The sequence below is a fragment of the Streptomyces sp. bgisy027 genome (assembly GCF_057710365.1).
The window spans coordinates 1-44,003 of record NZ_JBYIVZ010000075.1; the positions used below are offsets into that span (position 1 = coordinate 1).

Genomic DNA, 44,003 nt, shown 5'->3' on the forward strand with positions numbered 1-44,003 from the left:
GGCCGGCAGCCCTAGGCCAGCCAGTCGTCCACCCCCGCCAGCAGCTTGCCCTTCACCTCCTCGGGCGCGGCCGACGCGCGCACCGACTGCCGGGCCAGTTCCGCCAGCTCCTGGTCCGTGAAGTCGTGATGGCGGCGCACGAGGTCGTACTGGGCGGCGAGCCGCGAGCCGAAGAGCAGCGGGTCGTCGGCGCCGAGGGCCATCGGCACGCCCGCGTCGTACAGGGTCCGCAGCGGGACGTCCTCGGGCTTCTCGTAGACGCCGAGGGCGACGTTCGAGGCGGGGCACACCTCGCACGTCACGCCCCGGTCCGCGAGGCGCCTGAGCAGCCGCGGGTCCTCCGCCGCCCGCACCCCGTGCCCGATCCGGTGCGCGTCCAGGTCGTCCAGGCAGTCACGGACCGAGGACGGGCCGGTCAGCTCGCCGCCGTGCGGGGCCGACAGCAGGCCGCCCTCGCGGGCGATGTGGAAGGCACGGTCGAAGTCCCGAGCCATGCCCCGGCGTTCGTCGTTCGACAGCCCGAAGCCGACGATGCCGCGGTCGGCGTACCGCACCGCGAGCCGCGCCAGCGTGCGGGCGTCCAGCGGGTGCTTCATACGGTTCGCGGCGACCAGGACGCGCATCCCGAGCCCCGTGTCCCGCGACGCCGTCTCCACCGCGTCCAGGATGATCTCCAGCGCCGGGATCAGACCGCCCAGCCGGGGCGCGTACGACGTCGGGTCGACCTGGATCTCCAGCCAGCCCGAGCCGTCCTTGATGTCCTCCTCCGCGGCCTCCCTGACCAGGCGCTGGATGTCCTCCGGCTGCCGCAGGCACGAGCGCGCCGCGTCGTACAGGCGCTGGAAGCGGAACCAGCCGCGCTCGTCCGTCGCCCGCAGTTTCGGGGGCTCCCCACTGGTCAGCGCGTCGGTCAGGGCCTCGGGCAGGCGCACACCGTACTTGTCGGCCAGTTCCAGCACGGTCGTCGGCCGCATCGAGCCGGTGAAGTGCAGGTGCAGATGGGCTTTCGGCAGTTCAGAGACATCACGTACACGCTCCATTCCAGGATCCTGCCGTACGCCCGCGCCGTCCCGGTAGCGGTTTCCCCTTTAGTGGTCTTGCTCGCACAAACAAATGGGGCCGCCTCCGAAACCGGAGGTGGCCCCACGGGCGGAAGGCGGACGTCAGTCCGTGGCCTCCGCGAGCAGCTTCTGGATGCGGCTCACGCCCTCGACGAGGTCCTCGTCACCGAGCGCGTACGACAGCCGCAGATAGCCCGGCGTACCGAACGCCTCACCCGGGACGACCGCTACCTCGGCCTCCTCCAGGATCAGCTCGGCCAGCTCGACGCTGCTCTGCGGGCGCTTGCCGCGGATCTCCTTGCCGAGCAGGGCCTTCACCGACGGGTACGCGTAGAAGGCGCCCTCGGGCTCCGGGCAGACCACGCCGTCGATCTCGTTGAGCATCCGCACGATCGTCTTGCGGCGGCGGTCGAAGGCCTCACGCATCCTCGCGACCGCGTCCAGGTCGCCGGAGACCGCGGCGAGGGCGGCCACCTGCGCCACGTTCGAGACGTTCGACGTCGCGTGGGACTGGAGGTTGGTCGCGGCCTTCACCACGTCCTTGGGGCCGATGACCCAGCCGACCCGCCAGCCCGTCATGGCGTACGTCTTGGCGACACCGTTGACCACGATGCACTTGTCGCGCAGCTCGGGGAACAGCCCCGGCAGGGAGACCGCGGCGGCCTCGCCGTAGACGAGGTGCTCGTAGATCTCGTCCGTCAGCACCCACAGGCCGTTGTCGACGGCCCAGCGGCCGATCGCCTCGGTCTCGGCCTCGGTGTAGACGGCGCCGGTCGGGTTGGACGGCGACACGAAGAGGACGACCTTCGTCCGCTCGGTGCGGGCCGCCTCCAGCTGCTCCACGGAGACGCGGTAGCCGGTGGTCTCGTCGGCGACGACCTCGACCGGGACACCGCCCGCGAGGCGGATCGACTCCGGGTACGTCGTCCAGTAAGGCGCCGGGACGATGACCTCGTCGCCCGGGTCGAGGATCGCGGCGAAGGCCTCGTAGATGGCCTGCTTGCCGCCGTTGGTGACGAGGATCTGCGAGACGTCGGGCTCGTAGCCGGAGTCGCGCAGCGTCTTCGCGGCGATCGCGGACTTCAGCTCCGGCAGACCGCCGGCCGGTGTGTAGCGGTGGAACTTCGGGTTCTTGCAGGCCTCGATGGCGGCCTCGACGATGTAGTCCGGCGTCGGGAAGTCGGGCTCACCGGCGCCGAAGCCGATCACCGGACGCCCGGCGGCCTTGAGGGCCTTGGCCTTGGCGTCCACGGCGAGTGTGGCGGACTCGGAGATCGCGCCGACTCGGGCGGAGACCCGGCGCTCGGTCGAAGGGGTTGCAGCGCTCATGGGCCCCATCGTTTCAGACAGGAAACGCGGGCGGCACGCGGGTTTCACGGACTGAACATCGACTGAACATCCGTCCGGATCCGGCCCTCGGCCTGGGCGATCTTGCGTCGCGGCACCGCCAGACCCCTGGCGATCTTTCGCCTATCAAGGCCCCATCGGGCACTTTCTGTTCGACGGCGCGCCCCGGACCACGTACACTCTCACCTCGTTGGCCTTCAGCAGCCCGCAGTCGCACAGTGCACAGCGAGCACTCGACCGGATGCGGTACGTTGGGGGACACACAAAGGGTCGTAGCTCAATTGGTAGAGCACTGGTCTCCAAAACCAGCGGTTGGGGGTTCAAGTCCCTCCGGCCCTGCTACACACACCTTCGCCAGGATGTGTGCGCATGTACGTACAGCATTGCAACGCCGTGCGGCTCGGACCGGGCGCGGCACGGCCACGACCCGGGATCAGGTGAGGACGGATGGCGGACGCCGTGGGCTCCATCGATACGCCTGACGCCCAGGATGAGGCGCAGGAGAAGAAGGCCCGCAAGGGCGGTAAGCGCGCGAAGAAGGGCCCGCTGAAGCGGCTCGCTCTCTTCTACCGCCAGATCGTCGCGGAGCTTCGCAAGGTCGTCTGGCCGACGCGCAAGCAGCTGACGTCGTACACCACCGTGGTGATCTTCTTCGTCACCGTCATGATCGCCCTGGTGACCGTGATTGACTATGGGCTCGACCACGCCGCCAAGTACGTTTTTGGCTGAGCCGAGAGCGAAGGGCGCCGTTGGTTACCGGCGCCCCTTTCGCATGTTCCACCCCTATGCATCCAGGAAGAAGCAGCCACCGTGTCTGACCAGAACCTGAACGACGCCGTCGAGCCGGACGAGTCCGTGGAAGACGAGCTCGACATCGTCGAGGGCGCGGACGAGGACCTGGACGAGGTCGAGGTTGCCGACGCCGAGGCGGGCGAGCCGGCCGAGGAGGCCGCGCTGCACGTCGAGGACGCCGAAGACGCGGAAGAGGCCGTCGAGGAGGAGGCCGAGCCGGTCGACCCCATCGCCGCCCTGCGCGAGGAACTTCGCACGCTGCCCGGCGAGTGGTACGTGATCCACACCTACGCCGGTTACGAGAACCGCGTGAAGACCAACCTGGAGCAGCGCGCCGTCTCGCTGAACGTCGAGGACTACATCTTCCAGGCCGAGGTGCCGCAGGAAGAGGTCGTCCAGATCAAGAACGGCGACCGCAAGACGATCAAGCAGAACAAGCTGCCGGGTTACGTCCTGGTCCGTATGGACCTCACCAACGAGTCCTGGGGTGTCGTCCGCAACACTCCCGGCGTCACCGGCTTCGTGGGCAACGCCTACGACCCGTACCCGCTGACCCTGGACGAGATCGTGAAGATGCTCGCCCCGGAGGCCGAGGAGAAGGCCGCCCGCGAGGCCGCCGAGGCCGAGGGCAAGCCCGCTCCGCAGCGCAAGGTCGAGGTCCAGGTCCTGGACTTCGAGGTCGGCGACTCGGTCACCGTCACTGACGGTCCGTTCGCCACGCTGCAGGCCACGATCAACGAGATCAACGCCGACTCCAAGAAGGTCAAGGGCCTGGTGGAGATCTTCGGCCGCGAGACTCCGGTCGAGCTCTCCTTCGACCAGATCCAGAAGAACTAGCGGCACAGCAGCTCTGAACGAAGGGCCTCCCGTCGGCGGATTCCGCTGGTGGGAGGCCCTTTCGTCGTATGCGGCGGGGCAGGTGCCGGCGGCGTTCCAGCCGGCTTCTCAATAAATGTGTGTTGCACCACAACCATCGGACGCCCCTGCCGGTCTGACTTGATGACCGAAACGCGTGGACAGTGTATTTCACGGTGATCACCCACCTTTGTGGCGCTTTGCGCTGCGCTGCTCGCTGCCCGCGCCGACTCAGAAGTGACGACCCAGAAGTGGGGGGAACTTCCTCATGCGCACTCGCACCTTCCTGGTCGTGGCGGCCGCGTCCGCCTGCGTCCTGCTGCCGACGACCTCCGCGGTCGCCGGCACCGGACCCGCCCCGTCTCCCAACAAGCAGAACCAGAGCGCCCGTTCGGCCGCCCCGTCCGAGGCGGGCAACCCGCTGAGCGCCAAGGCGCAGGCGGTAGGCGTCTGTTCCGACGCCTACCAGATCGGCACCACCGCCTACATCAACCGAGGCGGCGCGCACGCCGCCTCGGTCAAGCAGTTCTACTCGCCCAGGTGCAAGGCGAACTACGGCTACGTCTGGGTCTGGCAGAGCTTCCGCGACAAGATCAAGGACTACGACGTCAGCACCGGCGTCTACAGCTACTCCCGCGACGAGGTCGTCGGCCAGGACTGGTGGAACGCCACCAACAGCCAGGAGTTCTGGTCCTTCCCGGCCGACACGGTCAGCGAGTGCACCGCGGCCATCGGCACGCTGCGTGCCCCCGGCGACCCCGTGCCGGGTCAGGCCACCACGTCCAAGCGCTGCTGACCCCGCTCTCGCCCCCTTGCGGGCCCCGGCCGACGCGCGACGGCCGGGGCCCGTTCCTGTCCCGGGGCGCGGGCCGCTGGGGCCGACCGCTGTCAGGGGGCGGGCGACCAGCGGCCTGAGCTGCCGGTTTTGGCCCTGACGCGTTACCCGTTATCGTTGTGCGGTATGCCTCCATCCGGATGATCCGGACGTTCACCGTTCAAGGTGACCTCGGGTACGGATGGCGGCGGATCACCTCTCACTAAGGACCCGGAGAGAGCATGCCTCCCAAGAAGAAGAAGGTCACGGGGCTCATCAAGCTCCAGATCCAGGCCGGTGCCGCCAACCCGGCTCCGCCGGTCGGCCCCGCGCTGGGCCAGCACGGCGTCAACATCATGGAGTTCTGCAAGGCCTACAACGCCGCGACCGAGTCGCAGCGCGGTTGGGTCATCCCGGTGGAGATCACGGTCTACGAGGACCGCTCCTTCACCTTCATCACCAAGACCCCGCCGGCCGCGAAGATGATCCTCAAGGCCGCTGGTGTCGAGAAGGGCTCCGGCGAGCCGCACAAGACCAAGGTCGCCAAGATCACCGAGGCGCAGGTCCGCGAGATCGCCACCACCAAGATGCCCGACCTCAACGCCAATGACCTGGACGCCGCGTCCAAGATCATCGCCGGCACCGCCCGTTCCATGGGCATCACGGTCGAGGGCTGACCTCAACCTCCCCAGCAGAAGTGAGTGGCGGGGCCTGCTCGGCCCGGACCACAACTCCTAAGACAACACAGGAGCAGTAGTGAGCAAGCGCAGCAAGTCTCTCCGCGCTGCGGACGCCAAGGTCGACCGGGACAAGCTCTACGCCCCGCTCGAGGCCGTCCGTCTCGCCAAGGAGACGTCCACGACCAAGTTCGACGGTACCGTCGAGGTCGCCTTCCGCCTGGGTGTCGACCCGCGCAAGGCCGACCAGATGGTCCGTGGCACCGTGAACCTTCCGCACGGCACCGGTAAGACCGCCCGGGTCCTGGTCTTCGCGACCGGTGACCGTGCCGAGGCCGCGCGTGCCGCGGGCGCCGACATCGTCGGTGCCGACGAGCTCATCGACGAGGTCTCGAAGGGCCGCCTGGACTTCGACGCCGTCGTCGCCACCCCCGACCTCATGGGCAAGGTCGGCCGCCTCGGCCGTGTCCTCGGCCCGCGTGGTCTGATGCCGAACCCGAAGACCGGCACCGTGACCCCGGACGTGGCCAAGGCCGTGACCGAGATCAAGGGCGGCAAGATCGAGTTCCGCGTCGACAAGCACTCGAACCTGCACTTCATCATCGGCAAGTCGTCATTCGACGACACCAAGCTGGTGGAGAACTACGGCGCCGCGCTGGAGGAGATCCTCCGTCTGAAGCCGTCCGCCGCCAAGGGTCGCTACATCAAGAAGGCCGCCATCACCACCACGATGGGCCCCGGCATTCCCGTCGACCCGAACCGCACCCGCAACCTCCTCGTCGAGGAGGACCCGGCCGCGGTCTGAGCAGGCAGCTCACCAGGCTCGAAGACGGGCCCCGCACCCTTCCCGGGTGCGGGGCCCGTCCCCTTTGCCGCCCCCCGTTTGTCAGTGCCCTGGGTTAACGTGCATTCACGGGATTCGCGCAGGGGGGACGGATGACGAGCACGAGGGCGCGCCGTTCGGCGTTCTGGGTCGCGCTGCTGACCGCGCTGGCGGCCCTGGCCGCCTGCACCTCCTCCGACCGCTCCGGGGAACGGGACCGCCCCACGCCCTCCCGCGCGGTGACGGCCGCCCTGCGCACCGTCGAGCGCTCCACCGACGGAGCCGAATCGGCGCGCGTCCGCTCCACGACCACGGTGGGCTCGGCCCTGTCCATGAAGGCCCACGGCACCCTCGCCTGGCACGACGGCCTCACCGGCGCCCTCACGATCACGTACACCGGCGGCACCACCGCCGAGACGATGCGCCGCCTCGGCACCACCTCGATGCAGGCCCGCTATCTCCCCGACGCCTACTACGCCCGCATGGGCGAGGCGTTCGCCGAGAAGACCGACGGCAAGCACTGGATCAAGTACGCCTACGAGGACCTGGAGCGTCTCGCCGGCAGCTCCGGAGCCGATCTCGCCGACCAGATGCGCGGCACCGTCCCGCACACCTCGGTGAAGCTGCTGCTGTCCTCCACGGACGTACGCAAGGTGGGGGAGGAGACGGTGAGCGGTAAGCGCACCACGCGCTACTCCGGCACGGTCCGGGTCGCGGGCGCCACCTCGCAGACCGTCGACATATGGGTCGACGACCGGGACCTGCTCGTCAAGAAGGTGGAGAAGGGCCGCACGGTCACGGGGCAGCTGACCCAGACCGCGTACTACAGCGACTACGGCGTGAAGGCCGCGGTCGAGAAGCCCCCGGCGGGGGACACCGCGGACCTGGAGGAGCTGCTGGAGGAGGGGGCCCTCGGCGGGACCTCGTGAGCCCGGCACGGCCGGGTATTCGCAGGACTGTCCGGGGTTCTTGGGGCTACGCTCCCGATCTTGCTGTGCGCCCGTCGGGCGCCGGCCGAGCGTTCCTTGGGGGAATCGATGAGGCTTTCCGTACGGGCCGCCGTGCCCGCCGTCGTGCTGCTCCTCGCCGGCTGTGGAGGCGGTGCCGGGGCCGACCGGGACGCCTCGGGCTCCTCGGTCGGCGACGCCGTGGCCAGGGCCGTGGAGAGGACGGAGGGCGTCACGTCGCTGCACTACAGGGTGACGGGCCGCTTCCCGGAGCGCGGGCGCATAGCCGACGAGGGCACGGTCCGCACGAAGCCGCTGACGGCCAGCCTGCGGACGGCCGATCTGAGCGGCGCCGAGCGGGGCGAGACCGAGCTGCGCCTGGTCGACGGGGTGCTGTACGGCAGTGCGACCGGCGACATGGTCGAGGAGATGGGCGGGCGGCACTGGATCAGCTACGGCCCGGCCGCCCACTTCACCACCCACGGCGGCCTGCGGATGGACGTCGGCGCCCTGCGGGACTCGGTCGCCCGCAACCCGGCCCGGGAGGCCGCCTTCCTGGCCGGTGCGCCGGACGCGAAGCGGGTCGGCGACGAGAAGGTCGACGGGACCGGGACCACGCACTACACGGGTACGGCCGCCGTCGACGAACTGCGCGCCTCGCTCGACGAGGTCCAGGACAAGGCCGCCCGCGAGGGCCGCGGGCGCAGTCTCGACCAGTACGAGAAGGCCGGCGTGGACGAGCTCACCCTGGACGTCTGGATCGACGGCGACGACCATGTGAGACGGCTGCGTACCCAGGGCTTCGGACGGCACGGTGAGCTCGATCTCACGGTCACCTTCCTCGACTACGGCAAGCCGGTGACGGTCCGCGCACCCCGCCCCGACGACACTGCGGACCTGCGGAAACCGCTGGAGAAGTAGGGGGAGCCGGCGGCCGTGGGGACCGATTTGCCTCACGGTGACCGTGTCCCGTACTCTCCTACAGAAGCCAAAGACCGCTGGTCGTTGCCGTGTGCTCGCAAGAGGGCGCGGTGGCCGAAGGATCCGCTGAACCGCGGACGACCCGCGCAGGTGACTGTGGAAGTGCTCCCGGAGTTCGCTGCTCACGTTGCGAATGCCCGGTCGAGCTACGCCCCGTGCGCCTGCGCCGGGGCGTTTCGTTTTCCCCAGCCCCTTCCGAGCGGTCGTCATCACCCGGAAGGAGGCCGACGCTCATGGCAAGGCCCGACAAGGCTGCCGCGGTAGCCGAGCTGACGGAGCAGTTCCGCAGCTCGAACGCCGCCGTGCTGACCGAGTACCGGGGTCTCACCGTGGCGCAGCTCAAGACGCTGCGTCGTTCGCTCGGTGAGAACGCCCAGTACGCCGTGGTGAAGAACACGCTGACCAAGATTGCGGCCAACGAGGCCGGGATCTCGACGCTCGACGACCTGTTCAACGGTCCGACGGCGGTCGCCTTCGTCACCGGTGACCCGGTGGAGTCGGCGAAGGGTCTTCGTGACTTCGCCAAGGACAACCCGAACCTCGTCATCAAGGGCGGTGTCCTTGACGGCAAGGCGCTGTCCGCCGACGAGATCAAGAAGCTTGCGGACCTCGAGTCCCGCGAGGTTCTGCTCGCCAAGCTGGCGGGCGCCCTGAAGGGCAAGCAGACGCAGGCTGCTCAGGTCTTCCAGGCGCTCCCGTCGAAGCTCGTCCGCACCGTGGACGCGCTTCGCGCCAAGCAGGACGAGCAGGGCGGTGCCGAGTAATTCGGCTCGCATCATGATCGCCGCCTGAGGCAGTCCGCCTGAGGCAGTGGTCGTAGCGGGCCGAGCGTACGCCCGCCAGACATGTACATCCGGCACCAGCCGAAATTAGTGGAAGGAAAGCCATCGTGGCTCTCACCCAGGACGAACTGCTCGCCGAGTTCGAGGGCATGACCCTCATCCAGCTCTCCGAGTTCGTGAAGGCGTTCGAGGAGAAGTTCGACGTCACCGCCGCTGCCGCCGTCGCCGTCGCCGGCCCGGCCGGCCCGGCCGCCGCCGCCCCGGCCGAGGAGGAGAAGGACGAGTTCGACGTCATCCTCACCGGTGCCGGCGACAAGAAGATCCAGGTCATCAAGGTCGTGCGTGAGCTGACCTCCCTGGGTCTGAAGGAGGCCAAGGACCTCGTGGACGGCGCCCCGAAGCCCGTTCTCGAGAAGGTTGCCAAGGACGCCGCCGAGAAGGCCGCCGAGTCCCTCAAGGGCGCCGGCGCCTCCGTCGAGGTCAAGTAACACCTCTCGGCCGAGTACGGCCGTAGCGCTGCTGAATTGGGCCTCCTGAGGCTGTAACGCAGTCGCACCGAAGAGCGATCATCCATTCGGGTGGTCGCTCTTCGGCGTTCCTGGGGGCGCGGCCACGGTTGCCTTGCGCCCGCTTCGGCGGCGGGTATGGTGATCTTCGTCGTGTCTCCGGGCCCCCAGGGTTCGGGCATGGGGGCCTTGACGAACCGCACGCAGCGCGCAATTCTCAGGACGCGTCGCCACAAGGATCCGAATCCGAGGCATGGATCGGCGACGAAGAGGGCAGTATCAACGTGCATTGAGGGCGAGCATGCCGAGGGCGTTGAGAACAACGAGGGTCGCGAAAAACCCGCACTGGACATCAGTGTGCCAAGTGGCTACACTGACCCTTTGCGCTGCCTGTTAGCTGTCCCCTGCCCGTCACCAGGGGCATGCCCTCGCTTGAGCATCGATGACCGGACCATCCCTGACCTGGCCATTCTTTGGTCGGAGAAGGAAACCCGTGTCTCTGTGCACCGGTGAGGGGCCGGTACGCGCGTAGTGAGTCCGAGCCCTCGGAAGGACCCCCTCTTGGCCGCCTCGCGCAACGCCTCGACCGCGAATACGAACAACGGCGCAAGCACCGCCCCGCTGCGCATCTCCTTTGCAAAGATCAAGGAGCCCCTCGAGGTTCCCAACCTGCTCGCGCTGCAGACCGAGAGCTTTGACTGGCTGCTCGGCAACACCGCCTGGCAGAGTCGGGTCGAGGAGGCTCTGGAGTCCGGTCAGGACGTCCCCACCAAGTCCGGCCTCGAGGAGATCTTCGAGGAGATCTCCCCGATCGAGGACTTCTCCGGGTCGATGTCGCTGACGTTCCGCGACCACCGTTTCGAGCCTCCGAAGAACTCGATCGACGAGTGCAAGGAGCGCGACTTCACCTACGCCGCCCCGCTCTTCGTGACGGCGGAGTTCACCAACAACGAGACCGGTGAGATCAAGTCCCAGACGGTCTTCATGGGCGACTTCCCGCTCATGACGAACAAGGGCACCTTCGTCATCAACGGCACCGAGCGTGTCGTGGTGTCGCAGCTGGTCCGTTCCCCCGGTGTCTACTTCGACTCCTCCATCGACAAGACGTCCGACAAGGACATCTTCTCGGCCAAGATCATCCCGTCCCGGGGTGCCTGGCTGGAGATGGAGATCGACAAGCGCGACATGGTCGGTGTCCGTATCGACCGCAAGCGCAAGCAGTCCGTGACCGTCCTCCTCAAGGCCCTCGGTTGGACGACCGAGCAGATCCTGGAGGAGTTCGGCGAGTACGAGTCCATGCGCGCCACCCTGGAGAAGGACCACACCCAGGGCCAGGACGACGCGCTGCTCGACATCTACCGCAAGCTGCGTCCGGGCGAGCCCCCCACGCGTGAGGCCGCGCAGACGCTCCTCGAGAACCTGTACTTCAACCCGAAGCGCTACGACCTCGCCAAGGTCGGCCGCTACAAGGTCAACAAGAAGCTGGGTGCGGAGGCTCCGCTCGACGCGGGCGTCCTGACCGTCGAGGACGTCATCTCGACGATCAAGTACCTGGTGAAGCTGCACGCCGGTGAGACCGAGACGGCCGCGGACAACGGCCAGACGATCGTCGTCGAGACCGACGACATCGACCACTTCGGCAACCGCCGTCTGCGCAGCGTCGGCGAGCTCATCCAGAACCAGGTCCGCACCGGTCTGGCCCGTATGGAGCGCGTCGTCCGTGAGCGCATGACGACCCAGGACGTCGAGGCGATCACGCCGCAGACCCTGATCAACATCCGGCCGGTCGTCGCCTCCATCAAGGAGTTCTTCGGCACCAGCCAGCTGTCGCAGTTCATGGACCAGAACAACCCGCTGTCCGGGCTGACGCACAAGCGTCGTCTGTCCGCGCTCGGCCCGGGTGGTCTGTCCCGTGAGCGGGCCGGCTTCGAGGTCCGTGACGTTCACCCGTCGCACTACGGCCGCATGTGCCCGATCGAGACCCCTGAAGGCCCGAACATCGGTCTGATCGGCTCGCTCGCCTCCTACGGCCGGGTCAACGCGTTCGGCTTCGTCGAGACGCCGTACCGCAAGGTCGTCGACGGCCAGGTCACCGACGAGGTGGACTACCTGACCGCCGACGAGGAGGACCGCTTCGTCATCGCGCAGGCCAACGCCACGCTCAACGACGACATGCGGTTCGCCGAGGCCCGCGTCCTGGTCCGCCGCCGTGGCGGCGAGGTCGACTACGTCGGCGGCGAGGACGTCGACTACATGGACGTCTCGCCGCGCCAGATGGTGTCGGTCGCGACCGCCATGATCCCGTTCCTCGAGCACGACGACGCCAACCGTGCCCTCATGGGCGCGAACATGATGCGTCAGGCCGTGCCGCTGATTAAGTCCGAGGCCCCGCTCGTCGGCACCGGCATGGAGTACCGCTCCGCCGTCGACGCCGGTGACGTGGTCAAGGCCGAGAAGGACGGTGTGGTCCAGGAGGTCTCCGCGGACTACATCACCACCGCCAACGACGACGGCACGTACATCACGTACCGCCTGGCCAAGTTCTCCCGGTCCAACCAGGGCACCTCGGTCAACCAGAAGGTCATCGTCAACGAGGGCGACCGGATCATCACGGGCCAGGTGCTCGCCGACGGTCCCGCCACCCAGAACGGCGAGATGGCGCTGGGCAAGAACCTGCTCGTGGCGTTCATGCCGTGGGAGGGTCACAACTACGAGGACGCGATCATCCTGTCGCAGCGCCTCGTGCAGGACGACGTCCTCTCCTCGATCCACATCGAGGAGCACGAGGTCGACGCCCGTGACACCAAGCTCGGCCCCGAGGAGATCACCCGGGACATCCCGAACGTCTCCGAGGAGGTCCTCGCCGACCTCGACGAGCGCGGCATCATCCGCATCGGTGCCGAGGTCATCGCCGGCGACATCCTCGTCGGCAAGGTGACCCCGAAGGGCGAGACCGAGCTGACCCCCGAGGAGCGCCTGCTGCGCGCGATCTTCGGTGAGAAGGCCCGTGAGGTCCGTGACACCTCGCTGAAGGTGCCGCACGGCGAGACCGGCAAGGTCATCGGCGTCCGCGTCTTCGACCGTGAGGAGGGCGACGAGCTTCCCCCCGGTGTGAACCAGCTGGTGCGCGTCTACGTCGCGCAGAAGCGCAAGATCACCGACGGTGACAAGCTCGCCGGCCGTCACGGCAACAAGGGCGTCATCTCCAAGATCCTGCCGATCGAGGACATGCCGTTCCTGGAGGACGGCACCCCGGTCGACATCATCCTCAACCCGCTGGGTGTCCCGTCCCGAATGAACCCGGGACAGGTCCTGGAGATCCACCTCGGCTGGCTCGCCAGCCGCGGCTGGGACGTCTCCGGCCTCGCGGAGGAGTGGGCGCAGCGCCTCCAGGTGATCGGCGCCGACTCCGTCGCCCCCGGCACCAACGTCGCGACCCCGGTCTTCGACGGTGCGCGTGAGGACGAGCTCGCGGGTCTGCTCCAGCACACCATCCCCAACCGCGACGGCGAGCGCATGGTGCTCCCGACCGGTAAGGCGCGGCTGTTCGACGGCCGTAGCGGTGAGCCGTTCCCGGACCCGATCTCGGTCGGCTACATGTACATCCTCAAGCTGCACCACCTGGTCGACGACAAGCTGCACGCCCGCTCGACCGGTCCGTACAGCATGATCACCCAGCAGCCGCTGGGTGGTAAGGCCCAGTTCGGTGGCCAGCGCTTCGGTGAGATGGAGGTGTGGGCGCTGGAGGCTTACGGCGCCGCGTACGCCCTCCAGGAGCTGCTGACCATCAAGTCCGACGACGTCACCGGCCGCGTGAAGGTCTACGAGGCCATCGTCAAGGGCGAGAACATCCCCGAGCCCGGCATCCCCGAGTCCTTCAAGGTGCTCATCAAGGAGATGCAGTCGCTCTGCCTGAACGTGGAGGTGCTGTCCAGCGACGGTATGTCCATCGAGATGCGTGACACCGACGAGGACGTCTTCCGCGCTGCGGAGGAGCTCGGCATCGACCTGTCCCGGCGCGAGCCGAGCAGCGTCGAAGAGGTCTGACGGGAGTCCGGCGGGGCCCTTACCCACAGGGCCCCGCCGACCCCCAGGCCCCCGTTTCAGACCCCAAGACTTACAACCCTGAGAGGGATTGACGCATAGTGCTCGACGTCAACTTCTTCGATGAGCTCCGGATCGGTCTGGCCACCGCTGACGACATCCGTCAGTGGAGCCACGGCGAGGTCAAGAAGCCCGAGACCATCAACTACCGCACCCTCAAGCCCGAAAAGGACGGACTCTTCTGCGAGAAGATCTTCGGTCCGACCCGGGACTGGGAGTGCTACTGCGGCAAGTACAAGCGTGTCCGCTTCAAGGGCATCATCTGTGAGCGCTGCGGCGTCGAGGTGACTCGCGCCAAGGTGCGTCGTGAGCGGATGGGCCACATCGAGCTGGCCGCGCCTGTCACGCACATCTGGTACTTCAAGGGTGTCCCGAGCCGGCTGGGCTACCTGCTCGACCTGGCTCCCAAGGACCTCGAGAAGGTCATCTACTTCGCGGCGTACATGATCACGTACGTCGACGAGGAGCGCCGTACCCGCGACCTGCCCTCCCTGGAGGCGCACGTCTCCGTGGAGCGTCAGCAGGTCGAGAACCGTCGCGACGCCGACCTCGAGGCCCGCGCCAAGAAGCTCGAGACCGACCTGGCCGAGCTGGAGGCCGAGGGTGCCAAGGCCGACGTGCGCCGCAAGGTGCGCGAGGGTGCCGAGCGCGAGATGAAGCAGCTGCGCGACCGTGCGCAGCGCGAGATCGACCGCCTCGACGAGGTGTGGACCCGGTTCAAGAACCTCAAGGTCCAGGACCTCGAGGGCGACGAGCTCCTCTACCGCGAGCTGCGTGACCGCTTCGGCACGTACTTCGACGGCTCGATGGGTGCCGCGGCGCTGCAGAAGCGCCTGGAGTCCTTCGACCTCGACGAGGAGGCCGAGAAGCTCCGCGAGATCATCCGTACCGGCAAGGGCCAGAAGAAGACCCGTGCGCTCAAGCGCCTGAAGGTCGTCTCCGCGTTCCTGCAGACCAGCAACAGCCCCAAGGGCATGGTGCTGGACTGCGTCCCGGTCATCCCGCCGGACCTCCGCCCGATGGTGCAGCTGGACGGTGGCCGCTTCGCGACCTCCGACCTGAACGACCTGTACCGCCGCGTGATCAACCGCAACAACCGTCTGAAGAGGCTGCTCGACCTCGGCGCGCCCGAGATCATCGTCAACAACGAGAAGCGCATGCTTCAGGAGGCTGTTGACGCCCTCTTCGACAACGGTCGTCGCGGCCGTCCGGTGACCGGCCCCGGTAACCGTCCGCTGAAGTCTCTCAGCGACATGCTGAAGGGTAAGCAGGGCCGCTTCCGTCAGAACCTGCTCGGCAAGCGTGTGGACTACTCCGCGCGTTCCGTGATCGTCGTCGGTCCGCAGCTGAAGCTGCACCAGTGCGGTCTGCCCAAGGCGATGGCGCTGGAGCTCTTCAAGCCGTTCGTGATGAAGCGCCTGGTCGACCTGAACCACGCGCAGAACATCAAGAGCGCCAAGCGCATGGTGGAGCGCGGCCGCACGGTCGTGTACGACGTCCTCGAAGAGGTCATCGCCGAGCACCCGGTTCTGCTGAACCGTGCTCCCACCCTGCACCGCCTCGGCATCCAGGCCTTCGAGCCGCAGCTGGTCGAGGGCAAGGCCATCCAGATCCACCCGCTCGTCTGCACCGCGTTCAACGCGGACTTCGACGGTGACCAGATGGCCGTGCACCTGCCGCTGTCCGCGGAGGCGCAGGCCGAGGCCCGCATCCTGATGCTGTCCTCGAACAACATCCTCAAGCCCGCCGACGGTCGTCCGGTGACGATGCCGACCCAGGACATGGTCCTCGGTCTGTTCTTCCTCACCACCGACTCCGAGATGCGCAACGTCAAGGGCGAGGACCGCTCCTTCGCGTCCGTGGCCGAGGCGATCATGGCCTTCGACGCGGGCGAGCTCTCGCTCCAGTCGAAGATCGACATCCGCTTCCCGGTCGGTACCATCCCGCCCCGCGGCTGGATGCCGCCGGCGCAGGAGGAGGGCGAGCCGGAGTGGCAGCAGGGTGACTCGTTCCGGCTGCGGACGACCCTGGGCCGCGCGCTCTTCAACGAGCTGCTGCCCGAGGACTACCCGTTCGTCGACTACGAGGTCGGCAAGAAGCAGCTCTCCGAGATCGTCAACGACCTCGCCGAGCGCTACCCCAAGGTCATCGTGGCGGCGACGCTCGACAACCTGAAGGCGGCCGGCTTCTACTGGGCGACCCGTTCCGGTGTCACCGTGGCCATCTCCGACGTCGTCGTTCCCGAGGCGAAGAAGGAGATCGTCCGCGGCTACGAGGCGCAGGACGAGAAGGTCCAGAAGCAGTACGAGCGCGGTCTGATCACCAAGGACGAGCGCACGCAGGAGCTCATCGCGATCTGGACCAAGGCGACCAACGAGGTCGCCGAGGCGATGAACGACAACTTCCCGAAGACCAACCCGATCTTCATGATGGTGAACTCGGGTGCACGAGGCAACATGATGCAGATGCGTCAGATCGCCGGTATGCGTGGTCTGGTGTCGAACGCGAAGAACGAGACGATCCCGCGTCCGATCAAGGCGTCGTTCCGTGAGGGCCTGTCCGTGCTGGAGTACTTCATCTCCACGCACGGTGCCCGTAAGGGTCTGGCGGACACCGCCCTGCGTACCGCCGACTCGGGTTACCTGACCCGTCGTCTGGTGGACGTCTCCCAGGACGTCATCATCCGCGAGGAGGACTGCGGCACCGAGCGCGGTCTGAAGCTGCGGATCGCCTCGAAGAACGCCGCAGGCGTTCTGGTCAAGGCGGACGACGTCGAGACCAGCGTCTACGCCCGCATGCTCGCCGAGGACGTCGTCATCGACGGCAAGGTGATCGCGCCGGCCAACGTGGACCTGGGCGACGTGCTCATCGACCAGCTGGTGCACCACGGTGTCGAGGAGGTCAAGACCCGTTCGATCCTGACCTGCGAGTCCCAGGTCGGCACCTGCGCGATGTGCTACGGCCGTTCGCTGGCCACCGGCAAGCTGGTCGACATCGGTGAGGCGGTCGGCATCATCGCCGCCCAGTCCATCGGTGAGCCCGGTACCCAGCTGACGATGCGTACCTTCCACACCGGTGGTGTGGCCGGTGACGACATCACCCAGGGTCTGCCGCGTGTCGTCGAGCTCTTCGAGGCCCGTACCCCGAAGGGTGTCGCCCCGATCTCCGAGGCCACCGGCCGCGTGCGGATCGAGGAGACCGAGAAGACCAAGAAGCTCGTCGTCACCCCGGACGACGGCAGCGACGAGACGGCGTACCCGATCTCGAAGCGTGCCCGACTCCTGGTCAGCGAGGGCGAGCACGTCGAGGTGGGCCAGAAGCTCACCGTGGGTGCCACCAACCCGCACGACGTGCTGCGCATCCTGGGCCAGCGTGCCGTCCAGGTCCACCTGGTCGGCGAGGTCCAGAAGGTCTACAACTCGCAGGGTGTGTCGATCCACGACAAGCACATCGAGATCATCATCCGGCAGATGCTGCGCCGCGTGACGATCATCGAGTCCGGCGACGCCGAGCTGCTGCCCGGTGAGCTGGTCGAGCGCTCGAAGTTCGAGACCGAGAACCGTCGTGTGGTGCAGGAGGGCGGTCACCCGGCCTCCGGTCGTCCGCAGCTCATGGGTATCACCAAGGCCTCGCTGGCCACGGAGTCCTGGCTGTCGGCGGCGTCCTTCCAGGAGACGACGCGAGTCCTCACGGACGCGGCGATCAACGCCAAGTCCGACTCGCTCATCGGCCTCAAGGAGAACGTCATCATCGGTAAGCTCATCCCGGCCGGTACGGGTCTGTCCCGCTACCGCAACATCCGGGTCGAGCCGACCGAGGAGGCCAAGGCCGCGATGTACTCGGCCGTCGGCTACGACGACATCGACTACTCGCCGTTCGGCACCGGCTCCGGCCAGGCCGTTCCGCTGGAGGACTACGACTACGGTCCGTACAACCAGTAAGGCGTGCGTCTGACGCACTGAAGGGCGGTCACCTCCCGGGGTGGCCGCCCTTCGGCGTGCCCGGGGGCGTGTCGGGGTTTTCTCGGGGTGGACCCCGATGCCTGAAGTGCCGGTTCGGCGCATGATGGAGAGACTCCGACATGTACGGGGGAGGTGCTCTCCATGGCGCAACCGTCGTGGCAGCCCTGGCAGCCGTGGCAGGGCGGTGGTGCTCCGCAGCCGTGGACCGGGCCAGGCACCCCGGCGACACCGTCGATGCTTGCCTCGCACGCCGACCGCGAGCGGGCCGTGGACGTGCTCAGGGCCGGCTACGGCGAGGGACGTCTGGAGCAGCCCGAGTTCGAGAAGCGCGTCACGCGCGCCTACACGGCCCGTACGGTGGGGGAGCTGGCGCTGCTCGTCGCCGATCTGCCCCAGGGGCCGATGCCGCTGCCCGCACCCGTGACACCCGTGCCCCGCACCTTCCTGCCGGTCGCCCGGCCGCAGACCAACGGCAAGGCGGTCGGCTCCGCGGTCTGCGGTGTGCTGTGTCTGGTGAGCTTCGGGCTGACCGGCATCCCGGCCGTGGTGCTCGGGCACGCGGCCCGTTCCGAGATACGGCGCACCGGTCAGGGCGGTGACGCGCTCGCCCTGACCGGGCTCGTGTTCGGCTGGGTGTCGAATGCGGCCTGGGCGGTCCTGCTGACGCTGATGCTGGTGGCCGCCGCGGTGTCCGTATAGGCCGCGCGGACGGTCGATTCGCGGCGCGCGGGTTCGGGGCCCTGACATGCCCGAATCGGCGATTCGAAGATCGAACATGCCGCGCGGTCTTGACATCGGCCGTATGGCGATGCGGGCGAGGCCCATTTGTTTTGACCGCAGCGAATGAGGTAGGTACGCTCAGACCTTGTGCCTGGGGTGTGCCCTGGCTCTCGTGCGTGCCTTCAACCGCATAGCGAGCTGTGAGCGGCCACCGCAATCTGTGCTCTTTTCGCCTCACGGCGGGAGTCCGCCGGATTCGACACACCCGACCGCGTGGGTCGGCGACGTTCCAGGTTAGCTTCACCATTCGGCACACAGAAACCGGAGAAGTAGTGCCTACGATCCAGCAGCTGGTCCGCAAGGGCCGGCAGGACAAGGTCGAGAAGAACAAGACGCCCGCACTCGAGGGTTCCCCTCAGCGTCGCGGCGTCTGCACGCGTGTGTTCACGACCACCCCGAAGAAGCCGAACTCGGCCCTGCGTAAGGTCGCGCGTGTGCGTCTGACCAGCGGGATCGAGGTCACCGCTTACATTCCGGGTGAGGGACACAACCTGCAGGAGCACTCCATCGTGCTCGTGCGTGGTGGCCGTGTGAAGGACCTGCCGGGTGTTCGCTACAAGATCATCCGCGGTTCCCTTGACACCCAGGGTGTGAAGAACCGCAAGCAGGCCCGCAGCCGCTACGGCGCCAAGAAGGAGAAGTAAGAATGCCTCGTAAGGGCCCCGCCCCGAAGCGCCCGGTCATCATCGACCCGGTCTACGGTTCTCCTCTTGTCACGTCGCTCATCAACAAGGTGCTGCTGAACGGCAAGCGTTCCACCGCCGAGCGCATCGTCTACGGCGCCATGGAGGGTCTGCGTGAGAAGACGGGTAACGACCCGATCATCACGCTGAAGCGCGCGCTTGAGAACATCAAGCCGACCCTCGAGGTCAAGTCCCGCCGTGTCGGTGGTGCGACGTACCAGGTTCCGATCGAGGTCAAGCCCGGTCGTGCCAACACGCTCGCGCTGCGCTGGCTGGTCGGTTACTCCCGCGCCCGTCGCGAGAAGACCATGACCGAGCGTCTCCTCAACGAGCTTCTCGACGCCTCGAACGGCCTCGGTGCGGCCGTGAAGAAGCGCGAGGACACCCACAAGATGGCCGAGTCCAACAAGGCCTTCGCGCACTACCGCTGGTAGTCGCAGACCCCATCGAGACCGAGAGAAGACTGAAGCCTTATGGCTACCACTTCACTTGACCTGGCCAAGGTCCGCAACATCGGGATCATGGCCCACATCGACGCGGGCAAGACGACCACCACCGAGCGGATCCTCTTCTACACCGGCGTCAGCTACAAGATCGGTGAAGTCCACGACGGCGCTGCCACCATGGACTGGATGGAGCAGGAGCAGGAGCGTGGCATCACGATCACCTCTGCTGCCACCACCTGTCACTGGCCGCTCGAGGACAACGACTACACGATCAACATCATCGACACCCCGGGCCACGTCGACTTCACGGTCGAGGTGGAGCGCTCGCTGCGCGTCCTCGACGGTGCCGTCACGGTGTTCGACGGTGTCGCCGGTGTCGAGCCGCAGTCCGAGACGGTGTGGCGTCAGGCCGACCGTTACGGCGTGCCGCGCATCTGCTTCGTGAACAAGCTGGACCGCACCGGTGCCGAGTTCCACCGCTGCGTCGACATGATCTCGGACCGCCTTGGTGCGCAGCCGCTGGTCATGCAGCTTCCGATCGGTGCCGAGGCCGACTTCAAGGGCGTTGTGGACCTGGTCCGCATGAAGGCGCTCGTGTGGTCCGCCGAGGCCGCCAAGGGCGAGATGTACGACGTCGTCGACATCCCGGCCACGCACACCGAGGCTGCCGAGGAGTACCGCGGCAAGCTGATCGAGGGCGTCGCCGAGAACGACGAAGAGATCATGGAGCTGTACCTGGAGGGCCAGGAGCCCACCGAGGAGCAGCTGTACGCCGCGATCCGTCGCATCACCATCGCGTCCGGCAAGTCGAGCGACACCACGGTCACCCCGGTGTTCTGTGGCACCGCGTTCAAGAACAAGGGCGTGCAGCCCCTGCTCGACGCGGTCGTGCGCTACCTGCCGACCCCCCTGGACGTCGAGGCCATCGAGGGCCACGACGTCAAGGACCCCGAGGTCGTCATCAAGCGCAAGCCGTCCGACGAGGAGCCCCTGTCGGCTCTGGCGTTCAAGATCATGAGCGACCCGCACCTGGGCAAGCTCACCTTCGTCCGGATCTACTCCGGTCGCCTGGAGTCCGGCACCGCCGTGCTGAACTCCGTCAAGGGCAAGAAGGAGCGCATCGGCAAGATCTACCGCATGCACGCGAACAAGCGTGAGGAGATCGATTCGGTGGGCGCCGGCGACATCGTCGCCGTCATGGGCCTGAAGCAGACCACCACCGGTGAGACGCTGAGCGACGACAAGCAGCCGGTGATCCTGGAGTCCATGGACTTCCCGGCGCCGGTCATCCAGGTCGCCATCGAGCCCAAGTCCAAGGGTGACCAGGAGAAGCTGGGTGTCGCCATCCAGCGTCTCGCGGAGGAGGACCCCTCCTTCCAGGTCCACTCGGACGAGGAGACGGGCCAGACCATCATCGGTGGTATGGGCGAGCTGCACCTCGAGGTGCTGGTCGACCGTATGCGCCGTGAGTTCAAGGTCGAGGCCAACGTCGGCAAGCCGCAGGTCGCCTACCGCGAGACGATCCGCAAGGCCGTCGAGCGCGTCGACTACACGCACAAGAAGCAGACTGGTGGTACCGGCCAGTTCGCCAAGGTGCAGATCGCGATCGAGCCGATCGAGGGCGGCGACGCCTCGTACGAGTTCGTGAACAAGGTCACCGGTGGCCGTATCCCGAAGGAGTACATCCCTTCGGTCGACGCCGGTGCGCAGGAGGCCATGCAGTTCGGCATCCTCGCGGGCTACGAGATGACCGGCGTGCGCGTCACGCTGATCGACGGTGGCTACCACGAGGTCGACTCCTCCGAGCTCGCGTTCAAGATCGCCGGTTCGCAGGCCTTCAAGGAGGCCGCGCGCAAGGCCAGCCCCGTGCTGCTCGAGCCGATGATGGCCGTCGAGGTCACCACGCCCGAGGACTACATGGGTGAGGTCATCGGCGACATCAACTCCCGCCGTGGCCAGATCCAGGCCATGGAGGAGCGGGCGGGTGCTCGCGTCGTGAAGGGCCTCGTGCCCCTCTCGGAGATGTTCGGTTACGTCGGCGACCTGCGCAGCAAGACGTCCGGCCGGGCCAGCTACTCCATGCAGTTCGACTCCTACGCCGAGGTTCCGCGGAACGTCGCCGAGGAGATCATCGCGAAGGCCAAGGGCGAGTAACGCACCGCGTTCACACGCTTTAGGCTTGACTCCGGAGCCTGGAGGGGCATTCACCCGCATTCGTGGGGGAATGCCCTCGGGCCCGGGCTTTCCAGCAAAGATCACCTGGCGCCGATGAAGCAAGGCGTTCAGAACCACTCCACAGGAGGACCCCGTGGCGAAGGCGAAGTTCGAGCGGACTAAGCCCCACGTCAACATCGGCACCATCGGTCACATCGACCACGGTAAGACGACCCTTACGGCCGCCATTACCAAGGTGCTGCACGACGCGTACCCGGACCTGAACGAGGCCTCGGCCTTCGACCAGATCGACAAGGCTCCCGAGGAGCGCCAGCGCGGTATCACCATCTCCATCGCGCACGTCGAGTACCAGACCGAGACGCGTCACTACGCCCACGTCGACTGCCCCGGTCACGCGGACTACATCAAGAACATGATCACGGGTGCCGCGCAGATGGACGGCGCCATCCTCGTGGTCGCCGCCACCGACGGCCCGATGCCGCAGACCAAGGAGCACGTGCTCCTGGCCCGCCAGGTCGGCGTTCCGTACATCGTCGTCGCCCTGAACAAGGCCGACATGGTGGACGACGAGGAGATCCTGGAGCTCGTCGAGCTCGAGGTCCGTGAGCTGCTCTCCGAGTACGAGTTCCCGGGCGACGACCTGCCGGTCGTCAAGGTCTCGGCGCTCAAGGCCCTTGAGGGCGACAAGGAGTGGGGCAACACCGTCCTCGAGCTCATGAAGGCCGTGGACGAGAACATCCCGCAGCCCGAGCGTGACGTCGACAAGCCGTTCCTGATGCCGATCGAGGACGTCTTCACGATCACCGGTCGCGGTACGGTCGTCACCGGCCGTATCGAGCGTGGTGTCCTCAAGGTCAACGAGACCGTTGACATCGTGGGCATCAAGCAGGAGAAGACCACCACCACGGTCACCGGCATCGAGATGTTCCGCAAGCTGCTCGACGAGGGCCAGGCCGGTGAGAACGTCGGTCTGCTGCTCCGTGGCATCAAGCGCGAGGACGTCGAGCGCGGCCAGGTCATCATCAAGCCCGGTTCGGTCACGCCGCACACCGAGTTCGAGGCCCAGGCCTACATCCTGTCCAAGGACGAGGGTGGCCGCCACACGCCGTTCTTCAACAACTACCGTCCGCAGTTCTACTTCCGTACGACGGACGTGACCGGCGTCGTGACCCTCCCCGAGGGCACCGAGATGGTCATGCCGGGTGACAACACCGAGATGAAGGTGGAGCTCATCCAGCCCGTCGCCATGGAAGAGGGCCTGAAGTTCGCCATCCGTGAGGGTGGCCGGACGGTCGGCGCCGGCCAGGTCACCAAGATCAACAAGTAATTGTCGATCTGACCTGGCAGCTCCAAGAGCGAGCTCCTGAAGGGGCCCGTACGACTTCGGTCGTACGGGCCCTTTCGCTGTTTCTGAGGGGACGTCACGAGAGGTGGGCCGCAGGCGGTCTCACCCTCGCGGCTCACCCCGAGTGGCAGGCCGATCACGCCTCGCAAAGATTGCTGTGAGGAATCAAGAAAGGTGTCGGCATGGCACATTCAGGCCACTGGGTGCGGTATTCGTCCCGGTTCTGCATAACCTCGCTCACCGCCGCGGCCGCCCTGCTGGCCGGCGCGGTGCCCTCGACGACCGCCGCGGCCACGGACCTCGCTCCGCGGGCCGCCGTCGACGTGACCGGTTTCTCCACGGGCTGGTCGAATCCGTGGGCCATCTCCTTCCTGCCGGACGGGCGCTCGGCACTGGTGACGGAGAACGAGAGCGCCCGTGTCTACCGCCTGCGCGACAACGGCAGCCGGACCCTGATCGGCAAGGTGCCGAAGGTCGCCGTCCTCCAGCCCGGTGACGCCGCCAAGGGCGGGCTCCTGGGTGTCGCTCCGTCCCCGACGTGGGACGGCAGGAAGGACAAGCAGGTGTTCTTCATGCACACCACGGCGACCGGTAGCCGGGTGGTGCGGATGGACTACGACGGCAAGTCGCTCAGCGGCTACAAGGTCGTCCTCGGCGGCCTCAAGCGGGGCTCCAACCACCACGGCGGCAAGATCGCCTTCGGCCCCGACAAGTACCTCTACGTCGCCACCGGCGAGGCCACGCACGCCAGGCTCGCGCAGGACAAGACCTCGCTCAACGGCAAGATCCTGCGGATCACGAAGTCCGGCAAGCCCGCCCCCGGCAACCCGTTCGGCAACCACGTCTACAGCTACGGCCACCGCAACCCGCAGGGCCTGGCGTGGGACCGCAAGGGCCGGCTGTGGTCGGTGGAGATCGGGCAGGAGGCCAAGGACGAACTCAACCTGATCAAGCCCGGAGCCAACTACGGCTGGCCCGGCTGCGAGGGCGTCTGCCACACCAAGGGCATGACCGACCCGAAGGCCACCTGGGACCACACCACGGCCCCCGCCCAGGTCGCCGTCGTGGGCGACGACCTCTACGTGTCGACGCTGCGGGGCTACCAGCTCTGGCGCGTCCCCATCACCGCGGCCCTCCAGGGCAGGGGCGACAGCGCCAGGACCAAGGTCTTCTCGGGCTATGCGCTGCGTGCCCTCGCGAAGGTCCCCGGCAGGAACGAGCTGTGGCTGGGCACCGCGAGACAGGCGAGCGGCGACCGGATTCTCCGCGTGACCGTCGACGAGGCGGTCGGGCAGCGCGCCCGAGGGGCGCCGGGAACCGCGCGACCGTCCAGAACGGCGCCGCGGCCGGACGACGACATGACCCGGCACATCAAGCGGAGCGCGCCCGTCGACGCCGGCGCACCGGCCGGCGCCAAGACGCTGTCGAAGGGATGGCACACCCCCTGGGGCATCTCGTTCCTGCCGAACGGGCGGACCGCCCTGGTGACCGAGCGCCTGTCCTACCAGGTCTACCGCCTGGACCGGAACGGCACCAGGAAGTGGGTCGGCGAGGTGCCGTACACCGTCCCGGAGCCGTACGACGAGGGCGCCGGCGGGCTGCTGGGGGTCGCTCCGTCGCCGACGTGGGACGGCAGGAAGGACAAGCAGGTGTTCTTCGTGCACACCACGAAGAGCGAGACCCGCGTGGTCAGGATGGACTACGACGGCACCTCGCTGCGCAACTACAAGCCGATCCTGACCGGCATCCGGCGGGGCGGCGACCACAACGGCGGCAGGATCGCCTTCGGCCCCGACAAGTACCTGTACGTCACCACGGGCGAGGCCCTGCAACCCAAGCTGGCGCAGGACAAGTCCTCGCTCAACGGCAAGATCCTGCGGATCACCAAGAGCGGCAAGGCGGCGCCCGGCAACCCGTTCGGCAACCACGTCTACAGCTACGGCCACCGCAATCCGCAGGGCCTGGCGTGGGACCGCAAGGGCCGGCTGTGGTCGGTGGAGATCGGCCAGCAGACCCACGACGAACTGAACCTGATCAAGCGGGGCGCCAACTACGGCTGGCCCGGCTGCGAGGGCGTCTGCTCCGTCAAGGGCATGACCGGCCCGAAGGCCACCTTCAGCCCCGAGAAGGGCGTCCCGGCCCAGCTCGCCGTCGTACGCAACGTCCTGTACGTGTCGTCGCTGCGCGGGCAACGCCTGTGGCGCGTGCCGATCGACGGCGACAGCGAACGCCTCGGCGCGAAGACCGCCTTCTATCCCGGCACGTACGGCCGGCTCCGCGCCATCGCCAAGGTGCCCGGCGCGAACGAACTGTGGGTCGGCACCAGCGACCTGGGGTACGGCAACGACAAGATCCTCCGTGTCCCGATCAGGTGAGCCCGGCCCCTTCCCCCTCAAGCAACCCCGAAAGAAGGGACGTACGACCGATGCACGAGACAAAGGAACCGCTGAAGCCCCTTGAGCAGGCCCCCTCGGCGCAGCCGGAGGACACCACCTGGCAGGCCCCCGGCTTCGAGGTCGTGGACACCGCGCTGGAGGTCACCGCCTACTCGCTCAGCACCCGCTAGCGGGCCGCCATGCTGCTGCTGGTACTCGGCACGGCCGCCGGCGGCGGCATCCCCCAGTGGAACTGCGCGTGCCCCGGTTGCTCCGGGGCATGCGCCCACCCGCACCGGCGCCGCCGGCACGCCTCGCTGGCCGTACGGACCGGCGAGGGCCGCTGGTACGTCGTCAACGCGACCCCCGACATCGGCGACCAGATCGAGGAACGGCCCGAACTCCACCCCGGGCCCGGCCCCCGGCAGTCCCCCCTCGCCGGCGTGATCCTCACCGACGCCGAACTCGACCACACCCTGGGCATCGCCCGGCTGCGGGAGGCGGACGGCTTCCAGGTGCTGGCGACGGCCCCGGTCCGGCAGGCTCTGCTGGACCGCCTGCGGCTCGGCGAGGTCCTGGCGCCGTACAGCGACGTGACCTGGCGGGAGCTGCCCGGGCACGGCGCCGAACCCCTGGACGGCACGCCCTCCGGCCTTCAGGTCAGCGGCATCCCGGTCTCCGGCAAGCGCCCGCGGTACGCCGCCGACGCGCCGGACGACGACGCCTGGGTCGTCGCGCTCAGGCTGTACGACCCGTCGTCCGGCGCCTCGGTCCTCTACGCCCCGGCGCTGGCCGCCTGGCCGGACCGCCTTCAGCAGGCCGCCGCCGAGGCCGACTGCGTCCTCGTCGACGGCACCTTCTGGGACGACGAGGAACCCCGCCGCACCGGCATCTCCTCGCGCACCGCCACCGGCATGGGCCACCTGCCCGTCGACGGCCCGGGCGGCACCGCCGAGCGGCTGGCCCCCCTGGCCGCCCGGTGCCTGTACACGCACCTCAACAACACCAACCCCCTCGTCGACCCGGCCGCGCCCCAGCACAAGCGGCTCGCCCGGCTGGGCATCGAGGTGGCGCACGACGGAATGGTGATCGAGCCATGAGCACAGCCGCTGTGAGCACGAGCCCTGCCCCGCCCGAGGAGCCCTGGAGCCCCGCCGAGTTCGAGTCGCGACTGCGTGCGGTGGGGGAGCAGCGCTACCACCACCTGCACCCCTTCAACATCCGGATGCACGGCGGCGACCTCAGCCCGGCGGAACTGCGCCGCTGGATCGTCAACCGCTTCCACTACCAGCGCCACATCCCCGTCAAGGACGCCCTGATCACCGCCAAGCTGCCCACCTCGGAGCTGCGCCGGACGTGGCTGCGCCGCATCCAGGACCACGACGGGGCGCAGAGCGGCGAGGGCGGCATCGAGCGCTGGCTGCGGCTCGGGGAGGCGGCCGGCCTGGACCGCGAGACCCTGCTGCGCGCCGACTCGGTGCTGCCGGGCGTACGGCTGGCGGTCGACGGATACGTCAACTTCTGCCGGCTGCGCCCGCCCCTCGAAGCCGTCGCCGCCTCGCTCACCGAACTGTCCGCCCCGGACCTGATGCGCACCCGCATCGACGCCTTCGAGCGCCACTACCCGTGGATCGACGCCGAGGGCCTCGCCTACTTCCGCACCCGGGTCAGTCAGGGACGGCGCGACAGCCGCGAGGCGCTCGACCTGGTCCTTCGCTGGGCCCGCACCCATGACGACCAGGAGCGTGCCGTGGCCGCGCTGCGTTTCAAGTGCGACGTCCTGTGGTCGCTGCTGGACACCGTGGACGGCGCGGGCCGAGGGGAGCCGGAGTGAGCGGGCCGCCCGGCACCGACTGGCGGCCCGCCCTGGCCCCTGCCACCGTGCGCCGGCACGACCCCGTACGGGACGCGGACCTGCTGCTCCTCCCCGAGCGGGTCGGCGTCCTGACCGGCTCGGCCGGCACGGTGATCGGCCTGTGCGACGGCACCCGCAGCGTCGGCGACATCGTCGCGGAACTGACCGGGCGCTTCCCCGACGCCCCCGTGGCCACCGACGTCCCCCTGTTCCTGGAGCGGCTGCGCGAGGAGGGCTGGCTGCGATGACCCCGAGCGACCCGCCGGCCGGCCCCGCCACGACTCCCGCCCGCCCCTGGGCACTGCTGGCCGAGCTCACCCACGCCTGCCCGCTGCACTGCGGCTACTGCTCCAACCCCCTTGAGCTGACACGCCGTTCGAGCGAGCTGACCACGCAGCAGTGGACGGACGTGCTGCGCCAGGCGGGCGAGCTCGGCGTCGTCCAGACGCATCTGTCGGGCGGCGAGCCGCTGCTGCGCCGGGACCTGGCGGAGATCGTCGCCGCGGCCGAGGCGGCCGGCATCTACACCCAGCTGGTCACCAGCGGCGTGGGCCTGAGCGAACGGCGCCTCGCCGCACTGGCCGCCGCCGGACTGAAGAGCGTCCAGCTGTCCGTCCAGCACGCCGACCCGCGCGCCTCCGACCGCATCGCCGGGCGCCGCTCCTTCGCCGAGAAGGAACGCGCCGCCGAGCTGGTGCGGGACGCGGGTCTGCCGCTCGGCATGAACGTCGTCCTGCACCGCGAGAACCTGGACGCCCTGGACGCGCTCGTCGAGCTGGGCGTGTCCTGGGGCGTGGACCGCGTCGAGCTCGCCAACGTCCAGTTCTACGGCTGGGGCCTGCTCAACCGGGCCGCGCTGCTGCCCACCCGCGAGCAGCTCGCGGGCGCGCGGGAGGCGGTCCAGCGGTGGCGCGGGCGGCTCCCGGACGGGCCCGAGCTGGTCTGGGTCGTCCCCGACTACTTCGACGGCGTCGCCAAGCCGTGCATGGGCGGCTGGGGAGCGGTCTCGCTCACGGTCGCCCCCGACGGCACGGTCCTGCCGTGCCCCGCCGCGGCCGCGCTGCCGGACCTGGATCCCCCGAACGTCCGTGATCACCGGCTGGACTGGATCTGGGACCACTCCGGGGCGTTCACCCGCTACCGCGGCACCGGCTGGATGCCCGACCCCTGCCGCGGCTGTTCACGTCGCGAGGAGGACTTCGGCGGCTGCCGCTGCCAGGCCTACGCGCTCACGGGGGACGCCACCCGTACGGATCCCGCGTGCGCGCTCTCGCCGGACCATGGGCTGATCCGGGGGCTGGCCGAGGCCGAACCGGACGGAACGGTAAAGATCAGACGTCGGGTGCCGGGCCGGGACAAGGGAGCCGCCGCCCGGGTTTGACCCGCGTCACCCTCGGGGTATTCTCTCCGGCTCGATTGGCGGACCCCCTGCCCCATATGGCAGACTGTCCGAGTTGCTCGGTCGAGTGTTGATGCTGCGCGCCTCCCGCCGGGAGGACCGGAAGCGAGTCCCACAGTACTCGTCGCCCTAACTGCCGTAAGGCAGCGCTGGGGCGGACGTACGGGAATCTTCCGGGAAGTGTCAGTGCGGCGCCGACCAGGCACCCGGTGGACCTCCTAGTCCCCGGCTTGCGGTTCCGGAAGGGCCGTGCTCCCAGGCAAGGGATGTTCGAACAAGGGGCATCTGTGTCAGCGAGAGCGCGACACGCCCGACCGCGTGGGTCGGAGAGCAGGGCACAGGAACACCGGGTTCCAGAGCGTTACGAGACAAAGGACTACTGAGTAGCCATGGCGGGACAGAAGATCCGCATCCGGCTCAAGGCCTACGACCACGAGGTCATCGACTCCTCGGCGAAGAAGATCGTCGAGACGGTGACCCGCACTGGTGCGTCGGTCGCGGGCCCGGTGCCGCTGCCCACTGAGAAGAACGTGTACTGCGTCATCAAGTCGCCGCACAAGTACAAGGACTCGCGCGAGCACTTCGAGATGCGCACGCACAAGCGCCTGATCGACATCCTCGACCCGACGCCCAAGACCGTTGACTCTCTGATGCGACTCGACCTCCCGGCCGGTGTCGACATCGAGATCAAGCTCTAGGGGCCGGTGATCTGAGAATGGCTAAGCAGATCAAGGGCATCCTGGGCGAGAAGCTCGGCATGACGCAGGTGTGGGACGCGAACAACCGCGTTGTTCCGGTCACCGTCGTCAAGGCCGGCCCGAACGTCGTCACCCAGGTCCGCACGAACGACGCCGACGGCTATGAGTCCGTCCAGATCGCGTTCGGCGACATCGACCCGCGCAAGGTGAACAAGCCCCTCAAGGGCCACTTCGCGAAGGCCGACGTCACCCCCCGTCGTCACCTCGTCGAGATCCGCACCGCGGACGCCGCCGAGTACACCCTCGGCCAGGAGATCACCGCTGAGGTGTTCGAGGCCGGCGTGAAGGTCGACGTGACCGGCAAGAGCAAGGGCAAGGGCTTCGCCGGTGTCATGAAGCGTCACAACTTCAAGGGCCTCGGCGCCGGACACGGCACCCAGCGCAAGCACCGCTCGCCCGGTTCCATCGGTGGCTGCGCCACCCCGGGCCGCGTGTTCAAGGGCCTCCGCATGGCGGGTCGTATGGGCAACGAGCGGGTCACCACCCAGAACCTGACCGTCCACGCCGTTGACGCGGAGAAGGGTCTGCTGCTCATCAAGGGCGCGGTTCCCGGTCCGAACGGCGGCCTCGTCCTGGTCCGCACCGCGGCCAAGGGGGCCTGAGGTAACCGATGAGCACTGTTGACATCCTTTCGCCGGCGGGCGACAAGGCCGGTACCGTCGAGCTCCCCGCGGAGATCTTCGACGTAGAGAAGATCAGCGTTCCGCTGCTTCACCAGGTCGTCGTCGCGCAGCTGGCCGCTGCCCGCCAGGGCACGCACAAGACCAAGACGCGTGGCGAGGTCCGTGGTGGTGGCAAGAAGCCTTACCGCCAGAAGGGCACCGGTCGCGCCCGTCAGGGTTCGACCCGCGCGCCGCAGTTCGCCGGTGGTGGCGTCGTGCACGGTCCCGTGCCGCGTGACTACTCGCAGCGGACCCCGAAGAAGATGAAGGCCGCGGCCCTGCGCCACGCCCTCACCGACCGGGCCCGCAACAACCGCATCCACGTCGTCTCCGGCGTGATCGAGGGCGAGACCCCCAGCACCAAGGCCGCGAAGAGCCTGTTCGGCAAGATCAGCGAGCGCAAGAACCTGCTCCTGATCGTCGAGCGCGCCGACGAGGCCGCGTGGCTGTCCGCCCGCAACCTGCCCCAGGTCCACATCCTGGAGCCGGGCCAGCTGAACACGTACGACGTTCTCGTCTCGGACGACGTGGTCTTCACCCAGGCCGCGTTCGAGTCCTTCGTGTCGGGCCCGAAGGCCAATGACACCGAAGGGAGCGAGGCCTGATGGCTACGCGTCACCCGAGCATTGCCTCCAAGGCGGCCAAGGCCGCCAAGGCCGCGCGCGTCGCCAAGGCGCGTCGTCACGCCGCCGAGGGCAAGAACACCGTCGAGACCCCGGTCAGCAAGTCCTTCACGGACCCCCGTGACGTGCTGCTGAAGCCGGTCGTCTCCGAGAAGAGCTACGCGCTTCTCGACGAGGGCAAGTACACGTTCATCGTCGCCCCGAGCGCCAACAAGACCCAGATCAAGCAGGCCGTCCAGGCGGTCTTCGACGTCAAGGTCACTGGGGTCAACACGATCAACCGCCAGGGCAAGCGCAAGCGCACCCGCACCGGCTTCGGCCAGCGCGCGGGCACCAAGCGCGCGATCGTGACCCTCGCCGAGGGCGACCGTATCGACATCTTCGGCGGTCCGACCGCCTGAGGGCGGTCCGGATCGTCCGATATCGGACGAGGACTGAGAAATGGGAATCCGCAAGTACAAGCCGACTACGCCGGGCCGTCGCGGCTCCAGCGTCGCCGACTTCGTCGAGGTCACGCGGTCCACGCCGGAGAAGTCGCTGGTCCGCCCCCTGCACAGCAAGGGCGGCCGTAACAACGCCGGTCGTGTGACCGTTCGCCACCAGGGTGGCGGACACAAGCGCGCCTACCGAGTGATCGACTTCCGTCGTCACGACAAGGACGGCGTGCCGGCGAAGGTCGCGCACATCGAGTACGACCCCAACCGCACCGCGCGCATCGCGCTGCTGCACTACGCCGACGGCGAGAAGCGCTACATCCTCGCCCCGCGCAACCTGCAGCAGGGTGACCGCGTCGAGAACGGTCCCGGGGCCGACATCAAGCCGGGCAACAACCTGGCGCTCCGCAACATCCCGGTCGGTACCACGATCCACGCGATCGAGCTCCGTCCCGGTGGCGGCGCCAAGTTCGCCCGCTCCGCCGGTGCCTCCGTGCAGCTGCTCGCGAAGGAGGGCTCGATGGCCCACCTCCGCATGCCCTCCGGTGAGATCCGCCTGGTCGACCAGCGCTGCCGCGCCACGGTCGGCGAGGTCGGCAACGCCGAGCAGAGCAACATCAACTGGGGCAAGGCCGGCCGCAAGCGCTGGCTGGGCGTCCGCCCGACCGTTCGCGGTGTGGCGATGAACCCGGTTGACCACCCCCACGGTGGTGGTGAGGGCAAGACCTCCGGTGGTCGCCACCCGGTCAGCCCCTGGGGTCAGAAGGAAGGTCGTACTCGTTCGCCCAAGAAGGCGTCGAACAAGTACATCGTCCGCCGCCGCAAGACGAACAAGAAGCGCTAGGAGCGGGTTTAGATGCCGCGCAGTCTCAAGAAGGGGCCCTTCGTCGACGGACACCTCATCAAGAAGGTGGACGCCCAGAACGAAGCCGGCACCAAGAACGTCATCAAGACCTGGTCCCGTCGCTCCATGATCGTGCCGGCCATGCTCGGCCACACGCTCGCGGTGCACAACGGCAAGACCCACATCCCGGTGTTCGTCACCGAGTCGATGGTCGGCCACAAGCTCGGCGAGTTCTCGCCGACGCGCACCTTCCGGGGCCACGTCAAGGACGACCGGAAGTCGAAGCGCCGCTAGTAGCGGATCGCATTCAGACACGTAAGTAACTGAGAGGGACAACCATGGAAGCCAGGGCCCAGGCGCGGTACATCCGCGTTACGCCCATGAAGGCCCGCCGCGTGGTGGACCTTATCCGTGGCATGGATGCCACGGAGGCTCAGGCTGTTCTGCGATTCGCTCCGCAGGCAGCCTCCGTGCCGGTCGGCAAGGTGCTCGACAGCGCCATCGCCAACGCCGCGCACAACTACGACCACCCGGACGCCTCCTCGCTGGTCATCAGCGAGGCGTACGTCGACGAGGGCCCGACCCTGAAGCGGTTCCGTCCGCGTGCCCAGGGCCGTGCCTACCGGATCCGCAAGCGGACCAGCCACATCACTGTGGTCGTCAGCAGCAAGGAAGGAACCCGGTAATGGGCCAGAAGGTTAACCCGCATGGGTTCCGGCTCGGTGTCACCACGGACTTCAAGTCCCGGTGGTACGCCGACAAGCTGTACAAGGACTACGTCAAGGAAGACGTCGCCATCCGTCGGATGATGACGTCCGGCATGGAGCGCGCCGGTATCTCGAAGGTTGAGATCGAGCGCACCCGTGACCGCGTGCGGGTGGACATCCACACCGCTCGTCCGGGCATCGTCATCGGCCGCCGTGGCGCCGAGGCCGACCGCATCCGCGGTGACCTCGAGAAGCTCACGGGCAAGCAGGTCCAGCTGAACATCCTCGAGGTCAAGAACCCCGAGACCGACGCTCAGCTGGTTGCCCAGGCCGTTGCCGAGCAGCTCTCCTCCCGCGTCTCCTTCCGCCGCGCCATGCGTAAGAGCATGCAGTCGGCGATGAAGGCCGGCGCCAAGGGCATCAAGATCCAGTGCGGCGGCCGCCTCGGTGGCGCCGAGATGTCCCGCTCGGAGTTCTACCGCGAGGGCCGTGTGCCCCTGCACACGCTCCGCGCGAACGTGGACTACGGCTTCTTCGAGGCCAAGACGACCTTCGGCCGCATCGGCGTGAAGGTCTGGATCTACAAGGGCGACGTCAAGAACATCGCCGAGGTCCGCGCCGAGAACGCTGCGGCCCGTGCGGGTAACCGCCCGGCCCGTGGTGGTGCCGACCGCCCGGCCCGTGGTGGCCGTGGTGGCGAGCGGCGCGGTCGCAAGCCGCAGCAGGCTGCCGGCGCCGAGGCCCCCAAGGCCGAGGCCCAGGCGTCCGCTCCGGCTGAGAGCACCGGAACGGAGGCCTGACCGAAATGCTGATCCCCCGTAGGGTCAAGCACCGCAAGCAGCACCACCCCAAGCGCTCCGGCGCTGCCAAGGGTGGCACGACGGTTGCGTTCGGCGAGTACGGCATCCAGGCGCTCACCCCGGCCTACGTGACGAACCGTCAGATCGAGGCCGCTCGTATTGCCATGACGCGTCACATCAAGCGTGGTGGCAAGGTCTGGATCAACATCTACCCGGACCGTCCCCTCACCAAGAAGCCTGCCGAGACCCGCATGGGTTCCGGTAAGGGTTCTCCGGAGTGGTGGATCGCCAACGTCAAGCCCGGACGCGTGATGTTCGAGCTGTCGTACCCCAACGAGAAGATCGCCCGTGAGGCTCTGACTCGCGCCGCCCACAAGCTGCCGATGAAGTGCCGGATCGTCAAGCGCGAGGCAGGTGAAGCGTGATGTCGGCCGGTACCAAGGCGTCCGAGCTGCGCGAGCTGGGCAACGAGGAGCTTCTGGCGAAGCTCCGCGAGGCCAAGGAAGAGCTGTTCAACCTCCGCTTCCAGGCGGCGACCGGTCAGCTCGAGAACCACGGCCGTCTCAAGGCGGTCCGCAAGGACATCGCGCGGATCTACACCCTGATGCGCGAGCGTGAGCTGGGCATCGAAACGGTGGAGAACGCCTGATGAGCGAGAAGAACGTGACTGAGAACGCAGAGGCGCGCGGTTTCCGCAAGACCCGTGAGGGTCTCGTCGTCAGCGACAAGATGGACAAGACCGTCGTCGTCGCCGTCGAGGACCGTGTGAAGCACGCGCTGTACGGCAAGGTCATCCGCCGTACGAACAAGCTCAAGGCGCACGACGAGCAGAACGCCGCGGGCGTCGGCGACCGTGTCCTCCTCATGGAGACCCGGCCGCTGTCCGCGACGAAGCGCTGGCGCGTCGTCGAGATCCTCGAGAAGGCCAAGTAATTTCCTGCGGGGGTAATCCCGCAGGACAGTTCCGCCAGGCTCGGCAGGGGTCCACCTCGTAACGAGGCGGCCCCTGCCGGGAACCGGCAGACAAACAGGAGATAGACGTGATCCAGCAGGAGTCGCGACTGCGTGTCGCCGACAACACTGGTGCGAAGGAAATCCTTTGCATCCGTGTGCTCGGTGGCTCCGGTCGCCGCTACGCGGGTATCGGTGACGTCATCGTCGCCACCGTCAAGGACGCGATCCCCGGTGGCAACGTGAAGAAGGGTGACGTCGTCAAGGCGGTCATCGTTCGCACCGTCAAGGAGCGCCGCCGTCCGGACGGCTCGTACATCCGCTTCGACGAGAACGCCGCCGTCATTCTGAAGAACGACGGTGACCCTCGCGGCACCCGCATCTTCGGCCCGGTCGGGCGTGAGCTGCGCGAGAAGAAGTTCATGAAGATCATCTCGCTGGCTCCGGAGGTGCTGTAGGCATGAAGATCAAGAAGGGCGACCTGGTCCAGGTCATCACCGGCAAGGACAAGGGCAAGCAGGGCAAGGTCATTGCCGCTTACCCGCGCGACGAGCGTGTCCTGGTCGAGGGTGTCAACCGGGTCAAGAAGCACACCAAGGCCGGTCCGACCGCTCGCGGTTCGCAGGCCGGCGGCATCGTCACGACCGAGGCGCCGATCCACGTCTCCAACGTCCAGCTGGTCGTTGAGAAGGACGGCAACAAGGTCGTCACGCGTGTCGGCTACCGCTTCGACGACGAAGGCAACAAGATCCGCGTTGCCAAGCGGACGGGTGAGGACATCTGATGGCTACCACCACCACTCCGCGTCTGAAGACGAAGTACCGCGAGGAGATCGCGGGCAAGCTGCGTGACGAGTTCAAGTACGAGAACGTCATGCAGGTTCCCGGCCTCGTCAAGATCGTGGTCAACATGGGTGTGGGCGACGCCGCCCGCGACTCCAAGCTGATCGAGGGCGCCATCCGCGACCTCACCACGATCACCGGTCAGAAGCCGGCCGTCACCAAGGCCCGCAAGTCCATCGCGCAGTTCAAGCTGCGTGAGGGCCAGCCGATCGGTGCCCACGTCACGCTCCGTGGCGACCGCATGTGGGAGTTCCTGGACCGCACCCTGTCGCTCGCGCTCCCGCGCATCCGCGACTTCCGTGGTCTGTCCCCCAAGCAGTTCGACGGCCGTGGCAACTACACCTTCGGTCTCACCGAGCAGGTCATGTTCCACGAGATCGACCAGGACAAGATCGACCGTACCCGGGGTATGGACATCACCGTGGTGACCACGGCGACCAACGACGCTGAGGGCCGCGCGCTCCTTCGTCACCTCGGCTTCCCGTTCAAGGAGGCGTGAGCGAGATGGCGAAGAAGGCTCTGATTGCCAAGGCTGCTCGCAAGCCCAAGTTCGGTGTGCGTGGCTACACGCGCTGCCAGCGCTGCGGCCGTCCGCACTCCGTGTACCGCAAGTTCGGCCTGTGCCGCGTGTGCCTTCGTGAGATGGCTCACCGTGGCGAGCTGCCGGGCGTGACCAAGAGCTCCTGGTAATCCCCCTAATAAGGGATTCCGGAGTCTCTCGGTAAGCATCTGGGTGGACAGGGGCCCACCCCCGCATGGCTTAGGCTTGTGGGGTTGGGCGCCTGTCACGCCCGTACGACTTACTACGCCGTAGGTCCACCGCGCCGCACCCGTCCCGTCTCGGATCGGGGAGAGGGATGGCGCATCAGGAAACCCCGGCGAGAGAGGCCGAAGGCCAATTCATGACCATGACTGATCCGATCGCAGACATGCTTACGCGTCTGCGGAACGCGAACTCGGCATACCACGACTCCGTGACGATGCCGGCATCGAAGATCAAGTCGCACATCGCGGAGATCCTCCAGCAGGAGGGCTTCATCACGGGCTGGAAGGTCGAGGACGCCGAGGTCGGCAAGAACCTCGTCCTCGAGCTGAAGTTCGGCCCGAACCGTGAGCGCTCCATCGCGGGCATCAAGCGGATCTCCAAGCCCGGTCTCCGGGTGTACGCGAAGTCCACCAACCTGCCCAAGGTTCTGGGCGGCCTCGGCGTGGCGATCATCTCCACGTCCCACGGGCTCCTCACCGACAAGCAGGCCGGCAAGAAGGGCGTAGGCGGAGAAGTCCTCGCCTACGTCTGGTAGCAGAAGGGAACGGAGGAAACAGCTATGTCGCGCATCGGCAAGCTCCCCATCGCGGTTCCCGCCGGCGTGGACGTCACCATCGACGGCCAGACGGTCTCGGTCAAGGGCCCCAAGGGCAGCCTGATCCACACCGTCGTGGCGCCGATCGAGATCGCCAAGGGCGAGGACGGCGTGCTCAGCGTCACCCGCCCCAACGACGAGCGTCAGAACAAGGCCCTGCACGGCCTGTCCCGCACGCTGGTGGCGAACATGATCACCGGCGTGACCCAGGGTTACGTGAAGAAGCTCGAGATCAGCGGTGTCGGTTACCGCGTTGTCGCCAAGGGCTCGAACCTGGAGTTCTCCCTCGGTTACAGCCACCCGATCCTGGTCGAGGCGCCCGAGGGCATCACCTTCAAGGTGGAGGCCCCCACGCGCTTCTCCGTCGAGGGCATCGACAAGCAGAAGGTCGGCGAGGTTGCGGCCAACATCCGCAAGCTGCGCAAGCCCGACCCGTACAAGGCCAAGGGCGTCAAGTACGAGGGCGAAGTCATCCGCCGCAAGGTCGGAAAGGCGGGTAAGTAAGCCATGGCATACGGACAGAAGATCCTCAAGGGCGACGCCTACAAGCGCGCCGCGATCAAGCGCCGCCACATCCGGATCCGTAAGCACATCAACGGAACGGCGGAGCGTCCGCGTCTGGTCGTTACCCGCTCGAACCGCCACATCGTGGCCCAGGTGATCGACGACCTCAAGGGTCACACCCTTGCGTCGGCGTCCACCCTGGACACCTCGATCCGCGGTGGCGAGGGCGACAAGTCCGCGCAGGCCAAGCAGGTCGGAGCCCTGGTCGCCGAGCGCGCCAAGGCCGCTGGCGTCGAGGCCGTCGTATTCGACCGTGGTGGCAACCAGTACGCCGGGCGCATCGCCGCCCTGGCGGACGCCGCCCGCGAAGCCGGACTCAAGTTCTGAGCCGCTTCCGTAGCTAGCGGAAAAAGAGAGAGGTAATTCCAATGGCTGGACCCCAGCGCCGCGGTGGCGGTGCCGGTGGCGGCGAGCGGCGGGACCGGAAGGGCCGTGACGGCGGCGCAGCTGCCGCCGAGAAGACCGCTTACGTTGAGCGCGTTGTCGCGATCAACCGTGTCGCCAAGGTTGTGAAGGGTGGTCGTCGCTTCAGCTTCACCGCGCTGGTCGTGGTGGGCGACGGTGACGGCACCGTGGGTGTCGGTTACGGCAAGGCCAAGGAGGTGCCGGCCGCCATCGCCAAGGGCGTTGAGGAGGCCAAGAAGCACTTCTTCAAGGTCCCCCGTATCCAGGGCACCATCCCGCACCCGATCCAGGGTGAGAAGGCTGCCGGCGTCGTGCTGCTCAAGCCCGCGTCGCCCGGTACCGGTGTTATCGCCGGTGGTCCGGTGCGTGCCGTGCTCGAGTGCGCCGGTATCCACGACATCCTGTCGAAGTCGCTCGGCTCCGACAACGCGATCAACATCGTGCACGCGACCGTGGAGGCCCTGAAGGGTCTGCAGCGTCCCGAGGAGGTCGCGGCCCGCCGCGGTCTGCCGCTCGAGGACGTCGCCCCCGCGGCTCTTCTCCGTGCGCGCGCCGGGGCGGGTGCGTAATCATGGCGCAGCTCAAGATTACGCAGGTCAAGTCCTACATCGGCAGCAAGCAGAACCACCGTGACACCCTGCGCTCCCTTGGTCTCAAGGGCATCAACACGCAGGTCGTCAAGGAGGACCGCCCCGAGTTCCGCGGCATGGTGCACACCGTCCGCCACCTCGTGACGGTCGAGGAGGTCGACTGATCATGGCGGAGCAGAACCCGCTCAAGATCCACAACCTCCGTCCCGCCCCGGGCGCCAAGACCGCCAAGACCCGTGTCGGTCGTGGTGAGGCGTCGAAGGGTAAGACGGCCGGTCGTGGTACCAAGGGCACGAAGGCTCGTTACCAGGTTCCGGAGCGCTTCGAGGGTGGCCAGATGCCCCTCCACATGCGTCTTCCGAAGCTGAAGGGCTTCAAGAACCCGTTCAAGACCGAGTACCAGGTCGTGAACCTCGACAAGCTGGCGTCGCTGTACCCCGAGGGTGGCGAGGTCACCGTCGAGGGTCTGGTCGCCAAGGGTGCCGTTCGCAAGAACAGCCTCGTCAAGGTCCTCGGCCAGGGCGAGATCTCCGTGGCGCTGCAGGTGACGGTCGACGCCGTCTCCGGCTCCGCCAAGGAGAAGATCACCGCCGCCGGCGGTACCGTCACCGAGCTCGTCTGAACACTTCAGGCGACTCGATGACTTGAGCGATCCCGACCGGGGATACCCCACAAATGGGGTATCCCCGGTTGGTCGTTCCAAGGGGGGCGGTCTCGCCGGTAAGGTGGCCTGCACTGCCTACTTTTACTGAGTGGTTCTTGTGAGGCACTCTGAGCGGCAGTTGACCGTTAGCTAAGTCGTTCCTATTAGTCGAACCTCAAGACCGTCACCCTTGACGCAGTTGCGCGGGGGTCGCAGGAGGCACCGTGCTCACCGCGTTCGCCCGGGCGTTCAAGACGCCCGACCTGCGCAAGAAGCTGCTCTTCACGTTCGCCATCATCGTGGTGTATCGGATCGGTACCCACATTCCGATTCCCGGCGTCGACTACTCGGCCGTCCAGGTCTGCATCGACCAGGCCAGCACCAACACGGGCCTGTTCGGTCTGGTCAACATGTTCAGCGGCGGCGCGCTGCTTCAGATCACGATCTTCGCGCTCGGCATCATGCCGTACATCACGGCGAGCATCATCCTTCAGCTGCTGACCGTCGTGATCCCGCGCCTGGAAGCCCTCAAGAAAGAGGGCCAGGCGGGGACGGCCAAGATCACGCAGTACACCCGCTACCTGACCGTTGCGCTCGCCATTCTTCAGGGCACCGGCCTGGTGGCCACCGCCCGCAGCGGCGCGCTCTTCCAGGGCTGCCAGGTGTCCGGCCAGATCGTTCCTGACCAGTCGATCTTCACGACCGTCACCATGGTCATCACCATGACCGCCGGTACGGCCGTCGTCATGTGGCTCGGTGAGCTCATCACCGACCGCGGCATCGGCAACGGCATGTCGATCCTGATGTTCATCTCGATCGCCGCGACCTTCCCGTCCGCGCTGTGGGCCATCAAGCAAGAGGGCTCGCTGGCCGACGGCTGGATCGAGTTCGGCACCGTGGTCGCCGTCGGTCTCGTCATGATCGGCTTGGTGGTCTTCGTCGAGCAGGCTCAGCGCCGTATCCCGGTCCAGTACGCGAAGCGCATGATCGGCCGCCGGTCCTACGGCGGCACGTCGACGTACATTCCGCTGAAGGTCAACCAGGCGGGCATTATCCCTGTGATCTTTGCCTCGTCGCTGCTCTACATCCCGGCACTGATCGCGCAGTTCTCCGGTGGCAACGCCGGCTGGAAGGCCTGGGTCGAACAGAACCTCGCGAAGACAGACGCTCCGCTGCACATCACGCTCTACTTCTTCCTGATTGTGTTCTTCGCGTTCTTCTACGTGGCTATCTCGTTCAACCCCGAGGAAGTCGCGGACAACATGAAGAAGTATGGTGGCTTCATCCCGGGCATCCGGGCTGGCCGACCGACCGCTGAGTACCTTTCCTACGTGCTCAACCGGATCACCTGGCCGGGCTCGCTGTACTTGGGTCTGATCGCTCTCGTGCCGACGATGGCGTTGGCTGGTTTCGGGGCAAACCAGAACTTCCCGTTCGGTGGTACCAGCATCCTGATCATCGTGGGTGTCGGTCTTGAAACGGTGAAGCAGATCGAGAGCCAGCTCCAGCAGCGCAATTACGAAGGGTTCCTCCGCTGATGCGTATCGTCCTCGTCGGGCCGCCGGGTGCCGGCAAGGGAACGCAGGCCGCGTTCCTCGCCCAGAACCTGTCGATCCCGCACATCTCCACGGGCGACCTGTTCCGCGCCAACATCAGCCAGCAGACGGAGCTCGGGAAGCTCGCGAAGTCCTACATGGACGCGGGCAACCTGGTGCCGGACGAGGTCACCATCGGGATGGCCAAGGACCGCATGGAGAAGCCGGACGCCGAGAACGGCTTCCTGCTGGACGGTTTTCCGCGCAACGTGTCCCAGGCCGAGGCACTGGACGAGATGCTCCAGTCCGAGAGCATGAAGCTGGACGCGGTCCTGGACCTGGAAGTCCCCGAGGAAGAGGTCGTCAAGCGGATCGCCGGGCGGCGGATCTGCCGCAAGGACTCCAGCCACGTCTTCCACGTGACGTACAGCAAGCCGAAGGCGGAGGGCGTCTGCGACGTCTGCGGCGGCGAGCTGTACCAGCGTGACGACGACTCGGAGGAGACGGTCCGCAAGCGCCTCGAGGTCTACCACACGCAGACCGAGCCGATCATCGACTACTACAAGGCGCAGGGACTGGTCGTCACCATCTCCGCGCTGGGCAAGGTCGAAGAGGTCACGGGGCGCGCGATGGAGGCGCTCAAGCGTGACGAGGACGGCAAGCAGTAGCGTTCTCAGCAGGTACGCAGCACTGGCCGCGGTTCCCTTCGAGGGGGCCGCGGCTGCTGTGTGGGGCGGGGTGTTGCGGCTCCGCCCTTATGGTTGAAGCAGTCCCTCCACCCGGCAGGAAAGGCCCCCGTCCCCATGGTGCAGATCAAGACCCCCGAGCAGATCGCCAAGATGCGTGAGGCGGGGCTGGTCGTCGCCGCCATTCACGCGGCCACGCGCGAAGCCGCGGTGCCCGGGGCCAGCACCAAGGATCTGGACGAGGTCGCCCGCAAGGTGCTCGCCGAGCACGGTGCCAAGTCGAACTTCCTCGGCTACGGCGGCTTTCCCGCGACGATCTGCACCTCCGTGAACGATGTCGTCGTCCACGGCATCCCGTCCGAGGACGTCGTCCTGAAGGACGGCGACATCATCTCCATCGACTGCGGCGCCATCATCGACGGCTGGCACGGCGACGCCGCCTACACCGCCTTCGTGGGCTCCGGTCACGCTCCGGAGCTGATCGAGCTCTCCCGGGTGACCGAGGGGTCGATGTGGGCCGGTATCGCGGCCATGAAGCAGGGCAACCGCCTGGTCGACGTCTCCCGTGCCATCGAGACCTACATCCGCCGCCAGCCGAAGCCCGGCGGCGGCCGCTACGGCATCATCGAGGACTACGGCGGCCACGGCATCGGCACCGAGATGCACATGGACCCGCACCTGCTGAACTACGTGGAGCGCCGGCGAGGGAAGGGGCCGAAGCTGGTCACCGGCTTCTGCCTCGCGATCGAGCCGATGGTCTCGCTGGGCACGCCGAAGACGGAGGTCCTGTCGGACGACTGGACCGTCATCACCACGGACGGGACCTGGTCGTCGCACTGGGAGCACTCGGTCGCGCTGACCGAGGAGGGTCCGCTGGTGCTGACGGCGCCCGACGGCGGCAAGGCCAAGCTGGCCGAGTTCGGAATCGTCGCCGCGCCGGATCCGCTGGCCTGAGCGACCCTTCCGCGAACCCGGTGCTTAATGATCTGCCGGTCAGGGCAGGATTCCCCGATTCGTCTTTCCGGGTGCGCTGACGTAGACTGACTCGTCGGCTCTCGTGCACCCGCATGTCCGCATGCGCCCGCAAGGGAAAGCACTGGAGTCGATCAAGGTAGTCGATTCCGAAGGGCGAAGCGTGGCCAAGAAGCAAGGTGCCATCGAGATCGAGGGCACTGTCGTCGAGTCTCTGCCGAACGCCATGTTCAAGGTCGAGCTCCAGAACGGCCACCAGGTCCTGGCACACATCAGCGGCAAGATGCGTATGCACTACATCCGCATCCTCCCTGACGACCGGGTCGTGGTGGAGCTGTCTCCGTACGACCTGACGCGTGGCCGGATCGTCTACCGCTACAAGTAGATCTTGCCCGCATCCCGCTCCGGCGGGGTGGTGGCACTGACCCGGAGAACCTCAATCCCATGAAGGTCAAGCCGAGCGTCAAGAAGATCTGCGACAAGTGCAGGGTGATCCGCCGTCACGGTCGGGTCATGGTCATCTGCGAGAACCCGCGCCACAAGCAGCGCCAGGGCTGACGCACGACCGATCCCTCTGCATCCATCGCAGAGATTCGCGCGACGCAAGCTGAATATGTTCATACGCAGAATCCAGGCGAACCTTTGCCTGACACCCCCGGTTCGGAGGCCGGGGACTCAGTTCGTACCTCGTACGGCGGCTGGGACTCGGTTCTGCGGAAGACCTCCGAAGATCACCAGGAGCCATTGAATGGCACGCGTTTCCGGTGTTGACATCCCGCGCGAAAAGCGCGTGGAGGTCGCCCTGACCTACGTGTTCGGCATCGGCCGGACGCTCTCCCAGCAGACGCTGGCCGAGACCGGCATCGACCCGAACACGCGCGTTCGCGACCTCTCCGAGGAGCAGCTCGTCGCGATTCGTGAGTACGTCGACAACAACATCAAGACCGAGGGTGACCTCCGTCGCGAGATCCAGGCCGACATCCGCCGCAAGGTCGAGATCGGTTGCTACCAGGGTCTCCGTCACCGTCGCGGTCTGCCCGTCCGCGGTCAGCGCACCAGCACGAACGCCCGTACCCGCAAGGGCCCGCGTCGCGCCATCGCCGGCAAGAAGAAGCCGGGCAAGAAGTAGTCCACAGCGGACTTCGCCGTCCAGCGGTCTTCGCTGTAGGACCGACCACCTCCCGTAGGAGTACAGATGCCCCCCAAGGGTCGTCAGGGCGCTGCCAAGAAGGTGCGCCGCAAGGAAAAGAAGAACGTCGCTCACGGCCACGCGCACATCAAGAGCACGTTCAACAACACGATCGTCTCCATCACGGACCCGTCCGGCAACGTGATCTCCTGGGCCTCCGCCGGCCACGTCGGCTTCAAGGGCTCCCGGAAGTCCACGCCGTTCGCCGCGCAGATGGCCGCCGAGTCGGCTGCCCGCCGCGCGCAGGAGCACGGCATGCGCAAGGTCGACGTGTTCGTGAAGGGTCCGGGTTCCGGTCGTGAGACCGCGATCCGTTCGCTGCAGGCCACGGGCCTCGAGGTCGGCTCCATCCAGGACGTCACCCCGACCCCGCACAACGGCTGCCGTCCGCCGAAGCGTCGTCGCGTCTGACGTACGACTGCTTCACGCAGGCTTGGTTTCGGGCGGTACGGCTCTGTAAGGCCGTATCGCCCGTACCCTTGCAGTACCCGTCCCTTTTGCCGGGGACGGTTCCGTCGGGCGTCAAATAGCGGGCGTCCACGAAAGAAGGATCTGATCCACACATGCTGATCGCTCAGCGTCCCTCGTTGACCGAAGAGGTCGTCGACGAATTCCGCTCCCGGTTCGTGATCGAGCCGCTGGAGCCGGGCTTCGGCTACACCCTCGGCAACTCCCTGCGTCGCACCCTTCTGTCCTCGATCCCGGGTGCGGCGGTCACGTCCATCCGT

At 67.3% G+C, this 44,003-nt stretch carries 52 protein-coding genes, 1 tRNA gene and 1 pseudogene; 52 read left to right on the forward strand and 2 right to left on the reverse strand.

Annotation, left to right across the window (positions count from 1 at the left end; all coding sequences use genetic code 11):
- Positions 1-11: 11 nt before the first annotated feature.
- Both AC3ETA_RS43820 and AC3ETA_RS43825 read right to left on the reverse strand, forming a co-directional pair.
- Positions 12-1,040: an adenosine deaminase gene (locus AC3ETA_RS43820; RefSeq protein WP_432198495.1), complete on the reverse strand. Its 1,029-nt coding sequence runs from the start codon at positions 1,038-1,040 to the stop codon at positions 12-14.
- A 123-nt stretch (positions 1,041-1,163) separates the two neighbouring features.
- On the reverse strand, positions 1,164-2,390 hold the full coding sequence (locus AC3ETA_RS43825) for a pyridoxal phosphate-dependent aminotransferase (protein ID WP_432198496.1): 1,227 nt from the start codon (positions 2,388-2,390) through the stop codon (positions 1,164-1,166).
- Positions 2,391-2,674: 284 nt separating this feature from the next.
- Here AC3ETA_RS43825 and AC3ETA_RS43830 point away from each other — a divergent pair.
- The 52 genes and pseudogenes from AC3ETA_RS43830 to AC3ETA_RS44085 form a co-directional block, all read left to right on the forward strand.
- A tRNA-Trp gene (locus AC3ETA_RS43830) sits at positions 2,675-2,747 on the forward strand.
- A 108-nt stretch (positions 2,748-2,855) separates the two neighbouring features.
- The gene (gene secE, locus AC3ETA_RS43835; RefSeq protein WP_432198497.1) at positions 2,856-3,137 is read left to right on the forward strand and encodes a preprotein translocase subunit SecE; all 282 of its coding nucleotides are present in this window, start codon (positions 2,856-2,858) and stop codon (positions 3,135-3,137) included.
- 81 nt (positions 3,138-3,218) lie between these two features.
- The gene (gene nusG / locus AC3ETA_RS43840; protein WP_432198498.1) at positions 3,219-4,037 is read left to right on the forward strand and encodes a transcription termination/antitermination protein NusG; all 819 of its coding nucleotides are present in this window, start codon (positions 3,219-3,221) and stop codon (positions 4,035-4,037) included.
- Positions 4,038-4,323: 286 nt separating this feature from the next.
- Positions 4,324-4,851, forward strand: a complete 528-nt coding sequence (locus AC3ETA_RS43845) for a hypothetical protein (protein WP_432198499.1) — start codon at positions 4,324-4,326, stop codon at positions 4,849-4,851.
- Between the two features lie 260 nt (positions 4,852-5,111).
- The gene (gene rplK, locus AC3ETA_RS43850) at positions 5,112-5,546 is read left to right on the forward strand and encodes a 50S ribosomal protein L11 (protein WP_016645192.1); all 435 of its coding nucleotides are present in this window, start codon (positions 5,112-5,114) and stop codon (positions 5,544-5,546) included.
- Between the two features lie 79 nt (positions 5,547-5,625).
- Entirely contained in the window at positions 5,626-6,351 is a 726-nt protein-coding gene (gene rplA / locus AC3ETA_RS43855) for a 50S ribosomal protein L1 (protein WP_359445783.1), read from the forward strand.
- A gap of 131 nt (positions 6,352-6,482) precedes the next feature.
- Positions 6,483-7,298 carry an SCO4651 family lipoprotein gene (locus AC3ETA_RS43860; protein ID WP_432198500.1) on the forward strand — a complete coding sequence of 272 codons (816 nt, stop codon included), beginning with the start codon at positions 6,483-6,485 and terminating at the stop codon, positions 7,296-7,298.
- Positions 7,299-7,406: 108 nt separating this feature from the next.
- The gene (locus AC3ETA_RS43865) at positions 7,407-8,237 is read left to right on the forward strand and encodes an SCO4651 family lipoprotein (RefSeq protein ID WP_432198501.1); all 831 of its coding nucleotides are present in this window, start codon (positions 7,407-7,409) and stop codon (positions 8,235-8,237) included.
- A gap of 293 nt (positions 8,238-8,530) precedes the next feature.
- Complete coding sequence (gene rplJ, locus AC3ETA_RS43870; protein ID WP_016434607.1) at positions 8,531-9,061, forward strand: 50S ribosomal protein L10; 531 nt, start codon at positions 8,531-8,533, stop codon at positions 9,059-9,061.
- 122 nt (positions 9,062-9,183) lie between these two features.
- The gene (gene rplL / locus AC3ETA_RS43875) at positions 9,184-9,567 is read left to right on the forward strand and encodes a 50S ribosomal protein L7/L12 (protein ID WP_383485648.1); all 384 of its coding nucleotides are present in this window, start codon (positions 9,184-9,186) and stop codon (positions 9,565-9,567) included.
- Positions 9,568-10,146: 579 nt separating this feature from the next.
- Positions 10,147-13,632 carry a DNA-directed RNA polymerase subunit beta gene (rpoB, locus tag AC3ETA_RS43880; RefSeq protein ID WP_432198502.1) on the forward strand — a complete coding sequence of 1,162 codons (3,486 nt, stop codon included), beginning with the start codon at positions 10,147-10,149 and terminating at the stop codon, positions 13,630-13,632.
- 98 nt (positions 13,633-13,730) lie between these two features.
- Positions 13,731-17,630, forward strand: a complete 3,900-nt coding sequence (locus tag AC3ETA_RS43885; protein WP_432198503.1) for a DNA-directed RNA polymerase subunit beta' — start codon at positions 13,731-13,733, stop codon at positions 17,628-17,630.
- 162 nt (positions 17,631-17,792) lie between these two features.
- On the forward strand, positions 17,793-18,350 hold the full coding sequence (locus AC3ETA_RS43890) for a DUF1707 and DUF4190 domain-containing protein (protein WP_432198504.1): 558 nt from the start codon (positions 17,793-17,795) through the stop codon (positions 18,348-18,350).
- Positions 18,351-18,703: 353 nt separating this feature from the next.
- Positions 18,704-19,075: a 30S ribosomal protein S12 gene (rpsL, locus tag AC3ETA_RS43895; RefSeq protein ID WP_003948652.1), complete on the forward strand. Its 372-nt coding sequence runs from the start codon at positions 18,704-18,706 to the stop codon at positions 19,073-19,075.
- Between the two features lie 2 nt (positions 19,076-19,077).
- A complete protein-coding gene (gene rpsG / locus AC3ETA_RS43900) occupies positions 19,078-19,548 on the forward strand; it encodes a 30S ribosomal protein S7 (RefSeq protein ID WP_003992340.1) in 471 nt (156 codons plus the stop codon).
- 39 nt (positions 19,549-19,587) lie between these two features.
- Positions 19,588-21,714, forward strand: a complete 2,127-nt coding sequence (gene fusA, locus AC3ETA_RS43905) for an elongation factor G (protein ID WP_432198505.1) — start codon at positions 19,588-19,590, stop codon at positions 21,712-21,714.
- A gap of 154 nt (positions 21,715-21,868) precedes the next feature.
- Positions 21,869-23,062, forward strand: coding sequence for an elongation factor Tu (gene tuf, locus AC3ETA_RS43910; RefSeq protein ID WP_030046358.1), 1,194 nt, complete (start codon positions 21,869-21,871; stop codon positions 23,060-23,062).
- 200 nt (positions 23,063-23,262) lie between these two features.
- Positions 23,263-25,455 carry a PQQ-dependent sugar dehydrogenase gene (locus tag AC3ETA_RS43915; RefSeq protein ID WP_432198506.1) on the forward strand — a complete coding sequence of 731 codons (2,193 nt, stop codon included), beginning with the start codon at positions 23,263-23,265 and terminating at the stop codon, positions 25,453-25,455.
- 50 nt (positions 25,456-25,505) lie between these two features.
- Positions 25,506-25,646 (forward strand): pyrroloquinoline quinone precursor peptide PqqA, encoded by a 141-nt coding sequence (gene pqqA / locus AC3ETA_RS43920; protein WP_432198507.1) that lies wholly within the window; start codon positions 25,506-25,508, stop codon positions 25,644-25,646.
- 9 nt (positions 25,647-25,655) lie between these two features.
- Positions 25,656-26,555: a pyrroloquinoline quinone biosynthesis protein PqqB gene (gene pqqB / locus AC3ETA_RS43925; protein WP_432198508.1), complete on the forward strand. Its 900-nt coding sequence runs from the start codon at positions 25,656-25,658 to the stop codon at positions 26,553-26,555.
- Positions 26,552-27,289: a pyrroloquinoline-quinone synthase PqqC gene (gene pqqC, locus AC3ETA_RS43930; protein WP_432198509.1), complete on the forward strand. Its 738-nt coding sequence runs from the start codon at positions 26,552-26,554 to the stop codon at positions 27,287-27,289. The genes pqqB and pqqC overlap by 4 nt, the downstream gene beginning before the upstream one ends.
- Entirely contained in the window at positions 27,286-27,558 is a 273-nt protein-coding gene (gene pqqD / locus AC3ETA_RS43935) for a pyrroloquinoline quinone biosynthesis peptide chaperone PqqD (protein WP_432198510.1), read from the forward strand. Before pqqC ends, pqqD begins: the two co-directional genes overlap by 4 nt.
- Positions 27,555-28,691, forward strand: a complete 1,137-nt coding sequence (pqqE, locus tag AC3ETA_RS43940) for a pyrroloquinoline quinone biosynthesis protein PqqE (RefSeq protein WP_432198511.1) — start codon at positions 27,555-27,557, stop codon at positions 28,689-28,691. The genes pqqD and pqqE overlap by 4 nt, the downstream gene beginning before the upstream one ends.
- Before the next feature lie 407 nt (positions 28,692-29,098).
- Complete coding sequence (gene rpsJ, locus AC3ETA_RS43945; RefSeq protein WP_003948644.1) at positions 29,099-29,407, forward strand: 30S ribosomal protein S10; 309 nt, start codon at positions 29,099-29,101, stop codon at positions 29,405-29,407.
- A 17-nt stretch (positions 29,408-29,424) separates the two neighbouring features.
- Positions 29,425-30,069, forward strand: coding sequence for a 50S ribosomal protein L3 (gene rplC / locus AC3ETA_RS43950; protein ID WP_030952368.1), 645 nt, complete (start codon positions 29,425-29,427; stop codon positions 30,067-30,069).
- A gap of 8 nt (positions 30,070-30,077) precedes the next feature.
- Positions 30,078-30,734: a 50S ribosomal protein L4 gene (rplD, locus tag AC3ETA_RS43955; protein WP_030952370.1), complete on the forward strand. Its 657-nt coding sequence runs from the start codon at positions 30,078-30,080 to the stop codon at positions 30,732-30,734.
- Complete coding sequence (gene rplW, locus AC3ETA_RS43960) at positions 30,734-31,153, forward strand: 50S ribosomal protein L23 (protein ID WP_030952372.1); 420 nt, start codon at positions 30,734-30,736, stop codon at positions 31,151-31,153. Before rplD ends, rplW begins: the two co-directional genes overlap by 1 nt.
- Positions 31,154-31,193: 40 nt before the next feature.
- The gene (gene rplB / locus AC3ETA_RS43965; RefSeq protein ID WP_007494772.1) at positions 31,194-32,030 is read left to right on the forward strand and encodes a 50S ribosomal protein L2; all 837 of its coding nucleotides are present in this window, start codon (positions 31,194-31,196) and stop codon (positions 32,028-32,030) included.
- A 12-nt stretch (positions 32,031-32,042) separates the two neighbouring features.
- A complete protein-coding gene (gene rpsS / locus AC3ETA_RS43970; RefSeq protein WP_030952374.1) occupies positions 32,043-32,324 on the forward strand; it encodes a 30S ribosomal protein S19 in 282 nt (93 codons plus the stop codon).
- A 44-nt stretch (positions 32,325-32,368) separates the two neighbouring features.
- Positions 32,369-32,716, forward strand: coding sequence for a 50S ribosomal protein L22 (rplV, locus tag AC3ETA_RS43975; protein ID WP_026290933.1), 348 nt, complete (start codon positions 32,369-32,371; stop codon positions 32,714-32,716).
- Entirely contained in the window at positions 32,716-33,537 is an 822-nt protein-coding gene (gene rpsC, locus AC3ETA_RS43980; protein WP_380853521.1) for a 30S ribosomal protein S3, read from the forward strand. Before rplV ends, rpsC begins: the two co-directional genes overlap by 1 nt.
- Positions 33,538-33,542: 5 nt before the next feature.
- Positions 33,543-33,962, forward strand: a complete 420-nt coding sequence (rplP, locus tag AC3ETA_RS43985; RefSeq protein WP_030967307.1) for a 50S ribosomal protein L16 — start codon at positions 33,543-33,545, stop codon at positions 33,960-33,962.
- The gene (gene rpmC, locus AC3ETA_RS43990; RefSeq protein WP_007494763.1) at positions 33,962-34,186 is read left to right on the forward strand and encodes a 50S ribosomal protein L29; all 225 of its coding nucleotides are present in this window, start codon (positions 33,962-33,964) and stop codon (positions 34,184-34,186) included. The genes rplP and rpmC overlap by 1 nt, the downstream gene beginning before the upstream one ends.
- Positions 34,186-34,470 carry a 30S ribosomal protein S17 gene (gene rpsQ, locus AC3ETA_RS43995; RefSeq protein ID WP_018543912.1) on the forward strand — a complete coding sequence of 95 codons (285 nt, stop codon included), beginning with the start codon at positions 34,186-34,188 and terminating at the stop codon, positions 34,468-34,470. Before rpmC ends, rpsQ begins: the two co-directional genes overlap by 1 nt.
- A gap of 107 nt (positions 34,471-34,577) precedes the next feature.
- Complete coding sequence (rplN, locus tag AC3ETA_RS44000; protein ID WP_003998823.1) at positions 34,578-34,946, forward strand: 50S ribosomal protein L14; 369 nt, start codon at positions 34,578-34,580, stop codon at positions 34,944-34,946.
- A 2-nt stretch (positions 34,947-34,948) separates the two neighbouring features.
- Positions 34,949-35,272 carry a 50S ribosomal protein L24 gene (gene rplX / locus AC3ETA_RS44005; protein WP_053674523.1) on the forward strand — a complete coding sequence of 108 codons (324 nt, stop codon included), beginning with the start codon at positions 34,949-34,951 and terminating at the stop codon, positions 35,270-35,272.
- On the forward strand, positions 35,272-35,829 hold the full coding sequence (gene rplE / locus AC3ETA_RS44010) for a 50S ribosomal protein L5 (RefSeq protein WP_015658460.1): 558 nt from the start codon (positions 35,272-35,274) through the stop codon (positions 35,827-35,829). Before rplX ends, rplE begins: the two co-directional genes overlap by 1 nt.
- A gap of 5 nt (positions 35,830-35,834) precedes the next feature.
- Positions 35,835-36,020, forward strand: coding sequence for a type Z 30S ribosomal protein S14 (locus AC3ETA_RS44015; RefSeq protein WP_003948630.1), 186 nt, complete (start codon positions 35,835-35,837; stop codon positions 36,018-36,020).
- Between the two features lie 212 nt (positions 36,021-36,232).
- Positions 36,233-36,631, forward strand: coding sequence for a 30S ribosomal protein S8 (rpsH, locus tag AC3ETA_RS44020; protein ID WP_007384075.1), 399 nt, complete (start codon positions 36,233-36,235; stop codon positions 36,629-36,631).
- A 24-nt stretch (positions 36,632-36,655) separates the two neighbouring features.
- Positions 36,656-37,195 carry a 50S ribosomal protein L6 gene (gene rplF / locus AC3ETA_RS44025; RefSeq protein WP_432198512.1) on the forward strand — a complete coding sequence of 180 codons (540 nt, stop codon included), beginning with the start codon at positions 36,656-36,658 and terminating at the stop codon, positions 37,193-37,195.
- Positions 37,196-37,198: 3 nt separating this feature from the next.
- Entirely contained in the window at positions 37,199-37,582 is a 384-nt protein-coding gene (gene rplR, locus AC3ETA_RS44030) for a 50S ribosomal protein L18 (RefSeq protein ID WP_030967303.1), read from the forward strand.
- Between the two features lie 41 nt (positions 37,583-37,623).
- A complete protein-coding gene (rpsE, locus tag AC3ETA_RS44035; protein WP_015658456.1) occupies positions 37,624-38,229 on the forward strand; it encodes a 30S ribosomal protein S5 in 606 nt (201 codons plus the stop codon).
- Positions 38,230-38,231: 2 nt separating this feature from the next.
- On the forward strand, positions 38,232-38,414 hold the full coding sequence (rpmD, locus tag AC3ETA_RS44040; RefSeq protein ID WP_003974250.1) for a 50S ribosomal protein L30: 183 nt from the start codon (positions 38,232-38,234) through the stop codon (positions 38,412-38,414).
- Positions 38,415-38,416: 2 nt separating this feature from the next.
- Positions 38,417-38,872, forward strand: a complete 456-nt coding sequence (gene rplO, locus AC3ETA_RS44045; RefSeq protein ID WP_031477826.1) for a 50S ribosomal protein L15 — start codon at positions 38,417-38,419, stop codon at positions 38,870-38,872.
- A 245-nt stretch (positions 38,873-39,117) separates the two neighbouring features.
- Entirely contained in the window at positions 39,118-40,431 is a 1,314-nt protein-coding gene (secY, locus tag AC3ETA_RS44050; protein WP_432198513.1) for a preprotein translocase subunit SecY, read from the forward strand.
- Positions 40,431-41,096: an adenylate kinase gene (locus AC3ETA_RS44055; protein ID WP_432198514.1), complete on the forward strand. Its 666-nt coding sequence runs from the start codon at positions 40,431-40,433 to the stop codon at positions 41,094-41,096. The genes secY and AC3ETA_RS44055 overlap by 1 nt, the downstream gene beginning before the upstream one ends.
- A 135-nt stretch (positions 41,097-41,231) precedes the next feature.
- Positions 41,232-42,068 carry a type I methionyl aminopeptidase gene (gene map, locus AC3ETA_RS44060; protein WP_432198515.1) on the forward strand — a complete coding sequence of 279 codons (837 nt, stop codon included), beginning with the start codon at positions 41,232-41,234 and terminating at the stop codon, positions 42,066-42,068.
- A gap of 181 nt (positions 42,069-42,249) precedes the next feature.
- The gene (gene infA / locus AC3ETA_RS44065) at positions 42,250-42,471 is read left to right on the forward strand and encodes a translation initiation factor IF-1 (RefSeq protein WP_003948620.1); all 222 of its coding nucleotides are present in this window, start codon (positions 42,250-42,252) and stop codon (positions 42,469-42,471) included.
- Between the two features lie 59 nt (positions 42,472-42,530).
- A complete protein-coding gene (gene rpmJ / locus AC3ETA_RS44070; RefSeq protein WP_003998809.1) occupies positions 42,531-42,644 on the forward strand; it encodes a 50S ribosomal protein L36 in 114 nt (37 codons plus the stop codon).
- A gap of 190 nt (positions 42,645-42,834) precedes the next feature.
- A complete protein-coding gene (gene rpsM, locus AC3ETA_RS44075; RefSeq protein WP_020135802.1) occupies positions 42,835-43,215 on the forward strand; it encodes a 30S ribosomal protein S13 in 381 nt (126 codons plus the stop codon).
- 66 nt (positions 43,216-43,281) lie between these two features.
- Entirely contained in the window at positions 43,282-43,686 is a 405-nt protein-coding gene (gene rpsK / locus AC3ETA_RS44080; RefSeq protein WP_003956432.1) for a 30S ribosomal protein S11, read from the forward strand.
- A gap of 152 nt (positions 43,687-43,838) precedes the next feature.
- Positions 43,839-44,003: pseudogene (locus tag AC3ETA_RS44085) on the forward strand (DNA-directed RNA polymerase subunit alpha); the annotation flags it as partial.

Bases quoted from the DNA above. Each gene is read 5' to 3' on its own strand.
- AC3ETA_RS43820 (WP_432198495.1), bottom strand. From the start codon at position 1,040: ATGGAGCGTGTACGTGATGTCTCTGAACTGCCGAAAGCCCATCTGCAC.
- AC3ETA_RS43825 (WP_432198496.1), bottom strand. From the start codon at position 2,390: ATGAGCGCTGCAACCCCTTCGACCGAGCGCCGGGTCTCCGCCCGAGTC.
- secE (WP_432198497.1), top strand. From the start codon at position 2,856: ATGGCGGACGCCGTGGGCTCCATCGATACGCCTGACGCCCAGGATGAG.
- AC3ETA_RS43845 (WP_432198499.1), top strand. From the start codon at position 4,324: ATGCGCACTCGCACCTTCCTGGTCGTGGCGGCCGCGTCCGCCTGCGTC.
- rplK (WP_016645192.1), top strand. From the start codon at position 5,112: ATGCCTCCCAAGAAGAAGAAGGTCACGGGGCTCATCAAGCTCCAGATC.
- AC3ETA_RS43860 (WP_432198500.1), top strand. From the start codon at position 6,483: ATGACGAGCACGAGGGCGCGCCGTTCGGCGTTCTGGGTCGCGCTGCTG.
- AC3ETA_RS43865 (WP_432198501.1), top strand. From the start codon at position 7,407: ATGAGGCTTTCCGTACGGGCCGCCGTGCCCGCCGTCGTGCTGCTCCTC.
- rplJ (WP_016434607.1), top strand. From the start codon at position 8,531: ATGGCAAGGCCCGACAAGGCTGCCGCGGTAGCCGAGCTGACGGAGCAG.
- AC3ETA_RS43890 (WP_432198504.1), top strand. From the start codon at position 17,793: ATGGCGCAACCGTCGTGGCAGCCCTGGCAGCCGTGGCAGGGCGGTGGT.
- rpsG (WP_003992340.1), top strand. From the start codon at position 19,078: ATGCCTCGTAAGGGCCCCGCCCCGAAGCGCCCGGTCATCATCGACCCG.
- fusA (WP_432198505.1), top strand. From the start codon at position 19,588: ATGGCTACCACTTCACTTGACCTGGCCAAGGTCCGCAACATCGGGATC.
- AC3ETA_RS43915 (WP_432198506.1), top strand. From the start codon at position 23,263: ATGGCACATTCAGGCCACTGGGTGCGGTATTCGTCCCGGTTCTGCATA.
- pqqA (WP_432198507.1), top strand. From the start codon at position 25,506: ATGCACGAGACAAAGGAACCGCTGAAGCCCCTTGAGCAGGCCCCCTCG.
- pqqB (WP_432198508.1), top strand. From the start codon at position 25,656: ATGCTGCTGCTGGTACTCGGCACGGCCGCCGGCGGCGGCATCCCCCAG.
- pqqC (WP_432198509.1), top strand. From the start codon at position 26,552: ATGAGCACAGCCGCTGTGAGCACGAGCCCTGCCCCGCCCGAGGAGCCC.
- pqqE (WP_432198511.1), top strand. From the start codon at position 27,555: ATGACCCCGAGCGACCCGCCGGCCGGCCCCGCCACGACTCCCGCCCGC.
- rpsJ (WP_003948644.1), top strand. From the start codon at position 29,099: ATGGCGGGACAGAAGATCCGCATCCGGCTCAAGGCCTACGACCACGAG.
- rplC (WP_030952368.1), top strand. From the start codon at position 29,425: ATGGCTAAGCAGATCAAGGGCATCCTGGGCGAGAAGCTCGGCATGACG.
- rplD (WP_030952370.1), top strand. From the start codon at position 30,078: ATGAGCACTGTTGACATCCTTTCGCCGGCGGGCGACAAGGCCGGTACC.
- rplW (WP_030952372.1), top strand. From the start codon at position 30,734: ATGGCTACGCGTCACCCGAGCATTGCCTCCAAGGCGGCCAAGGCCGCC.
- rplB (WP_007494772.1), top strand. From the start codon at position 31,194: ATGGGAATCCGCAAGTACAAGCCGACTACGCCGGGCCGTCGCGGCTCC.
- rpsS (WP_030952374.1), top strand. From the start codon at position 32,043: ATGCCGCGCAGTCTCAAGAAGGGGCCCTTCGTCGACGGACACCTCATC.
- rplV (WP_026290933.1), top strand. From the start codon at position 32,369: ATGGAAGCCAGGGCCCAGGCGCGGTACATCCGCGTTACGCCCATGAAG.
- rpsC (WP_380853521.1), top strand. From the start codon at position 32,716: ATGGGCCAGAAGGTTAACCCGCATGGGTTCCGGCTCGGTGTCACCACG.
- rplP (WP_030967307.1), top strand. From the start codon at position 33,543: ATGCTGATCCCCCGTAGGGTCAAGCACCGCAAGCAGCACCACCCCAAG.
- rpmC (WP_007494763.1), top strand. From the start codon at position 33,962: ATGTCGGCCGGTACCAAGGCGTCCGAGCTGCGCGAGCTGGGCAACGAG.
- rpsQ (WP_018543912.1), top strand. From the start codon at position 34,186: ATGAGCGAGAAGAACGTGACTGAGAACGCAGAGGCGCGCGGTTTCCGC.
- rplX (WP_053674523.1), top strand. From the start codon at position 34,949: ATGAAGATCAAGAAGGGCGACCTGGTCCAGGTCATCACCGGCAAGGAC.
- rplE (WP_015658460.1), top strand. From the start codon at position 35,272: ATGGCTACCACCACCACTCCGCGTCTGAAGACGAAGTACCGCGAGGAG.
- AC3ETA_RS44015 (WP_003948630.1), top strand. From the start codon at position 35,835: ATGGCGAAGAAGGCTCTGATTGCCAAGGCTGCTCGCAAGCCCAAGTTC.
- rpsH (WP_007384075.1), top strand. From the start codon at position 36,233: ATGACCATGACTGATCCGATCGCAGACATGCTTACGCGTCTGCGGAAC.
- rplF (WP_432198512.1), top strand. From the start codon at position 36,656: ATGTCGCGCATCGGCAAGCTCCCCATCGCGGTTCCCGCCGGCGTGGAC.
- rplR (WP_030967303.1), top strand. From the start codon at position 37,199: ATGGCATACGGACAGAAGATCCTCAAGGGCGACGCCTACAAGCGCGCC.
- rpsE (WP_015658456.1), top strand. From the start codon at position 37,624: ATGGCTGGACCCCAGCGCCGCGGTGGCGGTGCCGGTGGCGGCGAGCGG.
- rpmD (WP_003974250.1), top strand. From the start codon at position 38,232: ATGGCGCAGCTCAAGATTACGCAGGTCAAGTCCTACATCGGCAGCAAG.
- rplO (WP_031477826.1), top strand. From the start codon at position 38,417: ATGGCGGAGCAGAACCCGCTCAAGATCCACAACCTCCGTCCCGCCCCG.
- AC3ETA_RS44055 (WP_432198514.1), top strand. From the start codon at position 40,431: ATGCGTATCGTCCTCGTCGGGCCGCCGGGTGCCGGCAAGGGAACGCAG.
- map (WP_432198515.1), top strand. From the start codon at position 41,232: ATGGTGCAGATCAAGACCCCCGAGCAGATCGCCAAGATGCGTGAGGCG.
- rpmJ (WP_003998809.1), top strand. From the start codon at position 42,531: ATGAAGGTCAAGCCGAGCGTCAAGAAGATCTGCGACAAGTGCAGGGTG.
- rpsM (WP_020135802.1), top strand. From the start codon at position 42,835: ATGGCACGCGTTTCCGGTGTTGACATCCCGCGCGAAAAGCGCGTGGAG.
- rpsK (WP_003956432.1), top strand. From the start codon at position 43,282: ATGCCCCCCAAGGGTCGTCAGGGCGCTGCCAAGAAGGTGCGCCGCAAG.